Source organism: Weissella bombi (assembly GCF_900094835.1).
In the GTDB taxonomy this organism is placed as follows: Bacteria; Bacillota; Bacilli; order Lactobacillales; family Lactobacillaceae; genus Weissella; species Weissella bombi.
Map to the genome: position 1 here is coordinate 1 of NZ_FMAO01000006.1, position 57,671 is coordinate 57,671.

General features: G+C 37.8%; 54 protein-coding genes, 1 tRNA gene and 2 other annotated features (1 of these 57 running past the window's edge). Of the genes, 49 read left to right on the forward strand and 6 right to left on the reverse strand.

Going from position 1 to position 57,671, the window contains the following annotated elements; all coding sequences use genetic code 11:
- The 9 genes from GA0061074_RS09205 to prfB all read left to right on the forward strand — a co-directional run.
- Positions 1-534 (forward strand): CHAP domain-containing protein (locus tag GA0061074_RS09205; RefSeq protein ID WP_208855580.1); only part of this gene is annotated, 534 nt, incomplete at its 5' end.
- Between the two features lie 69 nt (positions 535-603).
- Positions 604-1,146, forward strand: coding sequence for an NlpC/P60 family protein (locus tag GA0061074_RS05000; RefSeq protein WP_092462469.1), 543 nt, complete (start codon positions 604-606; stop codon positions 1,144-1,146).
- Between the two features lie 56 nt (positions 1,147-1,202).
- On the forward strand, positions 1,203-1,481 hold the full coding sequence (locus GA0061074_RS05005; protein WP_092462471.1) for a GNAT family N-acetyltransferase: 279 nt from the start codon (positions 1,203-1,205) through the stop codon (positions 1,479-1,481).
- Positions 1,482-1,582: 101 nt separating this feature from the next.
- On the forward strand, positions 1,583-2,125 hold the full coding sequence (locus tag GA0061074_RS05010) for a dCTP deaminase/dUTPase family protein (protein ID WP_092462669.1): 543 nt from the start codon (positions 1,583-1,585) through the stop codon (positions 2,123-2,125).
- Between the two features lie 13 nt (positions 2,126-2,138).
- A complete protein-coding gene (radA, locus tag GA0061074_RS05015) occupies positions 2,139-3,512 on the forward strand; it encodes a DNA repair protein RadA (RefSeq protein ID WP_092462472.1) in 1,374 nt (457 codons plus the stop codon).
- 19 nt (positions 3,513-3,531) lie between these two features.
- On the forward strand, positions 3,532-4,644 hold the full coding sequence (locus GA0061074_RS05020; RefSeq protein ID WP_092462474.1) for a PIN/TRAM domain-containing protein: 1,113 nt from the start codon (positions 3,532-3,534) through the stop codon (positions 4,642-4,644).
- Between the two features lie 124 nt (positions 4,645-4,768).
- On the forward strand, positions 4,769-6,265 hold the full coding sequence (gene gltX / locus GA0061074_RS05025) for a glutamate--tRNA ligase (RefSeq protein WP_092462476.1): 1,497 nt from the start codon (positions 4,769-4,771) through the stop codon (positions 6,263-6,265).
- 158 nt (positions 6,266-6,423) lie between these two features.
- Entirely contained in the window at positions 6,424-8,793 is a 2,370-nt protein-coding gene (gene secA / locus GA0061074_RS05030; RefSeq protein ID WP_092462478.1) for a preprotein translocase subunit SecA, read from the forward strand.
- Positions 8,794-8,878: 85 nt separating this feature from the next.
- Positions 8,879-9,994 carry a peptide chain release factor 2 gene (gene prfB / locus GA0061074_RS05035; protein WP_092462480.1) on the forward strand — a complete coding sequence of 372 codons (1,116 nt, stop codon included), beginning with the start codon at positions 8,879-8,881 and terminating at the stop codon, positions 9,992-9,994.
- A 149-nt stretch (positions 9,995-10,143) separates the two neighbouring features.
- Here the strand turns inward: prfB and femX are convergent, their stop codons facing one another.
- Positions 10,144-11,160: a UDP-N-acetylmuramoylpentapeptide-lysine N(6)-alanyltransferase gene (gene femX / locus GA0061074_RS05040; protein WP_092462482.1), complete on the reverse strand. Its 1,017-nt coding sequence runs from the start codon at positions 11,158-11,160 to the stop codon at positions 10,144-10,146.
- A gap of 95 nt (positions 11,161-11,255) precedes the next feature.
- Here femX and GA0061074_RS05045 point away from each other — a divergent pair, with 95 nt between their 5' ends.
- The 3 genes from GA0061074_RS05045 (at position 11,256) to GA0061074_RS05055 (ending at position 13,768) form a co-directional block, all read left to right on the forward strand.
- Positions 11,256-12,026, forward strand: coding sequence for a TrmH family RNA methyltransferase (locus GA0061074_RS05045; protein ID WP_092462484.1), 771 nt, complete (start codon positions 11,256-11,258; stop codon positions 12,024-12,026).
- 43 nt (positions 12,027-12,069) lie between these two features.
- Positions 12,070-12,552: an HD domain-containing protein gene (locus GA0061074_RS05050; protein ID WP_092462486.1), complete on the forward strand. Its 483-nt coding sequence runs from the start codon at positions 12,070-12,072 to the stop codon at positions 12,550-12,552.
- A gap of 262 nt (positions 12,553-12,814) precedes the next feature.
- Positions 12,815-13,768: a GRP family sugar transporter gene (locus tag GA0061074_RS05055; protein ID WP_092462488.1), complete on the forward strand. Its 954-nt coding sequence runs from the start codon at positions 12,815-12,817 to the stop codon at positions 13,766-13,768.
- A gap of 69 nt (positions 13,769-13,837) precedes the next feature.
- Here the strand turns inward: GA0061074_RS05055 and GA0061074_RS05060 are convergent, their stop codons facing one another.
- The gene (locus GA0061074_RS05060; RefSeq protein WP_092462490.1) at positions 13,838-14,992 is read right to left on the reverse strand and encodes an MFS transporter; all 1,155 of its coding nucleotides are present in this window, start codon (positions 14,990-14,992) and stop codon (positions 13,838-13,840) included.
- Between the two features lie 216 nt (positions 14,993-15,208).
- Between GA0061074_RS05060 and GA0061074_RS05065 the strand changes: the two genes are divergently transcribed.
- The 7 genes from GA0061074_RS05065 (at position 15,209) to GA0061074_RS05095 (ending at position 26,032) form a co-directional block, all read left to right on the forward strand.
- A complete protein-coding gene (locus GA0061074_RS05065) occupies positions 15,209-15,562 on the forward strand; it encodes a winged helix-turn-helix transcriptional regulator (protein WP_092462492.1) in 354 nt (117 codons plus the stop codon).
- 37 nt (positions 15,563-15,599) lie between these two features.
- Positions 15,600-15,804 (forward strand) — a binding site (T-box leader).
- Between the two features lie 60 nt (positions 15,805-15,864).
- Positions 15,865-16,905, forward strand: coding sequence for a phenylalanine--tRNA ligase subunit alpha (pheS, locus tag GA0061074_RS05070; RefSeq protein WP_092462494.1), 1,041 nt, complete (start codon positions 15,865-15,867; stop codon positions 16,903-16,905).
- A gap of 6 nt (positions 16,906-16,911) precedes the next feature.
- Positions 16,912-19,335: a phenylalanine--tRNA ligase subunit beta gene (gene pheT, locus GA0061074_RS05075; protein WP_092462496.1), complete on the forward strand. Its 2,424-nt coding sequence runs from the start codon at positions 16,912-16,914 to the stop codon at positions 19,333-19,335.
- A gap of 103 nt (positions 19,336-19,438) precedes the next feature.
- Complete coding sequence (mltG, locus tag GA0061074_RS05080) at positions 19,439-20,590, forward strand: endolytic transglycosylase MltG (RefSeq protein WP_092462498.1); 1,152 nt, start codon at positions 19,439-19,441, stop codon at positions 20,588-20,590.
- Positions 20,591-20,692: 102 nt separating this feature from the next.
- Complete coding sequence (recQ, locus tag GA0061074_RS05085; RefSeq protein WP_092462500.1) at positions 20,693-22,519, forward strand: DNA helicase RecQ; 1,827 nt, start codon at positions 20,693-20,695, stop codon at positions 22,517-22,519.
- 286 nt (positions 22,520-22,805) lie between these two features.
- Entirely contained in the window at positions 22,806-25,028 is a 2,223-nt protein-coding gene (locus GA0061074_RS05090) for an ArnT family glycosyltransferase (RefSeq protein WP_240005824.1), read from the forward strand.
- Between the two features lie 17 nt (positions 25,029-25,045).
- Positions 25,046-26,032, forward strand: a complete 987-nt coding sequence (locus tag GA0061074_RS05095; RefSeq protein ID WP_092462502.1) for a glycosyltransferase family 2 protein — start codon at positions 25,046-25,048, stop codon at positions 26,030-26,032.
- A 103-nt stretch (positions 26,033-26,135) separates the two neighbouring features.
- Here GA0061074_RS05095 and greA read toward each other — a convergent pair whose 3' ends face one another.
- The gene (gene greA, locus GA0061074_RS05100; RefSeq protein ID WP_092462504.1) at positions 26,136-26,621 is read right to left on the reverse strand and encodes a transcription elongation factor GreA; all 486 of its coding nucleotides are present in this window, start codon (positions 26,619-26,621) and stop codon (positions 26,136-26,138) included.
- Positions 26,622-26,730: 109 nt separating this feature from the next.
- Entirely contained in the window at positions 26,731-29,373 is a 2,643-nt protein-coding gene (locus GA0061074_RS05105; protein ID WP_092462506.1) for a YfhO family protein, read from the reverse strand.
- Positions 29,374-29,554: 181 nt separating this feature from the next.
- Between GA0061074_RS05105 and GA0061074_RS05110 the strand changes: the two genes are divergently transcribed.
- The 7 genes from GA0061074_RS05110 to GA0061074_RS05140 all read left to right on the forward strand — a co-directional run bounded on the left by GA0061074_RS05110 (position 29,555) and on the right by GA0061074_RS05140 (position 35,865).
- A complete protein-coding gene (locus GA0061074_RS05110; RefSeq protein ID WP_092462508.1) occupies positions 29,555-31,606 on the forward strand; it encodes a peptidoglycan D,D-transpeptidase FtsI family protein in 2,052 nt (683 codons plus the stop codon).
- A gap of 74 nt (positions 31,607-31,680) precedes the next feature.
- A complete protein-coding gene (locus GA0061074_RS05115; protein WP_240005823.1) occupies positions 31,681-32,244 on the forward strand; it encodes a 5-formyltetrahydrofolate cyclo-ligase in 564 nt (187 codons plus the stop codon).
- Entirely contained in the window at positions 32,237-32,908 is a 672-nt protein-coding gene (locus GA0061074_RS05120) for a rhomboid family intramembrane serine protease (protein WP_092462511.1), read from the forward strand. The genes GA0061074_RS05115 and GA0061074_RS05120 overlap by 8 nt, the downstream gene beginning before the upstream one ends.
- Before the next feature lie 17 nt (positions 32,909-32,925).
- On the forward strand, positions 32,926-33,138 hold the full coding sequence (locus GA0061074_RS05125; protein WP_092462513.1) for a YqgQ family protein: 213 nt from the start codon (positions 32,926-32,928) through the stop codon (positions 33,136-33,138).
- Between the two features lie 99 nt (positions 33,139-33,237).
- Positions 33,238-34,206, forward strand: coding sequence for an ROK family glucokinase (locus GA0061074_RS05130; RefSeq protein WP_092462515.1), 969 nt, complete (start codon positions 33,238-33,240; stop codon positions 34,204-34,206).
- A gap of 253 nt (positions 34,207-34,459) precedes the next feature.
- On the forward strand, positions 34,460-35,296 hold the full coding sequence (locus GA0061074_RS05135) for a CHAP domain-containing protein (protein ID WP_092462517.1): 837 nt from the start codon (positions 34,460-34,462) through the stop codon (positions 35,294-35,296).
- A 179-nt stretch (positions 35,297-35,475) separates the two neighbouring features.
- The gene (locus tag GA0061074_RS05140; RefSeq protein ID WP_092462520.1) at positions 35,476-35,865 is read left to right on the forward strand and encodes a rhodanese-like domain-containing protein; all 390 of its coding nucleotides are present in this window, start codon (positions 35,476-35,478) and stop codon (positions 35,863-35,865) included.
- An 83-nt stretch (positions 35,866-35,948) separates the two neighbouring features.
- On the opposite strand, the gene GA0061074_RS05145 is transcribed toward GA0061074_RS05140, so the two are convergent.
- Positions 35,949-36,131 (reverse strand): DUF3042 family protein, encoded by a 183-nt coding sequence (locus tag GA0061074_RS05145; RefSeq protein ID WP_092462521.1) that lies wholly within the window; start codon positions 36,129-36,131, stop codon positions 35,949-35,951.
- A 73-nt stretch (positions 36,132-36,204) separates the two neighbouring features.
- Here GA0061074_RS05145 and GA0061074_RS05150 point away from each other — a divergent pair, with 73 nt between their 5' ends.
- The 8 genes from GA0061074_RS05150 (at position 36,205) to GA0061074_RS05185 (ending at position 42,265) form a co-directional block, all read left to right on the forward strand.
- A complete protein-coding gene (locus GA0061074_RS05150) occupies positions 36,205-36,834 on the forward strand; it encodes a glycerophosphodiester phosphodiesterase (RefSeq protein WP_092462523.1) in 630 nt (209 codons plus the stop codon).
- A 2-nt stretch (positions 36,835-36,836) separates the two neighbouring features.
- Positions 36,837-37,760 carry a tRNA (adenosine(37)-N6)-dimethylallyltransferase MiaA gene (gene miaA, locus GA0061074_RS05155; protein ID WP_092462525.1) on the forward strand — a complete coding sequence of 308 codons (924 nt, stop codon included), beginning with the start codon at positions 36,837-36,839 and terminating at the stop codon, positions 37,758-37,760.
- A 65-nt stretch (positions 37,761-37,825) separates the two neighbouring features.
- The gene (locus GA0061074_RS05160) at positions 37,826-38,173 is read left to right on the forward strand and encodes a MerR family transcriptional regulator (protein WP_092462527.1); all 348 of its coding nucleotides are present in this window, start codon (positions 37,826-37,828) and stop codon (positions 38,171-38,173) included.
- A 34-nt stretch (positions 38,174-38,207) separates the two neighbouring features.
- Entirely contained in the window at positions 38,208-39,554 is a 1,347-nt protein-coding gene (glnA, locus tag GA0061074_RS05165; protein WP_092462529.1) for a type I glutamate--ammonia ligase, read from the forward strand.
- A 140-nt stretch (positions 39,555-39,694) separates the two neighbouring features.
- Entirely contained in the window at positions 39,695-40,573 is an 879-nt protein-coding gene (locus GA0061074_RS05170; RefSeq protein ID WP_092462531.1) for a hypothetical protein, read from the forward strand.
- A 1-nt stretch (position 40,574) separates the two neighbouring features.
- Entirely contained in the window at positions 40,575-41,612 is a 1,038-nt protein-coding gene (locus GA0061074_RS05175; RefSeq protein WP_092462533.1) for a hypothetical protein, read from the forward strand.
- Positions 41,613-42,137, forward strand: coding sequence for a dUTPase (locus GA0061074_RS05180; protein ID WP_092462535.1), 525 nt, complete (start codon positions 41,613-41,615; stop codon positions 42,135-42,137).
- 54 nt (positions 42,138-42,191) lie between these two features.
- Positions 42,192-42,265: transfer RNA gene (locus GA0061074_RS05185), tRNA-Arg, on the forward strand.
- 48 nt (positions 42,266-42,313) lie between these two features.
- Here the strand turns inward: GA0061074_RS05185 and GA0061074_RS05190 are convergent.
- On the reverse strand, positions 42,314-44,113 hold the full coding sequence (locus GA0061074_RS05190; RefSeq protein ID WP_092462538.1) for a hypothetical protein: 1,800 nt from the start codon (positions 44,111-44,113) through the stop codon (positions 42,314-42,316).
- 221 nt (positions 44,114-44,334) lie between these two features.
- Positions 44,335-44,410: a sequence feature (ribosomal protein L21 leader region), on the forward strand.
- A gap of 29 nt (positions 44,411-44,439) precedes the next feature.
- Between GA0061074_RS05190 and rplU the strand changes: the two genes are divergently transcribed.
- The 15 genes from rplU to pstC form a co-directional block, all read left to right on the forward strand.
- Positions 44,440-44,742 carry a 50S ribosomal protein L21 gene (gene rplU, locus GA0061074_RS05195; RefSeq protein ID WP_042491645.1) on the forward strand — a complete coding sequence of 101 codons (303 nt, stop codon included), beginning with the start codon at positions 44,440-44,442 and terminating at the stop codon, positions 44,740-44,742.
- A 25-nt stretch (positions 44,743-44,767) separates the two neighbouring features.
- Positions 44,768-45,079 carry a 50S ribosomal protein L27 gene (gene rpmA, locus GA0061074_RS05200; protein ID WP_042491643.1) on the forward strand — a complete coding sequence of 104 codons (312 nt, stop codon included), beginning with the start codon at positions 44,768-44,770 and terminating at the stop codon, positions 45,077-45,079.
- A gap of 193 nt (positions 45,080-45,272) precedes the next feature.
- A complete protein-coding gene (locus GA0061074_RS05205) occupies positions 45,273-46,451 on the forward strand; it encodes an isochorismate synthase (RefSeq protein ID WP_240005869.1) in 1,179 nt (392 codons plus the stop codon).
- Positions 46,444-48,123: a 2-succinyl-5-enolpyruvyl-6-hydroxy-3-cyclohexene-1-carboxylic-acid synthase gene (gene menD, locus GA0061074_RS05210; RefSeq protein WP_092462542.1), complete on the forward strand. Its 1,680-nt coding sequence runs from the start codon at positions 46,444-46,446 to the stop codon at positions 48,121-48,123. Before GA0061074_RS05205 ends, menD begins: the two co-directional genes overlap by 8 nt.
- A complete protein-coding gene (menH, locus tag GA0061074_RS05215; RefSeq protein ID WP_092462543.1) occupies positions 48,120-48,926 on the forward strand; it encodes a 2-succinyl-6-hydroxy-2,4-cyclohexadiene-1-carboxylate synthase in 807 nt (268 codons plus the stop codon). Before menD ends, menH begins: the two co-directional genes overlap by 4 nt.
- A gap of 23 nt (positions 48,927-48,949) precedes the next feature.
- The gene (gene menC, locus GA0061074_RS05220; RefSeq protein ID WP_240005868.1) at positions 48,950-50,062 is read left to right on the forward strand and encodes an o-succinylbenzoate synthase; all 1,113 of its coding nucleotides are present in this window, start codon (positions 48,950-48,952) and stop codon (positions 50,060-50,062) included.
- Positions 50,063-50,101: 39 nt separating this feature from the next.
- Complete coding sequence (locus GA0061074_RS05225) at positions 50,102-51,199, forward strand: M24 family metallopeptidase (protein ID WP_341853153.1); 1,098 nt, start codon at positions 50,102-50,104, stop codon at positions 51,197-51,199.
- 1 nt (position 51,200) lies between these two features.
- On the forward strand, positions 51,201-51,650 hold the full coding sequence (locus GA0061074_RS05230; protein ID WP_092462549.1) for a phosphoesterase: 450 nt from the start codon (positions 51,201-51,203) through the stop codon (positions 51,648-51,650).
- Positions 51,651-51,665: 15 nt separating this feature from the next.
- Positions 51,666-52,286 carry a metallophosphatase gene (locus GA0061074_RS05235; protein ID WP_092462551.1) on the forward strand — a complete coding sequence of 207 codons (621 nt, stop codon included), beginning with the start codon at positions 51,666-51,668 and terminating at the stop codon, positions 52,284-52,286.
- A gap of 3 nt (positions 52,287-52,289) precedes the next feature.
- Positions 52,290-53,666, forward strand: coding sequence for a bifunctional metallophosphatase/5'-nucleotidase (locus tag GA0061074_RS05240; RefSeq protein WP_092462553.1), 1,377 nt, complete (start codon positions 52,290-52,292; stop codon positions 53,664-53,666).
- 21 nt (positions 53,667-53,687) lie between these two features.
- On the forward strand, positions 53,688-54,380 hold the full coding sequence (locus GA0061074_RS05245) for a YutD family protein (RefSeq protein WP_092462555.1): 693 nt from the start codon (positions 53,688-53,690) through the stop codon (positions 54,378-54,380).
- Positions 54,381-54,389: 9 nt separating this feature from the next.
- Positions 54,390-55,166 (forward strand): TIGR01457 family HAD-type hydrolase, encoded by a 777-nt coding sequence (locus GA0061074_RS05250; RefSeq protein WP_092462557.1) that lies wholly within the window; start codon positions 54,390-54,392, stop codon positions 55,164-55,166.
- 110 nt (positions 55,167-55,276) lie between these two features.
- Complete coding sequence (locus tag GA0061074_RS05255; protein WP_092462559.1) at positions 55,277-56,419, forward strand: hypothetical protein; 1,143 nt, start codon at positions 55,277-55,279, stop codon at positions 56,417-56,419.
- A 98-nt stretch (positions 56,420-56,517) separates the two neighbouring features.
- The gene (locus GA0061074_RS05260) at positions 56,518-57,390 is read left to right on the forward strand and encodes a phosphate ABC transporter substrate-binding protein PstS family protein (protein WP_092462561.1); all 873 of its coding nucleotides are present in this window, start codon (positions 56,518-56,520) and stop codon (positions 57,388-57,390) included.
- A gap of 11 nt (positions 57,391-57,401) precedes the next feature.
- Positions 57,402-57,671, forward strand: the 5' end (the start) of a protein-coding gene (pstC, locus tag GA0061074_RS05265) for a phosphate ABC transporter permease subunit PstC (RefSeq protein ID WP_092462563.1). 648 nt of this gene lie beyond the right edge of the window; the window shows 270 of its 918 coding nt (coding positions 1-270); its start codon is at positions 57,402-57,404; the stop codon falls past the right edge of the window.

Consider the following 57,671-nt stretch of genomic DNA (forward strand, 5'->3'; position numbering starts at 1 on the left):
GCACAATCAGCAGCAACGTCAGAAGCAAATGCTAAGGCCGCTGCACAATCAGCAGCCGCACAATCAGCTGCTGCAGCATCACAAGCCGCTGCAAGCCAAGCAGCAGCATCACAAGCAGCAGCTTCTCAAGCTGCTGCACAACCACAACATGTAGCAGCTACTGCATCTGCTACAACTGCAAAGCCTACGTCAGTTGCATCAGCAAACATTGCTGGTAACACTTACCCATATGGACAATGCACGTGGTATGTTAAGGGTGATTTGAGCTGGGTTGGTAATAACTGGGGTAATGCTTCATCATGGGCATCATCAGCTACTGCAGCCGGACATACTGTAAACGGAACAGCTTCAGTTGGTGCCGTTGCTTACTTTGCACCAGGTGTTGGTGGTGCTAGTGGTTATGGACACGTTGCCGTTGTTGATTCTGTAAATTCAGATGGTACTGTTACAATTTCTGAAGCAAACTACGCTGGTAAGTTGTACAATTCTCGTACAATTTCTACTTCAAATGTTTCAGGTTTCATTCACCAATAATAAAAAGCTATTATTTAAGGAGACTCGCTTTCGAGTCTTTTTTTATATCTTTAATTAAGGAGAATTACAATGCCTTTTAAAATAGAACCAGGACGTGTCATTCATTTTAATGATTATGAAGTGATTGATGCTGAAATATTATTTGAGCCCCCATTGGCAGATAAACCGGTACAGGTGACAGCATCAACGTTTGCACAACAGGTAACGGGTGCTCGTGTTCAAAGAACAATGTTGCAGATGATCATGGAAGAAATCTGTGAGCCGTTGCGAACTGTGGTTGACGATGTAATGGGAGTACCATATCAAAAAGATGGTAATACACTCGAAGATGGCTTTGACACTGCTGGATTAATTCAATATATTTTTAATCGAGTTGAGGGAGTTGGCTTTCCGAATGAAATAGCTAAACAGATGAAAGCAGTGGCACAATTACCAGTCAATCAGACAAGACCAGGTGATTTATTGGTATGGGGAACTGCTGATTTACCAACTACTGCAGGAATTTATGTTGGTGGTGGTAAGTATGTAACTGTTGATAAATTATCTGAAAAAGTTGTCATAAAGTATATTTCAAGAAAGTGGTTACCAGATTTTGTTGGTGCTATTCGATAGTTATTTTCAGCAAATAGTAGTCAATATTGGTTATAATGAATAGAGGAGGGGTTACTATGAATTTTACGTATGAACCTGGTCGTCTGTTTCATGAAACGGATGGTATTGTAGATGCTGAAATATTGTTTCCAGCAATTTTAGGTGGTAAGGTATGGTCAATTGATCATACTTATGTTGATCCAAGTTTACGAGGTCAAGGAATTGCGGGACAGTTGTTGGCAGAAGTTGTTGAACGTGCAAAAAAGGCAGATGTACAATTAAAACCAGTCTGCACTTATGCACGGCAGGCTTTCTTTAGAAATGAAGAATATCAAAAGTTAGCTTATAAAGATTAAGTTTAGTTGAAAGCACACGTTATTTTAACGAGTGCTTTTTAATTTTCATAAAATTAGGATATACTTACTTAGAGAACATTTTTGAGAGGACTTATATGAATATGCAACGAGGTTTTGCGGTCGTAAAAAAGTATGAACATGATAATTTGAGTTTACCAAGTCGTGCAACACAACGTGCAGCTGGTTATGATTTTCAAGCTGCAGAAGATTTTACGTTACCATCGATTTGGCGTTTACCGTTTTTGAAAGTTTTATGGCAAATTAGGCATAATGAACTTGTTACACCAATAGATGATGAACAAGCAACTAAAATTTTAAAACCACTATTAGTACCTACTGGAATTAAAGCTTATATGGGTGAAAATGAATATCTGATGATTGCAAATCGTTCATCAAACCCATTAAAGCGTGGATTGATTTTACCAAATGGGGTTGGTATTATTGATGCCGATTATGTAGATAATCCAAAAAATGAAGGTGAAATTTTTATTCAGATGATCAATTGGGGTCTTAAAGATATTACAATTAAAAAAGGCGAACGTATTGGTCAAGGAATTTTTATGCCATTTTTGGTAACTGATAATGATCAACAACAAGTAAAACAAACACGTCAGGGTGGTTTTGGTAGCTCAGGCGTTAAATAGAAAGAGGTAAATTATGGCGAAAACTAAAACCCAATTTGTTTGTTCTAATTGTGGTTTTGTGTCGCAACGATATATGGGGCGTTGTGCCAACTGTGGTGCGTGGGGAACTTTTGTTGAAGAGGTTATGCAACCTGAAAAAGTAGACCGTAAATCACGCGTTAATTTAGCGGGTCAGGTTGCAAAGGTTGAGCGACTAGACGAGGTTAACATAGAAGAAACACCACGTATTAAAACAGAAAACGATGAATTTAATCGTGTCTTGGGTGGTGGTATTGTGCCGGGTTCTATGGTTTTAATTGGTGGTGATCCTGGTATTGGAAAATCAACCTTACTACTACAAGTATCAGGACAATTGGCGAATGCGGGTAGCAAAATTTTGTATGTAGCTGGTGAAGAAAGTGCTTCACAAATTAAGTTACGAGCTGAACGTTTAGGGGTTCGTGGTGATTCTGACTTTTTGCTTTTCCCAGAGACAGATATGAAACAGATTAGACAAGCAATTGATGAGACTAAACCTGATTTTGTTGTTATTGATTCTATCCAAACAATGCAAGAACCGGATGTTACTTCTTCTGTGGGGTCTGTTTCACAAATTCGTGAGACCACGGCTGAATTGTTGCAAATAGCTAAAACTAATAACATTACGATGTTTATCGTTGGTCACGTCACCAAAGAAGGTGCTATTGCCGGTCCCAAGATTCTAGAACATATGGTTGATACGGTTCTGTATTTTGAGGGTGATAACCAGCGGAGCTTCAGATTATTACGGGCTGTTAAAAATCGATTTGGGTCAACTAATGAATTGGGTGTTTTTGATATGCAGCATGGCGGTTTGATGGAGGTAACAAATCCGTCAGATCTCTTCTTAGAAGAGCGCTTAGCAGATGCTAGTGGTTCTGCTGTTGTTGTTGCAATGGAAGGAACTCGTCCGATTCTTGTAGAAGTACAGGCGTTGGTAACGCCGACTGTATTTGGTAATGCTCAAAGAACTGCTGCGGGGATTGATCGTAATCGTGTTTCATTATTAATGGCTGTGTTAGAAAAACGTGCTAATTTACTATTACAAAATCAGGATGCATATGTTAGGGCTGCTGGTGGTGTAAAATTAGATGAACCAGCAATTGATTTGGCTGTTGCGGTTGCGATTGCTTCAAGTTACAAAGATATACCAACACGAGCAACGGATGCATTTGTTGGCGAGATTGGCTTGACGGGCGAAATTAGGCGTGTTCCTAATGTGGTTGAACGTGTTAATGAAGCGAAAAAACTAGGCTTTAAACGTGTTTTTGTGCCTCAACATGTCGTTGAACAGCTAACAGAAATAAGTGGCATTCAAATTATAGGTGCAAAAACATTGGCTGAAGCCTTGAAGGTTGCGCTAAATTAATAATAGAAAGGAGAAAGTTATGTTACGAAAACGGATAATTCAAAGTATTTTTACCCTAGCTGGTGGTGCAATTGCACTAACCTTAATGCCAATTATTTGGAATATTTTAGATTTAACTAAGTATGTATGGATTAATAATGTTATTTTTGACTTTATTTTTGGTGCTATTATTTTTTATTTATTAAGTTTTGCATTATGGCGTCCAGTTGATCATACAATTCATCGGATTGAAACTTATCTAAATAAGCAATCACCGTTGTTATTGTTGATTGGTTCGTTATCAACTTTAATAGGTTTAGTTATTGCGGTCGTTATCACTGTACCATTACAAAACATGGATAATTTCTTTTTAAGTGCTGTTGTCCCTGTGATTGTGATGGTTCTACTGGGATACCTAGGTTATAAGCTAGGAACAACTCGTATTGACGAATGGCGTACACTAATTCCAACGATTTTGACGAGCCGAACGAAGAAAGTTCGTCCACAAAATGATGTTGAACAAGGTGATGTACTAACTGAAAAGGAAGATAATTATCATCATTATAAGATATTGGATACCAACATTTTGATTGATGGTCGTATTATAGATTTAGTCAAGACTGGTTTTGTTGAAGGAACGTTGTTGGTACCTAATTTTGTACTGTATGAATTACAATACATTGCAGATGCTGGCGAATCGTTGAAGCGTGTTCGTGGTCGGCGTGGGTTAGATGTGTTAAATGAACTTCGTGAAAAAAATTATGTTCCGATAGAAATGTGGGAAGGTGATTATGAAGATATTAAAGAGGTTGATGAAAAACTAATTCGCCTTGCCGAAGAAATCAACGGTACGCTTGTCACAAATGATTTTAATTTAAATAAAGTTACAAAGTTCCAAAATGTTAAAGTCTTAAATATTAACGAATTGGCGGGAGCATTACGTCCACGTGTTGCCGTTGGTGATCACTTATCAGTATTATTGGTTAAAAATGGTACGGAGCGTCAACAAGCAGTCGGTTATCTAGATGATGGTACAATGGTTGTTGCCGAAGAAGGTCGTCGCCACTTGCAAGAAACCGTGGACGTAGAAGTCACATCAGCATTACAAACTGATGCAGGGCGAATGATTTTTGGAACGGTAATTGATAAATAAGAAGCATTTCAAAAAAACATGATTTATTCTTGGTAACACGTTGAAACATCAAGCAAAGCGCGGTATATTAGTAAACGATGTACTATAATTATAAATAGAAGATAAAAGAGGAGTGTCGATTAGCATGGCTGAGACTACCGAAAAGAAGATTCGTGTGCGTTACGCACCGTCACCAACTGGACATTTACACATAGGAAATGCCCGTACAGCATTATTTAACTGGTTATTTGCCCGTCATCATAAGGGTGAATTTATTATCCGTATTGAAGATACTGACCAAACTCGTAATATTGCCGACGGTGAAAAGTCACAGTTGGATAATCTAGCATGGTTGGGATTGGACTGGGATGAATCACCAGCTAACCCTGGAAAATACGGACCTTACCGACAATCTGAACGTTTGTCAATTTATAAGCCATTGATTCAAGAATTGTTGGATCGTGGTCTAGCTTATCGTTCATTTAAAACGTCAGAAGAATTAGCTGCTGAGCGTGAGGCACAAGTTGCTGCTAAGCAAGCACCACATTATGTCTATGAATATGAAGGCATGTCTGACGAAGAAATTGCTGCGTTCCAAGCAGACGCAGAAGCTAAGGGAATGCCTTATGTTGTTCGTTTCCGTGTACCTGAGAATAAGGACTATGCTTGGGACGATATCGTTAAGGGACATATCGAAATTAATTCATCAACAGTTGGTGGTGATTGGGTTATCCAAAAAGCTGATGGAATGCCTACGTATAACTTTGCGGTAGTTGTTGATGACCATATGATGGAAATCTCTCACGTTTTGCGTGGGGATGACCACGTGTCAAATACACCAAAGCAATTAATGATTTATGAGGCCTTTGGTTGGGAAGCACCAATTTTTGGTCATATGACGTTGATCATTAATGCTGATACTGGTAAGAAGTTATCAAAGCGTGATGAAACGGTTTTGCAATTTATTGAACAATACCGTGCATTGGGTTACTTACCAGAAGCCTTGCTAAACTTCATTGTTTTGTTAGGTTGGTCACCAGTTGGTGAGAAGGAAATCTTTAACAAGAAGCAATTGGTAAAGTTGTTTGACGAATCACGTTTGTCAAAGTCACCAGCTAAGTTTGATAACAAAAAGCTAGAGTGGGTTAACAACCAATGGATTAAGACTGCTGATCAAAATATGGTCTTTGATAAGCTAATGGAACAATTGGTATATTCAGATGTTGTTAAGCCAGAAGAACTAACTGCTGAAAAGATGCAATGGTTACGTTCAGTTATGAATGTCTACATGGATGGTGTGTCATATACTGCCCAAATCGTGCCACTTATTAAGCCAGTATTCTTTGAGATGCCAGCAGCTAGTGACATTCCTGATTCAGCTAAGGAATGGATGAATGCTGATAACGTGACTGATATGTTGAATTTGTTTATTGATAAGATCGAAAAGATGCCAATCTTTACAGCAACGGCTGTTTTGAAGGCTGTTCGTGAAATTCAATCTGAATTGGACGTTAAGGGTCGTGCCCTATGGAATCCATTGCGTATTGCAACAACACGTGAGGAACAAGGCCCTAATTTAGGAGAGTTGCTTGAACTACTTGGACGTGAGCAAACGTTAGCAAACATTCGTGAATTCTTGTAATTAAAATTAAGAGATGATGCTATTACAATTTGTATGAGCGTCATCTCTTTTATTTTATGTGGTCAGGCCTGTTACCATATGGCTATCAGTATGTTAGAATGATACTTAGTATAATTAGCGGAAAAAGCTAATAATGACCGATGAGAGGGAAGATATAAATGGCTAATCCATTACGTAAAATTATTGAAAGTGATAAAGGGACATTACGTCGTTTGGGTCGCGTGGCCGATAAAGTAGAAGCGTATGCCGACGAAATGGCGGCTTTGTCTGATGAAGAGTTACAAGCGAAAACACCATATTTTCGTGAATTATTGAAAAAAGGTAGTACCTTAGACGACATTTTACCAGAAGCCTTTGCAGTTGTACGTGAAGGAGCTAAGCGTGTCTTGGGTCTTTACCCATTCCGTGTACAAATTATGGGATCAGCAGTATTGCATGGTGGTAATATTGCCGAGATGAAGACAGGTGAAGGTAAGACTTTGACAGCAACGATGGCTGTCTATTTAAATGCCTTACCACAAAAAGGTGTCCATGTTGTGACGGTTAATGAATACCTATCACAACGAGACGGTGAAGAAATGGGACAATTGTACAAGTGGTTAGGTCTAACTGTAGGTATTAATTTGACTGAATTGTCACCTGATGAAAAACGTCAAGCTTATTTAGATGATATTACATATACAACCAACTCAGAAATTGGGTTTGATTACTTACGTGATAACATGGTTGCACGTAAAGAAGATCGTGTGCAACGTGGCTTGAATTTTGCCCTAGTTGATGAGACTGACTCAATTCTAATTGATGAGGCGCGTACACCATTGATTATTTCTGGTGCACCTGCGCAAACAAGTACTCAGTTGTACATTCGTGCTGATCGATTTGCAAAATCATTGATTGAGGACGTGGATTTCAAGGTTGATCATGAATCAAAATCTGTTTTGTTAAACGATAAGGGGATTGCTAAAGGTGAGAAGTACTTTAACCTAGACAATCTTTATGGTCCTGGTAATTCAGCTTTGACACACCACATTGATCAAGCTTTGCGTGCAAATTACACGATGTTTAACAACAAAGATTATGTTGTGCGTGATGGAGAAGTAGTATTAGTTGATGCCTTTTCTGGGCGTATTCAAGAGGGACGTCGTTTTTCTGACGGTCTTCATCAAGCACTTGAAGCAAAAGAACAAGTGCAAATTCAAGAAGATAATCGTGCGATGGCTTCGATTACGTACCAAAACTTGTTCCGTCAATATAATAAGTTGTCAGGTATGACTGGTACAGCTAAAACCGAAGCTGACGAATTCCGTGAAATTTATAATATGGAAATCACGACAATCCCAACTAACAAGCCAATTCAACGTATTGATGAACCAGATTTGTTGTATCCAAACTTAAAGTCAAAGTTTAATGCAGTGTTGCAACTAGTGACGGAGTTACATAAAAAGGGACAACCAATTTTGATTGGTACTGTAGCCGTTGAAACGTCAGAATTGTTATCACAATTGTTAGATAATGCAGGTATTCCGCATAATGTTTTGAACGCTAAGAACCACGCACGTGAGGCGGAGATTATCGCTAATGCTGGCCAACGTGGTGCTGTTACTATCGCTACTAACATGGCTGGTCGTGGAACTGATATTAAGCTAGGCCCTGGTGTTACTGATTTGGGTGGACTAGCAGTTATTGGTACTGAGCGTCATGAGTCACGTCGAATTGATAATCAATTACGTGGTCGTTCAGGACGTCAAGGTGATGCTGGTTATTCACAATTCTTCTTGTCATTGGAAGATGATTTGATGATTCGTTTCGGTGGTGAACGTATTAAAACGTTGATGGAAAGTATGAATATGGGTGATGAGGATGCTGTTATTCGTAATCGATTGATTACGCGTTCAGTTGAGTCAGCACAAAAGCGTGTTGAAGGAAATAATTACGATTCACGTAAGCACGTTTTGCAATATGATGATGTTATGTCACAACAACGTAATGCTTTCTATCGTGATCGTAATCGTGTTATTGATGAAGATAAATCATTGCGTGATGTATTGCTACCAATGGTTAAGCGTACGATTGACCGTGTTGTGCAAAACCAAACTAAGGGTAAGCCAAAGACTTGGGATTTGGAAGCCATCGTTGATTTTGCACAATCAACAATTGTACCAGTTGGTTCAATCACAGTTGATGATTTAGCAGATAAGAAGACACCACAGGCCATTTCAGATGAAATCTACCGTCGTGCAAAGCTTGTGTATGATGAAAAGTTACATGACCTTGGTGATGACGAAGAGCGTCTATTGCAATTTACACGTGTTGTGATTTTACGTGTTGTTGATTCACAATGGACTGATCATATGGAAGCAATGAATCAATTACGTGATTCAATTCAATTACGTGGCTATGGTCAATTGAATCCATTGATTGAGTATCAAAATGAAGGTTTCCGAATGTTTAATGACATGATTGCAGGTGTTGAATATGATGTTATGCGTCTATTTATGAAGTCTGAAATTCGTCAAAATGTACGGTAAATAATAGCATTATGATTTAATGCATTGATTGAGGTTGGGATGGATATCTCAACCTCAATTTTTCAATATGATTGGAGGAGCAGGTATGGAAATTGCTGAAGCACGGCATAAAGTAGCTGATATGGCGGCAGAGATTGAAAAATTTGGGGAATCGCTAGATTTAGATGCTTTAAATGATGAAATTGCAGCTAATGAAGCTAAGATGATTGCACCAGATTTTTGGCAAGATAACGTTGCTGCACAAAAAGTTATTGATGAAAATAACGTTTTAAAAGGGCGTCGTGATGACTATCTTAAGCTTACGGATAGTGTTGAAAATGTAGAAACTGCCATAGAGCTATTAAATGAAATCTATGATGAAGATATGGCACAAGAAATGGAAAATGATTTAAATCAATTAGCAGATGATTTGTCTGCCTATCGACTAGCACAGTTGCTAAATGAGCCATATGATAAGAATAATGCTATTTTAGAAATTCATCCTGGATCAGGTGGTACGGAGTCGGCCGATTGGGGGGCCAATTTACAACGTATGTATACACGCTGGGCAGAACAACATGGCTTTAAAGTTGATATCATGGATTATCATCCTGGGGATGTTGCTGGTATTGATTCGGCAACATTGAAAATTACGGGACATAATGCTTATGGATATTTACGTTCAGAACGTGGGGTTCATCGTTTTGTACGTATTTCACCGTTTGATTCTGCTGGACGTCGCCATACGTCGTTTGTATCAATTGATGTAATGCCAGAATTAGATGATTCAGTTGATATTGATATTAATCCGGCTGATGTTAAAATGGATGTTTATCGTGCTTCTGGGGCAGGAGGACAGCATATCAATAAGACTTCTTCAGCGGTTCGTTTAACGCATATTCCAACGGGAATCGTTGTTGCATCACAACAACAGCGTTCGCAGTTTCAAAATAAGGATACTGCATATGGTATGTTGCGAGCTAAATTGTATCAGTTAGAGATGGATAAAAAAGAACAAGAACGAGCAGCTATTGCGGGTGATCATTTAGAGAATGGTTGGGGATCACAAATTCGTTCATATGTTTTCCAGCCATATCGAATGGTAAAAGATCATCGTAATAACTTTGAATCTGGAAATCCGCAAGCCGTGATGGATGGTGATTTAGATCCGTTTATAAATGCCTATTTGCGTTGGCGATTGTCTGAACAAAATCCTGAATAAAAATATAAAAACAAGAGCTAGACAAAAGTTGTTTTGAAGACGGTATGTAACGTGTTTATGATATAAAACTTATAGACTTAAATTAATGCATTTTAAACTAAAAAAGTTGGAACAAAAGAAATTGTCCCAACTTTTTTTTAATAATATAATTATTTACGAACTAATGTTGTATAGGCATCTTCATCTAGAACTAAATCAATTTCACCGATATATTCACGAGGATCAGCTTTGATAAAAGTGTGCTTGAATACGTAAAGGCCGTCATCGGTTGATTGTGAGGCGATACCACCCATATCATACAAATCAACACCTTCATCTAATGCCCATTGAATCATGGCCGTCTGGACGGCGTAAGGGGCATAATAAGTTGGACCATCATTTGATCCGGCATACATGTACCAAATTTTGCGACCGTATTTAAAGCCGATACCAGTTGAAAGTAATTCACCTTCACGTTCAGCCATGTAAACACGCATTATGCCGTTATCGCCAAAGGCAGCTTGCATGCGTTCGAAATAATCCTTTGGCCGGTAAGTAATACCGTGACGGTTAGCCATGTTAACATAGGTCTCATAAAATGCATCCATTGCTTCAGCATCGCTACCGTAGCGAACAGTGACGCCATCACGAATTGGACGCTTTAATTTTGACTTTGTTTTTGATGGGTATAGGTCAAAGGTTTCTTTTGCATCAGGCTTAGCAGTTAAGTCTAAGACCATGTTTAAACGTGGTTGAATTGTTGCATGCATCCCCTCATCAGCAACATTGCGATTACGAGTTTCGAAACCATGCTCTTGTAATGCAGTGTTAAGCTCGTCAGAGTAAGCAACTTCTGGATCCATACGCAAAAGATAAGCATCATCGTCAGCAAGGGCTTTCTTAGCTTCGACCATTAATTGATCTAATAAGTCTAAGTCTGTGACATCCATAACTGGACCCTTAGCAGCATAGGCAAATTTCTTTCCTAACTTTGTTTGAGTTAGTAGCATTGAAATGGCGGCGATAATCTGACCTGACTCATCGGTCACGTAAGCATAACGAGGTTCCCAATTATTTTTAATTTTGGCCCAACCTAGGTCTTGATTAACCTGTCCGTAGGGTGAACTTTGTACAAATTCTTCATATTTTTTGACAGCAGCCGTGTCATTTAAATCTAAAACTGGCATGTTATCCTTCTTTCTTTAGCAACAAAATGTGATTCAAATCCCATAATAGATTATATCATAGGCAATCATCTTCGTTTTAGCGTATAATGATATTTATGGAAACTATTAAATCAGTAAAAAATGGCCGTGTCAAAACATGGCAAAAGCTACAAACGAAAAAAGGTCGTCAAGCTAGTCAAACATATTTGCTTGATGGCTGGCATTTAGTACAAGAAGCAATTAATCATGAGGGTAAATTACATGCACTTATGGGTACCACCGAACAATTGGCAGAGCATCAGGAGGAATTGCCATTAGGAGTACCTGTATTTGAAATTACCGATGAAATTGCAAAAAAGTTATCTGACTTGGTAACGCCACAAGGTATTTTTGCTGAAGTCTCATTGCCATCAGCTACACGTGAACCACAATTTATTCATGATGGCGCATGGTTGTTCTTAGATGGTATTCAAGACCCTGGTAACGTTGGAACCATGGTTCGAACAGCTGACGCAGCAGGATTTACTGGCGTTGTCTTTGGCCAAGGGTCAGTCGATCCTTATTCACCCAAGGCTTTACGTGCTATGCAAGGGTCACAATTCCACTTGGTAACAACAACGGGTGATTTGTCACAGTGGACTGCTTCATTCACGCAAAATGGCATGAATGTTTATGGTACACAGTTGGATCCGCAAGCTGCAGATGTATTTACAATACCAGCGCAAACACAGTTTGCGTTGATTATGGGTAACGAAGGTCAGGGGATGCAACAAGAACTGGCTAGCATGACAACACAAAACCTATATATTCCGATTACTGGTCAAGCTGAGTCTTTGAATGTTGCAGTTGCTGCTGGGGTAGCAATGTTTGCATTAAAGGCTCGTTAAAGTTTGATTAGGTAATCTATACTTGTGCGAGGGGGAGAACGCTATGGTATTAGATTGGGAAAAAGATAAAGTATATAAAGATATCGTAAAAGATTTGTTAGCACATCCACAAGTACAAGAAATGGCTAACTATACACAGCATCACCATTCAGATCGATTGACACATTGCATTACTGTGTCTTATGTCAGCTATAAATTAGCGCTACGTTTTGGTCTTAATGCAACGGCGGTTGCTCGTGCAGGTATCTTACACGATTTGTTTTTCTATGATTGGCGTGAAACAAAGTTTGAACTTGGTTCGCATGCGTTTATTCATCCCCGAGTAGCGTTACGTAATGCTGAAAAGATTACGCACCTATCACCGATGGAAAAAGATATCATTCTAAAACATATGTGGGGAGCAACTAGTGAATTACCACACTATCGTGAAAGTTTGTTAGTTGATTTGGTTGATGATTATTTGGCAGTAGCTGAATTTTTCTCACCAGCTTCAGCACGAATGAAACGACTATTTCATACAAATTAATAAAAGATAGAAAACGAATTGAGATTAACACAGCTCTTAATTCGTTTTTTATTTTTATGAAAAATTAGTAATAATTTTATTATTTAAAAATGATAAAAGCGACTGCTATTCTGGTCTGATGGTGATTAATTCGGTATATAAAGTTATTTGAGTAACTCTTTTACAATTAAAATGCAATAATAATGCTTGTGTAATCGGTTACAATGATGTATTCTCAATTATGTTGAATTTTATATATTTTTTGATTGTGGAGGAAAGAAAAATGTCGATTTTAATCGCTTTAGTTCCTGCTCTGGCCTGGGGGTCAGTTGGTATTGTAACCACCAAAGCTGGTGGAACTGCTGCTCAAGGTATTATGGGAATGACCATCGGTGCCCTTATTTTAGGATTTGGTACTTTATTTGCATTCGTTATTCCAAATGCCGGTGCAGACTATGCTTTTAACTCAAGAATTTGGGTTGTTGGATTTATCTCTGGATTGGTTTGGGCTATTGGACAAGTTGGTCAGTTGATTGGCTTTAAGAAGTTAGGGGTATCAATTGGTAACCCATTATCAACTTCTGGTCAAATTGTTGGTAATGCCTTGATGGCAGCCGCCGTCCTTGGTGAATGGCATACTGGTCGGATGTGGTTCTTTGGTATTTTGTCAATTGCATTGGTAACAGTTGGTGCTTTGTTTACAACGGTTAGTGATAAAAACGCACCAAAGGATTTGAATCCAGAACGTGATTTCAAGGGTGGAATTACTGCGGTAATTATTTCAACGCTTGGATTTATGGCTTACTTTGTTATTCCTAACTTGTTGAACAAGTGGGGTTACATCTCAGATGCAGTTCACAACCAAAATAATGGTTTGGATTACATGACTGCAATTGTGGCACCACAGTCACTTGGACAAATCTTAGGTGCTATCCTAATTGTTATCTTCTTCTTTAAGGAGACAGGTGATATGTTCAAGTCAGGTACTTGGCGTCAAGTTATGACTGGTTTGGTTTGGGCACTTGGAAATGTCTTCATGTTCATTTCAACTGGTAATCCTGATGTTGGTCAAGCAACCGCAACGACATTGTCACAGACAGGTATTATTGTTGGAACGTTTGGTGCCATCTTCATCTTGAAAGAGAAGAAGACGAAGCATCAAATGGGCTTCATTGTTGTCGGTGCCATTATGGTTGTTATTGGTGCCATCTTGATTTCTAAGTTAGCAGAACTTTAATTTAAGATAAAAATAAATACCAGAACTTATTGATGTAAACCAATAAGTCCTGGTATTTTTTATATAAAATTACTGTGTAGAAACTTTACGTCCATGAATAAAGTAATAAAGCACGATACCGATAACGGCAATGACAGCCATGATAATAAATAGATTTTGGTAACCTAGCATAGGTTGGACAAAACCAATAATTGATGGGCCGAATCCTAATGAGAATTCATAACAAATAAAGTATGTGGCGGTTGTTTGTGTTAAACGATCTGCAGGAACCATTTGAGTGGTTGTAGATTGTACAGCTGATTGGAAGTTTCCAAAGCCAAAGCCAATTAGAATAGCAGCAATCATCATCATCCAACCATTTGACATCTTTGCTAAGAATAACAAACCGATAGTTAAAATAATTAGGGCAGGATAAATGACGTAATTTTCGTTCTTATTATCCATTAAGCGACCAACAACTGGTCGTGAAATCAAAACAGCAAAAGCATAAACTAAGAAGAAGTATGAAGCAAAAGTTGTTAAGTTTAAATCACTGGCATAAAAATCAAGCTCGGATTGAATAGCAGCATAACCAAAGGTAACAAAACCAAGCGTTAATGATATTCCCAGTACCTTAGGTTCAATCAATGTTTGTAAGCTAAACTTTTGCTTAGTTGGTGTTGCATTGATAACAACCTTCTTAGGATCAATTAAAATGGCAGCGATTAAGGCAATAATACCAACGACAAATTCTATCCAAAATAGTACTGTGTACGAAGCATGTTGCTCAATTAATAGTGCAAAGAAAGGACCAAAAGCAGTTCCAAGTATTGTCGCTAACGAGAAATAAGCAATTCCCTCAGCTCGGCGTGCTGTTGGAATAACATTAATAACAGCTGTATTTGTAACTGTTCCGGTTAACCCAACAGCTAGTCCTTGAATAAAACGGATAAGTAGTAAGAAAGCAATCCCGCCTTGATATTGGTAAGCTAATAAAATAGGAACTAATATTACCATACTCATAATGGTTAAGGTCTTAGCACTAAATTTGGCAGTCATGATACCTGAAGCAAAACGAGCTACCATGGTACCAATGATGGTCATACCAGTAATTAAGCCTGCCATTGTTGTACTAACATGGTATGTGTGGACTGAGTAGGGACCAATGATGACAAAGAGACTATAAAAAGTCATCATACTTAGAATTTGAATAATAAATAATTGAATAAAAGTAGCATTTAACATGCTACCGGAGTCTTGTTTTGACGTGAGCGGATACCTTTCTTTCTTAAAAAATTTCTTTAGTTAGTATACACCTTATGTCAAATTTAGCTTTCGTTGTAAGTCTTATGACGGTATAATAATAGTAATACATTTAAAAGTTATCTCGTGCATTTTTTGTAAGTAAAGCATAAAATGGTTATACGATAAAGAAAATTTGATTGTGAAGGAGAAAAACATATGACAGTAGCAACTGAAAAATTAGCTGGTGATATGGCTGAAAATAAATTGTGTGATAAGTTTGTCGCTACGTTTGATATTTTGGGACGCAAGTGGAACGGCATGATTATTGAAACGTTATTGGTTAACGGACCACGCCGCTTTAAAGATTTAGCAGAATCTGTTTCTAAGTGCTCAGATCGTGTTTTAGTCGAACGCTTAAAAGAGTTGGAAGCAGCTGATATTATTGAGCGTCGTACATATGCTGATTCAGCATTAATTGAGTATGCGTTGACCCCACGTGGTGAATCAATGCGTGATATGATGGCCGCAATTCATGAGTGGTCAGATAAGTGGCAAACAGTTAATAAATAGAAACTTGAAAATTTAAATTAAAGTTTGTACAATAGAGCAAGAAACAATGAATGACCTAGTATGTGATATTCAATAGTTTAGCGAGCAGGAGATGGTGAGAGCCTGCCTATGGAAGCATAGAATTTCAGTCAGGAGTTCATCAGTTAAACATTGATGCGGTTTATCACCGTTAACAGATAACCGAGGGTAGTCTTTTGAGACTACTAAAATTGGGTGGTACCACGTTAATGAGCGTCCCTTCGATAGTAATATCGAAGGGACTTTTTTATTTATTAAAGTTTATGAGTATAAGGAGAATGAATATGAGTTTACAAGATGAGCTCACAACATTGCGCGATGAAGCATTAGGTCAAATTAATGATTCAGCGGATGTTAAGGCATTAAACCAGGTTCGTGTACACTGGTTAGGTAAAAAGGGACCACTAACTGAAGTGTTACGTGGCATGAAGAATCTAGCGCCTGAAGAGCGACCAGTTGTTGGTGCACTAGCTAACGAGGTACGTGATGTATTAACGACAGCAATTTCTGAGCGTCAAACTCATTTAGAAGCAATTGCTTTGGATGCACAATTGGCAGCCGAGACTATTGATGTAACACTACCAGGTCGTGCTGTTAAGCAAGGTCAACCACATGTGTTGCAACAAATCATTGAGAATCTTGAAGATCAATTTATGGGTATGGGCTTCCAAGTTATTGAAGGACCTGAAGTTGAAGAGGACCAATATAACTTTGAGCGTATGAATTTGCCAAAGGATCACCCTGCACGTGATATGCAAGATACGTTCTATATTACGCCTGATATTTTGATGCGTACGCAAACTTCACCAGTTCAAGCTCGTACGATGGAAGCTCATGATTTTACTCAAGGACCATTAAAAATGGTTTCTCCAGGTCGTGTATATCGTCGTGATACAGATGATGCTACTCATTCACACCAATTCCACCAAATGGAAGGGTTAGTGATTGATAAGCACATTACAATGGGTGATTTAAAGGGAACGCTATTAGCGGTTGCACATAATTTGTTTGGTGAAGCTCATGATATTCGCCTTCGTCCATCATATTTCCCATTTACGGAACCATCCGTTGAAGTGGATATTTCATGGAATGCCGTAACACCTGATATGAATCCAGAAGATATTGAATGGATTGAAGTACTAGGAGCTGGTATGGTGCATCCAAATGTGTTGCGTAAGTCAGGAATTGACCCTGAAGTCTATGGTGGTTTTGCCTTTGGCTTGGGTCCTGATCGTTTTGCAATGCTTAAGTATGGTGTTGAGGATATTCGTAACTTCTACTTAAATGATGTACGTTTCTTAACCCAATTTAATCAGAAAGGATAAGACAAAATGAAAGTTTCAGTAAATTGGTTACGCGATTATTTACCAATTGAATTGCCAGCGGCGCAATTATCAGAAAAAATTTCTCGTACAGCAGTCGAAGTAGAAGGATTATACCAACCAAAAGGTAACATGAAAAAAATCGTGATTGCCAAGGTTTTGTCTGTTGTCCCTCATCCTGATTCAGATCACATGGTTATTACACAATTGGATGCGGGTGAAGATGAACCTATCCAAGTTGTAACAGGTGCACCTAATGTTGCTGAAGGCCAAATGGTTGTTTTAGCTAAGCATGGTTCAGTTATTGGTGACAATAAGAAAATCCGTAAAGGTAAATTACGTGGCGAGCAGTCTAACGGTATGTTAGCGGCACTACAAGAAATTGGCTTTGATGATAAAATTGCACCAAAAGATTTTGAAGATGGTATCTGGGTATTTAACGATGTTGATGCTGCAAATCTAACACCTGGTGAAGATGCATTAAAGGTTCTAGGCCTTGATGATGATGTTTTGGAAACGGGTATTACCCCAAACCGTGCTGACCTATTTTCAATGAATGGGACTGCATGGGAAGTAGCTGCTATTCTATCTGAAGAACCAACGTTACCAACTTTTGAACTTAATGAAGTTGATGAAAAAACTAGTGATGTAATTAGCGCAACGGCACCAGCAGAATTAGCTTCAAAATACGGTGTTCGTGTTGTTAAAAATGTTACAGTTAAGGATTCACCATTGTGGTTGCAACGTCGTTTGTGGACAATGGGCATTCGTCCTATTTCAAATATTGTCGATATTACAAATTACATGTTGTTGATGTACGGTCAACCAATGCATGCCTTTGACTTGAATGCACTACCAGCCGCAGAAGTACATGTACGTCGTGCAGCAGATAAAGAACAAATTAAGACCTTGGATGGTGTTGAACGAGAAGCATCAGCTGAAGATATTGTGATTGCATCAGGCGATGAAGCATTGATGTTTGCTGGTGTCATGGGTGGTGAATCTACTGAGGTGACAGAGCAAACAACAGATATTGTTTTGGAAGGGGCTATTTTTGACCCTAAGTCAATTCGTCACACGGCGCGTGACCAAAACTTACATTCTGAAGCATCAATGCGTTTTGAACGTGGTGTAAATGTCGAAGATACCTTTACTGCTTTGGATCATGCTGCTGCTCTAGTTGCTGAACTTGCTGGTGGACAGGTAACTACTGGTCGTGTTGTTGCACAAGACTTTGCTTATGATGCACCAGTTGTTAGTGTTAGTGTGGATCATGTTAACCATGTATTAGGTACAACAATTACAAGCGCAGAAATTGCCACTGTCTTTGATCGTTTGTTCTTTGATTATGAAGTTAACGACAATGTATTTTCAGTAACTGTACCTGCTCGTCGTTGGGATATCACAATTGCAGCTGATTTAATTGAAGAAATTGCTCGTTTGTATGGTTATGATAACTTACCAACGACGCTACCAACTGGTGATACAACACCAGGTAAGTTGACTGCACAACAACGCTTGGTACGTGCTAGTCGACACGCTTTGGAAGGACTTGGTCTTAACCAAGCAATTTCTTACGTTTTGACAACACCAGAAAAAGCTAACCGTTTTGCATTGCATGATGGTCAACCAGTGCAATTGGATTATCCAATGTCACAAGACCGTCAACAAACACGTAGTAGCTTGTTGACGAGTTTGCTAGATGATGTTGCTTACAATAAAGCTCGTAAGCAAACGGATGTTGCCTTGTATGAGCAAGGTCGTGTCTTTGTTTCTGATGGTGACTTAACGAAGCGCCCACAAGAAATTGAACACTTAGCAGGAGTTATTACTGGAAATGTCACAGAACGTACTTGGGCAGAAAAAGCACAAGCCGCTGATTTCTTTACAATGAAGGGAATCGTTGAGCAACTATTAACAAATTATGGATTTGTTGATGACGTGGCATTTGTTGCTAATACAACTCGTGAAGATATGCATCCAGGTCGTACAGCTGACATTTATGTTGGTAATACGTTAATCGGATTTGTTGGTCAAATTCACCCATTAACTGCTAAAGAATATCGAATCAATGAGACATTTGGTTTTGAACTAGATTTGTCAGCTATCATTGCTTTGGATAAGGTTGAGGGTCGCTACGAAACAATTTCACGTTATCCAGCTGTTTCACGTGATTTGGCAATTTTGGTTAGTCGTAATGTACCAGCAGCACAGATTGAATTAGCAATTAAGCAAGCTGGTGGTAAAAACTTGCATGATATTGTTATCTTTGATGTTTACACTGGTGAGAATGTGCCAAGTGACATGAAGTCAATTGCTGTTGGGCTAACATTTGTGAATGCTGAACAAACGATGCTTGATGATGAAACGAACCAAAAGGTTGATCATATTGCTGGCGCTTTAGCTGAGCAATTTGGTGCTGAAATACGTTAAGATTAATTAAACATTTTTTAAATAGTCGCTATTACTGATATAATTGAGGTAATAGCGATTATTTTCGTCGTTGATTAAAAGACATATTTTAGGAGAAATTATTATGAATAACGGTAATCACCGGGGACGTCAAAAACGTAGTCGGCGTGGAACTGGCCGAATTATAGTGATGATTATCATTCTGTTAGCCATTGTGGCTGGTGGTGTGAGCTTTGTGATCCATTATCAGGATAGTCGTGATTATTCTGCATTAAATACGCAAGATAAGAAAAGTAAGCAAGTTAAAATTAAAGATGATGCAAATGTTGATGAAATTGCAGATAAATTAGATAATGCAAAGTTATTGCGCTCAAAGAGTGCTTTTAAACATTATGTTGCTGCTAAAAATATTTCTGATTTGAAGTCAGGTTACTATTTGTTTGCACCATCTGATACAGTTGCACAAATTGTTAAGACATTGCAGCATGGTGGTGCATCAGCACCATTAAATAATCAAGCAACGATTACTGTGCGCGAAGGTGAAACAATTGATGATATTGCAACTGATGTTAATAATAAAACTAAGTTTAGCAGGGCTGATTTCTTAAAAGCAGTGAATGATAAAGCGTTCTTTAATCGCTTGAAAGCAGCTTATCCTGGATTGTTGGATTCAGAAGCTTCAAGTAAGCAAGTAAAGGACATTCGTTATCGTTTGGAAGGATATTTGTATCCAGCCACATATAACTGGAAGGATGCTAATAACGTTCGCGAATTAGTTAACCAAATGGTTGCGCAATCTTATTTGCAATTAAAGGATCGTTTCAAGAGCGTTAAAGAATCAGGCTTGACGGTTCATGAAGTGTTGACGCTTGCCTCACTTGTTGAGCGTGAAGGTGTTGATCAAACAAGTCGTCAGACAATTGCGGGTGTATTTTTGAATCGTGTTGATGATAAGATGCCATTACAATCTGACGTGGCGACAAAGTATGCCATGAAGACCAAGAAGACTAACTTGAGTAATAAGGATGTTCAAAGTAAGAACCCATACAATTTGTATCGTTACTCAGGTTATGGTCCAGGACCATTTAATAATCCATCATTGGAATCAATTGATGCAGTTTTGAATCCAATTGATCGTGATAAGCACTACCTATATTTCGTTGCTAATTTGAAGACTGGTAAAGTTTATTATTCTGCTAATTACGATGAGCATTTAGGTAAGACTGGTGATGTGCAAGATACTAATGATGCTGTTGGTAGCGCAGACAATAATTAAAAAATTAGGATATAAGTTAGTGTCCTAGCCTGAAAAGTAGTAAGTTACCGCCAGCTTTGGCAACTTACTACTTTTTCTGTTAATAAATAAAATGGAGGAAATATGCAATCAGCACTTGAAACATTACAAAAAACTTTTGGTTACGATAATTTTCGTGAAGGGCAAGCAGAAATTATTGATGCCGTGTTGGCAGGAGAACGTACTTTAGGCATTATGCCTACAGGTGGTGGTAAATCACTAACTTATCAAATTCCAGCATTAATGTTACCGGGCATAACGGTTGTAATTTCTCCTTTGATTTCGTTGATGAAAAACCAGGTTGATGAGCTAATTGCTAACGGGATTGATGCAGTGACTTTAAATTCAACACAAGATGATGAGGCGTATCGATATGCAATGAACCATTTATTAAACGGACAGGCGAAGCTATTATATTTGGCGCCTGAACGATTGAAGAGTGAAGGAACCTATGCATTACTAAATCGGTTAGACATTTCGTTAGTAGTAATTGATGAGGTTCACGTATTGTCACAGTGGGGTCATGATTTTCGTCCTAGTTATCTAGAGGCGGTGCATCTCATCAATAATTTAATGTCAGCACCACGTGTTATGGCATTAACTGCGACAGCTACTAAACGGGTCCAAGAAGATTTGGAGACGCGTTTAGCAATTGATCATACCGTCAGAACAAGTGTTGTACGAGACAATTTAACGATTCGTTTAGAAACTGGGTTAAAAAAGAAAGATAAGGATGCGTACTTATATCGTTATTTGAAAAAGCATTCAGAAGATGCCGGTATTATTTATGTACCAACACGAAAATTAGTAACAAGTGTGACAGACTATTTGGCAAGTCATGGTATGTCAGTAGTTGGTTATCATGCGGGGATGTCAGATGACGAACGTGCAACAGCACAAGATGATTTCTTATTTGATCGTGCAAACGTAGTTGTTGCAACGAATGCCTTTGGGATGGGGATTAACAAATCAAACGTTCGTTTTGTAATTCATTACAGTATTCCGGGTTCAATTGAAGCTTATTATCAAGAAATTGGCCGTGCCGGTCGTGATGGATTGCCATCAGAAGCAATTTTATTGTATTCCGCGGCAGATTTACAAACACAGCGTTTTTTTATTGAAAATAGTGATAATCAAACGGATGAATATCAACGTTTGCAAAAACAAAAACTTCAAGAGATGGCTAATTATGGCGCAACAACCGTTTGTTTACAGCAATATATTACCCGCTATTTTGGTGAAGAAACGCTACCTTGTGGGCATTGTACAAATTGCTTGGATACGCGAGCAGTAACAGATATCACGACCAACGCACAAAAAGTGTTGAGCCATGTTGTACGTATGCGAAATTCACGTCAAAATAAAGATGCTTTCGGTAAAATGGTAACAGCGGAAACTTTACGAGGACGAGTGCCTGAAAAGTTTCAGTGGGCTCACTTTGAAAAATTACCAACGTTTGGCTTAATGCAAGGCATACCACGAGTACGAATTGCTGCCTTAATTGATTTCTTACTTGCTTCGGGATACTTACAAGTAACGGGTGAATATCGAGGCTTAACGGTTTCTAAGACGGGTTTGCAAGTCTTACGTGGTGATATTAAGGTTATGCAACGTCAGACGGTACAGAATTTAGATGAACGTGTAGCAGCTGACTCACCATTAACCCAGGATGATTTGAATGAAACTGAACAACAACTGTTCAAGAAATTACGTGAGTGGCGTTTAGAATTATCGAAAAAGACAGAAGTGCCATCTTTTATCATTTTTAATGATCGTACTTTAGTTGCCTTGGCACGTCAGAAGCCAACGACGATGTCTGAGTTGTTAGATATATCAGGAATAGGACAGGCAAAGGCTGATAAATATGGTCAGGAAGTTCTAAGCGTTATTATGCGGATGAAAGATGAATAATTATTGATTGTCGAGCTAACTAAAAGTAGCTCGACTTTTATTTTGACATTGTTTTGTGTACTTTTTTAATGTTGGATTAACTTTTATTTAACTTTATTCTATTAATTTTTTTTTAGAATAAGCCTATTCAAATTAGGAGGTTATAAAAAACAACTGGTTAAAACGCTGTTATAAAAATGTTTTAACCTAATTTGGTTATTTGAAATATTAAATTTACTGTTAGTTATAATTAAGTTATTCTTAAGCACTTTTTTGTTTAGAGCTATGAAAATAAGAGGTAGAAGTTTTGAAGGTAAAAGGAAAATATCAGATTGATGGGTACTTCGTTGCGATTTTAGTACTAAGTGCCTTCCTGTACGGTTGGGGAATATGGGATGCTGGTAGCGCAAATAGTTATTACACGGCAGCCATTACATCCATGACGAAAAGTTGGTCAAATTTTTGGTACGGAGCGTTTGATCCAGCCGGGTTTATCACTGTTGATAAACCACCAGTTGCTCTATGGTTTATGGCAATTTCGGCTAAAATTTTTGGTGTGCATGGTTGGTCAGTAGTTTTGCCAAGTGTGCTCGCTGGGATTAGTTCAGTTTATTTAATGTACAAGCTAATTGTTCCGAAGTTTGGTGTGTGGCCAGGACGTGTTGCTGCGTTGATCATGACGTTAACACCAACGGTTGTTGCCAATAGTCGGACAAATAACATGGATGCTATTTTGGTATTCTGTTTACTATTAGCAGTATATGTTTTACAAAAAGCAGTTAACAAAAAGAACATTTGGCTCGTATTGCTTAGTTTTGCATTGGTTGGTGTTGACTTTAATATCAAGATGTTACAAGCATTTATGATTTTGCCAGCCATGTTAGTTTATTATTGGATTGCAATAAAAATACCTTGGAAAAAGAAAGTAGCTTGGCTTTTTGCTGCGGTTGCTTCATTGGCAATATTTACATTGGCTTATCCAGTTGCTGTTGATTCAGTTACCAAAACAAGTCGACCATATATTGGTAGTTCACAAAAAAATTCTTTGTTAGAATTAGCATTCGGCTATAACGGAACGGAAAGGTTGTTAGGACAATCAACGGGTACCGGTGGTGCATTTCCTGGTATGGGAAATACCAAAAAAGGTGCTGGTAAAGGTATGGTTGGTGGACAGCCTAACGGTAAAATGGCTAATGGTAAAAAAACTACTGGTCAACCTCAGAATGGTCAGGCAGCGGGTGGTGCAGCGCAACAACCAGGCGGCACTGCTAACGGTATGAACGGTCAGCAACTAAGTGGCGCTGCCAAAGGGACGAATGGTCAAAAACAAAGTCGCAAAGCAATGACTGGTCAAGGTACTCCCGGCCAGAAACCAAGTAAAAAGTCAGGCACCAAAATGACAAAGAGTCAAATACCAGGTGGTCAAAAGATGACTGGAAAGCCTAACGGTAAAATGGGTCAAGGTGGCGGAAATAGTGCATTTGCTATTGGTACAGCGGGACCATTTAGATTGTTCCAGTCAGATCTTGGTTCACAAATTGGTTGGTATTTACCATTAGCTATTCTTGGTTTGATAGCAGGATTATTTGGCTTTAGGCGTAAAGAAAGCAAGTGGTATAACATTTCAGACGAACAACAAGATGTCATCTTGTGGGCTGGTTGGTTTGTTCCTGTTTATGGTTTCTTCTCAGTTGCTGGCTTCTTCCATCCTTATTATACGATTATGTTAGCGCCTGCAATTGCAGCCTTAACTGCAATCGGTATCGGTGCAGTGATGAAATTAGCAAAAGAAGATGGACGTAAACCGGCCATTGCTCGTATTTTAATTAGCTTGGGTATTGTTACGACTGTTGCTTTACAAGCCTACTATGCCTGGTCGTATTACCCAATAGTTAGTGTCATTTTAATAATTGTGGCAATTTTAACGGCAATTTGGTGGTTATTACCGCAACGTAAAAACAAGCTAGTTAAAGTACTACTATCGGTTATTAGTGTGATGACTTTAGCTGGTTGGTGGTCGTTAACACCAACATTAGCCCATGATTCATCTGCTATTCCTGCTGCTTCTCCTTCGCTACTCAGTCAAATGGGTGGCGGTAATAGTATGGGTGGTGAAATTAATACACAATTACTAAACTACACGAAGACGCATCAGGGAAATGCCAAGTACTTATTTGCAACGACTGATTCTAATTCTGCTTCTGGTTATATTATTAAGTCTGGTAAGGCGGTTATGGCGATTGGTGGTTACAATGGTACCGATCCAACAATGACATTGTCAGAATTCAAGCAGTTAGTAAAATCTGGTCAATTAAAGTACTTTGTTATGGGGAATAATAGTAAAGCAACTGGTGGTCAAATTAGTAAGATCTTAACCTGGGTTAAGGAAAATGGTCAGACAGTTAAATATTCGACGACATCAACAAATACAAAAAACGGTTCAAATACTAAGGAGACAAACCTTATGCAACCAGCAGGAATGCAATCACAAAATGCAACTTTGTATGATTTGTCGACGATTTATCAATAAGAAGGGAGATTCTGCGTATGGCATCAGGAAAAATAAAACCAAGATTAGGGTTGGTGTTGCCAGCTTATAATGAACAGGAAGTTTTGCCAACAACCCTTTCAAAATTACATGATATCAAACGAGATTTAATTAAAGACAAACTCATTAGTGCAAACAGTTTTATTTTGGTCGTAGACGATGGTTCTAGCGACGAAACATGGCATATCATTCAAGAACAGGAGTTAATCCATGTAGAATTAGTTGGTGTGAAATTATCACGTAATTGTGGTCATCAATCCGCACTCTTAGCTGGTATGACTGAAGCAGTGAAATTGGCAGATATCATCATTACGTTAGATGCTGACCTACAAGATAGTCCAGACGTCATTAAAAATATGATCATGAAATACAATGAAGGTAACGAGATTGTTTATGGTGTACGTTCGAGTCGAACCGAGGATACATGGTTTAAGCGAAACACAGCGTTAGCATTTTATAAAATTGCAGCTTTGCTGGGAGTTAAGATGGTACCAAATCATGCTGACTTTCGTTTAATGAGTTGTGTTGCGGTTAAAGAATTGCTTAAAATGCCAGAACGAAATGTATTTTTAAGAGCAATGGTGCCGCTGGTCGGTTATCGGTCAGCTAAAGTATTTTATGAGCGTCATGAACGCCAAGCGGGAACATCTAAGTATCCACTTAAGAAGATGCTTAGTTTTGCGATTGATGGTATTACAAGTTTCAGTGTTGAACCAATTCGCATTTTATTTGGTATTGGGGCTTTCATTTTAGGTGTCGCCGGCATTGAAATTATTTATACTTTGTTTGCGAAAATGTTAGGCAATGCAGAAGCAGGTTGGTCATCGTTAATGATCTCTATTTGGTTACTTGGTGGTATCAATCTTACTGCAATTTCGGTTGTTGGGGTATATATTGGTAAAATATTTACTGAAGTTAAACATCGGCCACTATTTCATATTGAGGCTGAAACGGGAACCTATTTAAAAAGCAAACAAGCTAGCTGATTGCTTATAAAAAGAATGGTAAGCGATTAAGGATAGAAAAATAATAAAGAAAAGCCGAGTAAGAAATGTACATGACATTTCTTACTCGGCTTATTTTTATTAATTAAGCTACTTCGACAGAAAGAATTTCAACTTCCATGTCAAAACCGTTTGGTAGTGAAACAGTTACACGTTCACCAACTTCGTGACCAATTAAAGCAGCAGCAATTGGTGATTCGTTTGAAATCTTACCTTCTGAAGGGTTAGCTTCAACGGCACCAACGATACTGTAAGTTTCAGGTTCTTCATCGGGTAGTTCCTTAAAAGTAACCTTCTTACCGACGGCTACTTCATCAACAGCAATTTCTGATGAATCAATAATTTCGGCATTGTCTAGCATGTTTTGCAAAGTCTTGATGCGACCTTCAACGAAAGCTTGTTCGTCCTTTGCTGATGCGTATTCTGAGTTTTCAGATAGATCACCGAAGCTACGAGCTAATTGAATACGGCCTGTGATTTCAGAACGTGTTTCTGTGATTAGTGTGTTCAATTCTTCTTCAATTTTGGCTTTTCCTTCGAGAGTCATTGGAAATGTTTTTTCTTCAGCCATGACGTGTTCTCCTGTAAATATAATAATTTGTTTTGATTAATGGTATCCCCAAAGTTTCAAGAAATACATTACCACGCAGAATTGTGTGTGTAAAGTAATTTGAAACGTTTTAAGACAAGGAATGTTTCCTTTTTTTACTTTCCGACCATGTTATTCCAGTAATTAATAGTACCATACCTAGGGAGATAATGGCGCCAATTTTGAAAAATGGTGTCTTGAATTTAAAGGTTACCTGATGATTACCAGTTGTTAATGGAACACCGATGAAGAATTTACCAACAGTAATAGTCTTCACTGGTTTACCATCTACCAAGACTTGCCATCCAGTTGAATTAGGGATTGTAGTCATCATTAAGTCATCCTTATTGGGGATGTTAATGTTTCCAGTAATCTTAGTTGGCGACTGCTTTGTAATATTATATGGGTGTTGTTGTAACTGATTTGCTTGTTTATTCAAGCGCTTTGCGTGACCTTGATACAAGGAAACATTTTGTAACCAAACATCTTTTTTCTTCAATGAGAAGGTTATTTCTTGTGATTGTCCCTTTGTATAAGCAGGTAATGGCAAGATGATCGTATGTCGATGACTTGGAATAGCAGGCAAAGACTGACCATTTAATTGAATGTCGACGTTGTCACTTGTTACGGAACTTCCCAATGTTAAGTAGTAAGGATCATCCGTTGTTGGTGTGTACGTTAATGACAGACTAGCAGCATTGCCCACGTTTTGCTTTTTCAAAAAAGCACCAGTAATTGTTGTGGGCGAAGAAACATTATCAGCGCTTGACTTAGAGAAGTTTACGCTATCGAAAATAGGTTGCTGTTCATAACCGTTTAAACTTTCCCAAAAAACATTTTGATTACGTAAAGGATCGTTTTCTTTGAAATTAATATTACGAACATTAGAACTAGCGGCGAATCCTAGCGGCAATGCATTTGGATTGCGTGATAGGATTGCGTGCTTTGTTTGTTTAACTAATTTATATTCACCATTGGTATCAGAACGTGCAAAGGTTTGCATATTTGTTGGTGTTCCGCTGACGTTAGGTTCGTTACCAGTTGGTTGCAAAAGATAACGCATTCCCAATAATGAATCAGATAGTAAGGTACCACTGCTATAAGCGATGTAATTGTCACCCTCGGGTTGACCAAGGACAGCCATAATATCACTTTGTTGGTGTTCCAATGCCGAACTAAAAGTTGACGCACCATTGTAATTAGCTTGGAGTGGATCACCTTTGGTTCGTTGATACGATTGTGCAACACGGTAAAAGTCATGATTACTTTTTGGTAAGTGCTTAGTTATCTGATTTAAGTTACGAATATACGTTTGATATTCAGTATTAGTTAAATAACTAAAATTATTAAGAGTTATGACGGTACTGAATGTCATTTCACCAATAACTATTAATGTAACAAGTGGTAACCAAAGACGCATTTGTGTAGATGTCACATGTAACAATAACAAAGCTAAGAAGAAACCACTACCAATGTAAAGTTGGTTTGCAGTCAAAAAGTTTAATGAGTCTAAACGAGTTGTTAGATAAATGACTACACCACCTGCGATAATTAGTAGTGAGAAAAATTGTGGCCATGAAAGGCGGAGTGCAGGCGACCAAACTGATCCAACAAGCCATAAAATCCAAAAGCTAAAAACATATGAAAAACGGTAAGGATACCAAACTGGAAATTGGAATCCATGCCATAACAAGTTTAATGGCGCATACATCATAGAAATAACTAAAATAGCAGTAATGATGAATGCAGTTAAACGTGTTTGCCAGCGAATGTGCTTATATGTAAAGAAGAACCATAGAATAATGATAGGTAGGCTACCAATAAAAATGTTTGGTAATCCAGTTGGCATTTGATCAAAGTTGAAAGTACCTAAAAATAATTTCCCAAGAATATCGGCAGGTTGATAGTCAAACTTCCAGCTAAGGTTATCAAGCATGTGTTGGCCTTTACTATTCATTAAAGTAAAGGCAGTTGGTAACCAAACAATTGTTGCTAACCCAATGCTAGTAAGACCACCAACAACAAAGCGACGTACCATAATAAGACGTTCTTTAATTGGATAAGCTTGCCACGTCAAACGCCAAATAAAATATAGAATAAGGAAAACACCGATCATGTAAGCCATATAATAATTAATGATAATAATGGCTGTTAATGACAGAATAAATCCCCATCCTCTTTTATGAGTAAGGTAGTATTCTAAGCCAACAACGATTAAAGGTAGTAAAATGGCGGCATCTAGCCAAAGAATATTTAAATCATTGGCAACAAACCAGCCCATCATAGAGTAGGTAATTGCAAACCAAGGTAAACGCCAGCCAGTTTGCCAGTGAAGTTTTCGCAATGCGAAAGCAAAACTCCAACCAGCTAGTCCGTATTTTAAAACAGTTAGCAATAAAATAGCCGCTGGTAAATGGACATTTGAAAATGGTAACAATAAGAAGTTAGTTGGGCTTAATAAGTAATAGGCCCAATCACCATATGTTTCACCACCCAATCCTTTGGCAAAATTGTAAAAAATCTGCAGTGGATTGTGTAGGATTGTTTGCCGAAACCCAGCATAAAAATCAATATATTGTTGGCCTAGATCGACAGTTAAAATGGAACTAGGGCCAAATGGTGCCATGTGGCGGCTGGCGAAATAAGTTACCATGATGATTATTGGTAGTAGAAAACTAACCCATAAAGCTTTGGTTGATGCCCGCCATTTAAGCGGGTTAAAATTTTTAGACATAACATTGCTCTCCAAAATAAAATCAATATCTCTATTAAAACATAAAAATGACAACGGCTCGACCGCGACTTATAATAATGGTGTGATAAAAATTTCGTAATCCGTGCTTGTTGTTAAGGTATGATTGCCTTTTTTTATGCTACAATTAGTAAATTAGAGTAAGAAGGAAAGGGTTTAGATTATGCGATCTCCTAAACGCCGTGGTGGCCGGCAAAAGATTAAAAAAGGTTCAATGTCACGGATACCAGTCCGATTGAATGTTTTGATGGGTATTGTGATTTTAATGCTAGTGGCATTAGGCTGGCGATTAGTGAATTTACAAATCACGGATAGTGCCAAATATAAAACAGAGGTTACCAGTTCCGAATCTAGTATTGAAAAAACAACTGTACAACGAGGTTTAATTTATGACAGCACTGGGAAAGTGTTAGTGACAAATAAAGGTTCGCAAGCAATTACTTATACGAAACCACGTACAATCACTGATAAAGGTATGTATAATATCGCCAATCAAGTTGGTTCATATTTAAAGTTAGATGATGATGAACAAATATCTACTGCAAACTTTGCAATGTACTACATCCAATCAACTAAACGTGCCAAGGCAGTTGCTAAGGCATCAGGTACACAAGCAGCACCAGGTACTGATCAATATGTTGATGACTTAACAAATTATGTTGAAGAACATAAGAAGCAGTTTACGTTAACTGATCAGCAACTTAACAAAGCAAAGATTTTCCAAAAAATGTCTAATGCGTATGCTCTTTCAACAGTTTATCTAAAGGAAAATGATGTTACTCAAGAAGAAATTGCTAACATCGGAGAACGTCAGTCAAAGATGCCTGGTGTTCGTGTCGGGATTTATTACACACGTGATTATCCGGGTGGTCAAGATATCAAATCTTTGATTGGGGCAACGTCGACATCTAAGAGTGGGTTGCCATCAGATTCAGTTAATGAATTGTTAACTAAGGGATATGCACGTGATGATATTGTTGGTACGTCTTATCTGGAAAAACAATATGAAGATACTTTGAAGGGATCAAAGGGTCGTGTCAAAGTAACCACTAATAAAGATGGTAAAACAACAGAAGAAAAGCTTTATGCTGGTCAAGCCGGCGGCAATTTGAATTTAACCATTAATAATAAATTCCAAGAAGATGTTGAACAAATATTACGTGATAATATTCCAGGTGGTAATACAACGGGTGCTTATGCGGTTGTTTTGAATCCTAAAACAGGTGGTGTTTATGCTAGTTCAGGTATTAATCGTGATGCATCAACAGGTGCTTTGACATCGGATGCGCTATCAACGGTTAATCAGGCTAACGTTGTTGGGTCAGTTGTTAAGCCTGCAACAATTACAACTGGTTTTATGAATAATGTTATTACGCCACAAAATAGTGTTTTGACAGATCAACCGATTAGAGTGGCTGGTACATCGCCAAAGACATCATGGTGGAATCAAAATGGTAGTGGTAATATGCCATTGACAGCAGATAAAGCCTTGATGATGTCTTCTAACACGTATGTTATGCAAGTCATGTTGAAATTAGGTGGTTTAAACTACTATGAAGGTATGTCATTGGCACCATTGTCAACAAATGTTTTCCAAACAATGCGTGATGGTTTTTCACGTTTTGGACTGGGTGTTAAAACAGGAATTGACTTACCTGGTGAAATCACTGGATTACGTGGTAAAACAACCCGTGCTGATATTGGTAAGGCGTTGGATGAATCGTTCGGTCAATATGACACGTATACGACAATGCAATTAGCACAGTATGCTGCAACAATCGCAAACGGTGGATATCGTATTCGCCCACATATTGTAGAGTCAATTACTAGTCGTAATAATAAGAATCGGGAAGTAACAACAACAATTCCAACTGAAGTTATGGGAACGGTTAATTGGAATGCAGCCCAACGTCAAATGATTTGGGATGGTATGAATGAAGTGGTGCACAGTAGCTCTAGTTATGCGACTGGTACTGGATTAAAGGATGTAAAGCCGGCTGTGTCAGCTAAGACAGGTACTGCTGAGACCTTTACTAATGGACAATCGACAGTAACTAGTTCATTAATTTCATTTGTCCCTAATTCTGATGTTGCTTTGGCCGTCGTTGTGCCAGGAGTTGATCAATCATCTGAAAACGTAAACCAAAAAATTGGTAAGGCAATTTATGCCGCTTACTGGAAAGATGTCCAACATTCAACTGCAAATGATAAATAGTTTATAATGAAAGCACTAGATGAATCCAATAAATATGGATATGACATTTAGTGCTTTTATTTTGTGGAGGGAACATGATAACAAAACAAACAGTACGACAAAAGGCTATTGATAATTTAGCAGCCTTATCAGACGAACAAAGTGCCTATTTTATGCAAGAGATGGTTAAAAAAGTAACCTCGTTATCTGCTTGGCAGAAGGCAGAGACTGTGGCACTTACATTATCACAAGCAGATGAATTACCAACTGATTTATTAATTCAAACAGCGCTGCTACAAAATAAGACGGTTGTTTTACCACGTGTATTGCCTAAAAAGCAAATGGCTTTTATGACGATTAACCAAGACACGCATTATGAACGACATCCATTTGGTATGTTGGAACCTGTTGGTGGTCGTGTTGTGAACCCCAAAGAAATTGATTTCGTATTAGTTCCAGGGGTTGCTTTTACAGATGATGGTCAACGTATTGGTTTTGGTGGTGGTTATTATGATCGATGGTTGCCTCAAACGACAGCAAAAAAAGTTGCAGCGACTATTGCAGTTAATATGTTTGTCACACCGGTTTGGCGAATTGAGGTAACTGATCAAAAGGTTGATCAAGTGATTGTATTAGATAGGAAAATAGAAAATGAATAATTTTAAAACGGCTTGGCGGCAAGCACCTGTGACAGTTAGTCTTGTGATTATCATGGTAATTGTTTATGCAATTGAAGTAATTATTAGTCGTCAAATTGATGTTCTAACACCAGTTCTGTATAAAATGGGAGCATTGTTTACACCAGCAGTTATTTTATTTGGGCAATGGTGGCGCCTCCTAGCAGCTGGCTTTTTACATGTCACATTAATGCACTTAGTGTTAAACATGATTACACTGTACTATTTGGGACGTTTACTTGAACAATATTTTGGTAGTATTAAATTTTCGGTGAGCTATTTGTTAGCTTTATTAACTGGTAGTTTGACTAGTCTGGCTTTTGGTGCCGTAAATACTATTTCAGCTGGTGCATCGGGTGCAATCTTTGGATTATTCGGGATGATCTTTATTCTGGGAATACTAGATAAAGGTGGCTATTGGTTAGAACAAGCTAAAACGTTAATGATTTTTTTGATTCTATCACTAATCCCGGTGTTTTTCGGAAGTAACATTGCAATTACAGCTCATATCGGTGGTTTGGTTTCTGGTTTTTTGTTAACACCAATTTTATTAAAAGGACATGCAACTAATAAACAGATTTTAGTTGGTACGTTGGCCTGGGTTATTTATATTGGCATATTAGTTATGAAAATTTTTAATCGTTAGTGTTAGGGGATAAGAAAATGAAAACTTTTTTAGACGTGCTACAGTTATTAAAGAAATATGATATTTATATCCATTTAGGAAATCGTTTATGGGATATAGAATTAGCAGCCATTGAGGTCGATAATTTATATAAAGCAGGTTTGGTAGATAATAAACAATATGCACAAATTAAATTAGTGTTAGGAAATGAACACGAAGCTGAAGAAAAGAAACAAAGCAGTAACTTGTAACCGTTTTCAATTCGTGTTGTGTAATTAGGTATTTGTCGGTATAATGTTAGAGAAAGCGTTGACTATTTCACAATATTTTTTAAAAAGAGGATTTAAACTATGGCTAAAGATAAATTAATCGGTATTGATTTAGGTGGTACGACCATTAAATTTGCAATTATGACTGCTACTGGCGATATCCAACAAAAGTGGTCTATTAAGACAAACATTATGGATGAAGGTAGCCATATTGTACCTGATATTATTACTTCAATTAATTACCATTTAGATCTTTACCAATTAGATAAAGAACGCATCATTGGTGTAGGTATGGGAACACCAGGAACTGTTGATGCAAAGACTGGTACAGTACAAGGTGCCTTTAATTTAAACTGGAAAGAACCACAAAATGTTAAAGCTGATCTGGAAGAAGGCTTAGGATTTAGTGTCGCAATTGATAATGATGCAAATGCTGCTGCTTTGGGTGAACAATGGCGTGGTGCTGGAAATAACCAACCAGAAGTTGTCTTTGTTACCTTAGGTACTGGTGTTGGTGGCGGTATTGTCAACTCAGGTAAGTTAGTCCATGGTGCTAAGGGTGCTGCCGGTGAAATTGGTCATATGATTGTTGAACCAGGTGGATATCTATGCACGTGTGGTAACTATGGTTGTTTAGAGCAATATACCTCAGCTACTGGAATCGTTCGTCTTGCACATGATTATGCAGATGCTTATGCAGGTGATTCAAAGTTGAAGTCAATGGTTGAAAATGGGGATGAAATCACATCAAAGATTGTCTTTGATTTAGCCCAAACTGGTGACTACTTGGCTAACGAAGTTGTTGATAAGGTGGCATTCTACTTAGGCCTTGCAACAGCTAATATTGCTAACATGTTAAATCCATCAGCTATTGTAATCGGTGGTGGTGTGTCTGCAGCAGGAGACTTCTTGTTGAGTAAGGTAAAGAAAAACTATAATGACTTTGCGTTCAAGATGACACGTGATGTTACTGAATTGAAGTTAGCAGAACTAGGAAATGATGCAGGGGCATACGGTGCCGCATCATTAGCATTACAAGCACAAGCTTAATAAATAGATTATGAAATGGTTTGTAACAATTTGTTACAAACCATTTTTTAATATTCAGCACAAATAAAGTGAATTAATTGACATATAAGGCTTGAAACGGGCATTCTTGGTAATTCTAAATGGAAAGATTAATAAACAAAGTCTAAGATTTTATTAAAACTTGTTATATCAATGTAACTTATATGTTAAATCAGATTGTTATAATTTCATTATCTTTCAGAGAGTAACTACAATTCAAGGGGAATAAAAAATAATGACTTCAAATGCACGACGTTCAAATAAGAATTGGCTTGTAGCAGCTGCAACTGTAGCAGCCGCAGCTATCTTGCCTATGACACAAACATCAACAGTATCAGCTGATGATACAAAAGCGAATGGTGATGAACACGCTTCTTGGCGTGCTAAGACTGTTGATGATGTTAAATCAGTTTTGTTGACAGCTGGTAAAGAATATCAAGTACAATCAGGCGACACACTTTCAACTATTTCAGAAGCCACTGGTGAGTCAGTTGAAGATATCGCTGCCGCAAATGGTGTGTCAGATATTCATATGATTAGTGTCGGCGAAGTTTTGAAGTTAGATGTTGATGGTGCTGATAAGGAATCAGCAGTACAAGCACCTGTTGCACAAAAGCAAACGACGCAAGTAGCAACTCCTGAAAAGGAAGCTGTTAAGGCTACTGCTGCTACTACTACGGCAGCACAGCCAGAGAAAACTGCAGCTACAACGCAAGCAGCAGCCCCTCAAAAGGTTGCTGCACCAACGTATAGCACAGCTGGTAATTCTTACCCAGCAGGTCAATGCACTTGGTTTGTAAAGAATGCATTGTCATGGGTCGGCAATAACTGGGGAAATGCGTCAGGCTGGGCTTCATCTGCTGCAGCTGCTGGTCGTGTTGTTAATGGTCAACCAGCTGTTGGTTCTGTTGTTGTTTTTGCACCAGGTCAATCAGGAGCAGGTGCTTTGGGTCATGTTGCAGTTGTAGATGCAGTTAATGGTGATTCAGTTTCAATTTCAGAAGGTAACTATGCTGGTATGGCATACCACACTCGCACAATCTCAGCTTCTGGTTTGACATTTATTCACTAATTATTTGTTAATGATTAATAGATGGTAAAACATTTTCAGAGATTATGACTTCTAGTCTTAATCTCTGATTTTTTTAATTTTAAAGAAAACACTTACAAAATCTTGCTTTTTCAAAGATTTATTAACTGAATTTTGGTATGATATTATAAGTATTGAATTAAGAAATGGGGAATTAAAGCATGTGGATCACGCTATTTGTAATTATTTTAGTTTGGCTATTGTGGATCGTTGGTAGTCGTATTTGGACTAACAGTATGTTAAAACAATCGGCGACAGTATTATCAAGTGAGGATTTTGAGTCACAAAGTCATGGTCATGATATTGTTGATATTCGCGAACCAGCAAAGTTTAAGTCAAAGCACATCTTTGGTGCCCGTAACATTCAATATATGTTACTAAAAGAAAATCATGCTGCATTACGTAAAGATAAGCCTGTTTTTCTTTATGATGAAAATGGGCAATTCGTTGCTCGTATTGCTAAGATTTTGCACAAAGATGGTTATAATCAAGTGAATGTATTAAAGGGTGGCTTTAACACTTACAAAGGTAAAGTAAAGTCAAATCAATAATAAATGAAAAACCAGTTAGATGGGTTAAGCAGTTATGCTTAATGATTCATCTAGCTGGTTTTTTGATATGATATAAGTAGTAATTAGAAACGGTTACCGTGTGATTGTGCAGCCTTACGAGCAGAGTTGCGTTCAGTTTCTTCAAACTTTGCTTCCTCTTGTTCAATTGGCTCAACTGCGACTTTGTGGAAAGTCACTGCCGTAGCTGCGGCGGCAGCAATTGTACCGATAACGCCTGTTAGAAGTCCCGCCCCAAATTTGTTCATGTTATTCTCCTCCTAATATTTGTTAAAATTATTTTAACATATTTACAACCATTTAATAAATAGAGGTATTAAAATGCAATTGCCAAAAAAGACTGTTATTGCTCATCGTGGTGTGCATGATCATGGAACACCAGAAAATTCAATTTTAGCGTTTCAACGAGCTATTGATATTGAAGCGGATGGCTTGGAAATTGATGTGCAATTAAGTAATAATCGATTAGTTCTGAAACATGATATTAATGATGAATCAACAGAAGAATTACCAACGTTTGATGATTTTTTAACGTTAATTCAACAAACAAAATATCAAGGATTTTTATTAATTGAATTAAAAGGGGCTGAGGGAGCTCAGCAGTTATATCAAGCACTGATTACACGTCATTTACCTAATCCGGTAATGTTGCAATCATTTTGGGAACGACCATTACGTGAATGGCGTGTGTTGGATAAAGAAATATCAATTGGTTATTTACGGCATTATCCTAATCGTAAATGTTGGCAACTGGCTAAAGAACATGTCATACAACAGGTCAATTTAGATTATCGGTATTTGCCATTACGCATTCTAGTACCGTGGTGGTTACCGACCTATTGGTGGACAATTAATCGTCCAACTGTAACGTGGATATTGATGCATTTACCAGTGGCAGCGGTGATTACAGATAATGTTAAGCAAGCAGTTAAATATCAAAAAGGAAATTAATTATGCAAAAACTTGTTGTCATTGTTGGTCCTACGGCTGTTGGAAAAACAGCTTTATCATTAAAAATTGCGCAAAAATATAATGGGGAAATTGTTTCAGGCGATTCTATGCAAATATATCGTGGGTTAGATATTGGTACTGCTAAAGCAACTCCAGAAGAGCAAGCACAGGTACCACATCATTTGATTGACATTGCAGACCCAACTGAAAATTATTCGGCAGCAAAGTTCGTAGAGGCTGCACAAAAAGCAATTGATGATATTGCTAATCGAGGTAAATTACCCATTTTAGTCGGAGGTACTGGATTTTATGTGCAGGCATTGTTGGGTGATCGTCCGCTAGCAGTGTTGCCGGATATTGATGACCCCGATTTTGTATCACATTGGACGCAGGTTGCCCATGAGCAAGGTGAAGAAAAAGTTCGAGCAGCTTTAAAAAAAGTTGATGCAATTAGCGAAGCACGAATTTTACCAGGCCAAATTCGTCGCTTGGTGAGAGCACTATTAATTAGTACACATATTGGAAAACCATTTTCATCATTACAACCGGAACCTAAGAGACGTTATGATGCACTAATTATTGGGTTAACGACTGAACGTCAACTTTTGTATGAGCGTATTAATAAACGAGTGGACTTAATGATGACGGCCGGTATTTTAGATGAAGCACGATTTGTTCAAACGTTGCCGGCGGATACTACGGCGCAACGAGCGATTGGTTATAAGGAGTTGTTTGATTATTTGACGGGGACTGGTAGCTACGAGGACGCGGTTGCTAAGTTAAAACGTAATTCACGACGGTATGCTAAACGTCAGATGACTTGGTTTAATAATCAGTTTACTGACATAAATTGGTACGACTTGATACAAACACCTGACCAACTAGACCAAATTGTGTACCAATTAAACCAATTTATGTCAGAATAGCTGACATTAAAGTTCATTTGTGTAACCGATAGTGGTATTATGCTAATCATAGGGAGGTCGGTGATATGAGTGGACGAGAATTGCGACGTGATTTGGCTGTCTTACCGATGAGTGTTGTACGTGAATTGACGGGTTTAACAGATCGCCAAGTTCGCTATTATGATCAGCAAGGTTTAGTTGAACCACAAAGAGGTGCAGGTAAACAACGTCGATTTTCTTTAGATGATGTTGATCGTCTACTCCAAATTGCTGAGTATTTAGATGCAGGCTATACAGTAGCGGAAATTCGAGAAGTTGATGAGAAAAAGCTTCGTAAGCAAAAAAATACGGCACCTTCCGAAGAGAATTTACGCCATATGTTAGCAGATGAACTATTGAACATAGGCCGTTTTAATGGACAGCAGAAATTTTAAAAGTGGTATACAGGATAAAGGAGACGTAAGTTTAATGGTACGTAGAGCATATACAAAAGATGATATCCGACAGAAAATCGCAGATGAAAATGTTGAGTTTTTGCGCTTGCAATTCTCAGATGTTTTTGGAACAATCAAGAACGTTGAAGTACCTGTTTCACAATTAGAAAAAGTACTATCAAATAATTTGATGTTTGATGGTTCATCAATTGAAGGGTTTGTACGTATTGAAGAATCAGATATGTATCTATATCCTGATTTAGCAACTTTCATGATTTTCCCATGGGCAACTGATGAACACGGTGGTAAAGTGGCACGATTGATTGCCGACATTTACACTGTAGATCGTGAACCATTTGCTGGTGACCCACGTAGTAATTTAAAGCGTGTGCTTAAGCAGATGACTGACGATGGTTTTACAAAGTTTAATATTGGAACTGAACCTGAATTTTTCCTTCTTAAATTAGATGAGAATGGTAAGCCAACAATGAACTTAAATGATAAGGGTGGCTACTTTGACTTGGCACCATTAGACATGGGTGAAAACACACGTCGTGAAATCGTCCTTGAAATGGAAAAGATGGGCTTTGAGGTTGAGGCAGCTCACCACGAAGTTGCTCCAGGACAACATGAAGTTGATTTTAAGTATGCCGAAGCTCTAGATGCAGCTGATAATATCCAAACATTTAAGTTAATTGTTAAGACAATTGCCCGTAAGCATGGGTTGTATGCAACATTCTTGCCAAAGCCTATTTCAGGTATTAACGGTAACGGTATGCACGTTAATATGTCATTGTTTACTGATGAAGGTAATGTTTTCTATGATGAGAATGGTGAATTACAACTTTCAGAGACAGCTTACCACTTCTTAGGTGGTGTATTGGAACACGCTGCTAATTTCACAGCTATTACTAATCCAACAGTTAACTCATACAAGCGTTTGACACCTGGTTATGAGGCACCTGTATATGTTGCTTGGTCAGGTTCAAACCGTTCACCAATGGTCCGCGTGCCAGCTTCTCGTGGTAATTCAACACGTTTGGAGTTGCGTTCTGTTGATCCAACTGCTAACCCATACTTGGCCTTTGCTGCAGTTTTGGCTGCTGGTCTTGATGGTATCGAGCATAAGTTGGAGCCAAATCACGCAGTTGACCGTAACATCTACTTGATGGATGAGGGTGAGCGTCGTCGTGCAGGCATCACTGATTTGCCTGATACACTACTAGAAGCTGTTGCTAAACTACAAGACGATGAGACTATTCAAAAAGCTATCGGTGAACATATGTCACGTACTTTTGTTGATGCTAAGCGTCTTGAATATCAAGCTTACCGTCGTGAAGTTTCACAATGGGAAATTGATAATTACTTAGAACAATACTAAAATTTCTTAAAAACTTATAAAACAACGCTAACTTAGTCTTAAGTAGCGTTGTTTTTTGCATTATCGTTGTATGATAGTAATAGGTGGTATTTTATTTGCCATCATTTATAATTAATATAATAAAAATAGGAGGGGTTGAGATGGAAAGTACGCCATATATTCAGACAGATTTACCGTCAGATCAATCCGCATTACAACAAAAGTTACAAACAAAGTTAGATTATTTAGCAGATATTCAAGCTGCGGTTGTATCGGGGGATGATCGCAAAATTTATGAACTACTTGATAATCAAAAGTATGATTTAAAGGTACGTCATGAATCAGAAACAGAGTCTAATCGACAACTATCAACATTAGTGGATGATATCAAAGATGAGCTAAGTCATCATTTGGGACAGAAACTAATTAGTTACTTATCAAAGACATTCCCATTTTTCTATTATGAAGAAACACAATTGGGTGTTTTTCAGTTGTATTTTGGAAATTGGTGGGATCGTCGTCATTTCGGAATTTTAGATCCATTGGCTGTTAATTTTATTTTTGATGACGATGAATATGAAAAGCTGGTCAAGGCAGTTAGTTTGGCTGAACGTGGACAACGTTATAATGCTCAAGTAATCGAAGATACTACACGAGCAAATGAGACTTTGCAAAAAATTGTGGATGGTCAAAATCAACGTGATGCTGAACGAACACAGTTATTAGCGCAGTTGTCTAGTAAAGAAGAACGCGGTGGCCTATTTGGAAACCGTGGTCAGTCTGAACAACGTGAAGTGCTAAAAGAAAGGTTAAAGGATTTGGATGCCGCCGATGCTAAGGCGCAAACTGTTCCTGCATTAATTGCTGAGAATAATGCACAAATTTTGAACTACTCAAAGGAAGATACAATTTTAATTTATGAGCAACGTGCTATTACAGATGCGTTTGGTTCTTTTGATAGCTTCCAACAAGCAGTTGTTAATTTATATGAAAGTTATGTATCAAATTTAGCAGCTACTTCTGAGCAAGGAGGCGCTTAATATGACAAAACATCTACAACAACGTGTTAATTCATACGTCAATTTGCTTGCAAATGATATTGGTCGTATTCAAGAGTTATTGGCACAAGTTAACGAGTTGGTAAGTGCTGATAATCCTAAAAAAGTTCACTTATTAGCTCAGCAGTTAACGACTGCTTCTTTGGATACAGAGTGGGTTGTTGCACCACGTCAGTATTCGCAAGCTGATTGGTATATGCTTGCTTTTGATCGCTTATTAGGATTTGCTGGAGTGGCGGCTTATGATATTTTGACGCCAGCAGAACGAGAAGAATTGACGTTAGTATTTCCTGATTTAGATGAGCCAGCAACTTTTGAATTTGAGGTTAATCATGATGATAATGGTGGGGCTTATTTTACTGAATTAGGAACAGGTAATCGTCTATTTTACTGGTCATTGACGCGTCGTCAAATTTATTTCAGCGCTGATGCTATTACGGATTTGTTAGTTGCAAACTTCCGTAAGAAGACAACTGCTGCCCGCATTCGTCCAGTTGCCAGTTTACTAACAGCATTTGGTCGCTACATGGAAGCAGAGTTTGGTTATCAAGTTGATTACAATATTTTAGAAACACAAGATGATTTCTTGTATCCGTTAAAGCAAAAAGAGATGCCAGCAGGTATGCTAGATCGCTTATTTGTTTTGTCAGCTGATTCAAATTATTTCTTACAGGCTATTCCAAATGGTGCAGGCCTTGTATTAAATAATGGGGTTGAGGTACGAGTGTTTTATGTGAATGATCCTTCAGTACAAGATGCACAACGGTGGCATTTCCAAGTAGTTGATGGACAGGATGCGATTTCATGGTTAGATGTTTTGTTGGATTATGATTTTATTGGTGCGTGGTATCTCGGAGAACGCCGTTATTTGGCTATTGAAAGTGAACCGCTTGTATTTCAAGAACAAATTCAAGAACAAATAAGTGAAAGTGTGCCAACACCACATGCTGAAAGTGAAAAAAACGTTAAATCTGTTAAACCTGAGGTGCTAATGCCTAAACAAGCTGAGGAGTTATCATAAATGCCAGAGTTAGATATTGCACAGTATTTAAGGCAAGCTAGGGATCTGTCGCATGTCATTAGTAATCAGTGGGAGATGCCAATTGGACCGAAGCAAGTGTTATTAAATGATTATTTGAATTTGGATGTTACATTAAGTAAACTGATTATGGCAACTCAGGCAGTTATGATTAATGTGCCTAGTGAATCTGTAACTCGTGATGAGAATGAAATTAGTGATTTGTATGCACAAGCATTGGTTCAGTTTTTGACGATTAGTTTAAAGCAACAGTGGACCCACTTAATGGTTATGACGGATGAGGATATTGCACAATTTAAAAGATTTCCGCAACGTCATCTAGCACATCAGTACATGGGTATTAAAACGATGCTATTGAATAGCTATCATCAAAAACGACAGGGTGACTTTTCACATGCTTGGCGTTCTTTTCTGAAATTAGGATTAGTCGAGCTACAATTGACACAAAATACAATTGATAAGACAGTTCGAAAAATTTTAATGACAAGTACGCTTGATTCATTATGAAAATAAACGTACAATAGATAAGGCGGATGCATATTCGTAGTATCTATTGTGTATGCAACTGTAGCACAACTGGATAGTGCACTCGGTTTCTACCCGAGAGGTTGTGGGTTCGACTCCCACCAGTTGCATTAAAAAAGTCCTATAAACGTTGATTAACAGCGCTTATAGGACTTTTTTTATTTTGTCGTATCAATATTGTAAGTATTTAATTTTTTCGTGCGAAGTGTAATCGATAATAAGAAAACTATTAAGAATAACCAGCTCAAGTCAGAGAATATAATTAATAACGTCGATAGTTTAGTTGATTCATATTGTAAAGTAAGTTCATTGTAACCTTTAATGCCATGGACCTTTATCGTGCCAATTGCTGTTTTGGCAATTGTGGCTGCTTTTAATTGCTGGTGATTAAATCGTACCTGTGTATTTTCATAGACAAAAGCAGGTATTTCAATATCATGTCGTTGGTTTTGATGCCAAGAAATACTTAGCACGCCATGAGTTAGGACTTTCTTTGTAAAGAGGCTATGTTTTTCTGAAACTTGAGCAGTGTATAAATTATAGTAGTCTAAATAATGATTAACTTTATTAATCGGTAAATAATCTGGTGTTGTACGATCAACTGTATTTATAAACTGGCTTAAATCCTTATTGTGCCAAGCCGGCATAAGATCAACAACAGTATTAACAGGGTGCCCGTTTATTGGATGCAATATTAAGTCCTTTTGATTAATAGCACCACTTTGGGCAAGTGTTGTTGTATTTTTTGTATTCATAATGACGTTGTTTGATACGGATCCAGTTAGACTGATAGTGCTAGCTATTGCCAATATTGTCACAATAAATGTCATAGTAGTATTTACATTGAAGGTAACGGTTGTTACTAATTCTTTAATAGCTAGTGTTGTACCTAATAGGATGAATATTTCACCAACCAATGTAAATCGAAACGAGAATTGTAGGAAATTCATTATTTGTGGCAAATGTGCTTGAATTGATGACCAAGGTGTTAAATCACTACCTAATGTAAAGTAGACGAGACCGGAAATAATCAGAATTCTGCTGAGGATACTTAAACGTTTCCAAAATAAAATAATTATTCCTAGACCAATAATAGCTAAAATAGCTAGAATGTTTTCAACTATTGAAATGTGATTCCCAAGCAGTGGTACACCACTAGTTGATAGAAAATTAAATGGATTAAAAATGTTGGCTGTTACATCAATTGAAGTTGGTGGAACTAGTGTATTATGACCTGCTATTTGTATGTAGGGTAAGATGGTATTTAAGCATAAAATAATTGCCGTAAAAATGGCAGTTATTAAATACTTAACCATTGCAATCTTGTGTTGGGTTTTGATAAAACCGATAATGAATGGCGCAATTAGTACAGGAATTGCAAATGACGCACTCAACAGGTGTCCTTGAACTTGTAAGCTAACAGCTAATGCTAGCAATATTGCATTTTTGAATTTAACATTGCCTTGTAACATGTCAATCATTGGTAAAATAATTAAAGGTAATAGTGCCAAGCCAATTGATCGCCAACCTGATACAATAAGAAAAGATCCGATAGCATTGGAAGCTAAATAAATAACGCCTAAACCGATACTTATACTTTTATTAAAGCCAATTTTTGTCGATACATAGTAGGTTGTTAAACCGGCTAAAAATAAGACTAAAATATTGATAATAATTTGAAACTTTAACCAAGAACCGGCTACTAATAAAATGATGCTCAACAAGTAGGTTAGAAAGGGACTATATAATGCATTGACAATTCGTCCGGATTGCTGGAATGAATATAAATTAAGCATTGAAAAGTTTAAATGTTTAATTTGCATTGCACTTTCGTATAGACGACCATAATGGAAGTACCCATCGACACCTAAGACGGGTGTTTTATTTAATATAATCGGACTAGTAATAAAAATGGCAACTACTAAAAAGATAAATATTGGTTTCACATGTTTTTTCATGATAATCCTCTAAAATATTATTTGATTACAATATAGCACATAAATCTAGTTTATTTTGTTACAAAATAAAATGTTTTGAGAATGTAACTGCTAAAAAGCAATCTTAATGTGGTTATTTAGCATCTGCATTATTAAAAATATTAATACCATGAATTACGATGTTATGATTGAATTTCATTGGCCATTAGGTTATAATATCTTATGTTGTGTTTGTGGTATCTCACAAACTGCAACCACTCATGACCTGTATTAAGTGATTATTTTGATCCGCGGGTATTGGTGAGTCTAAGTTTTTACAAAAATTTTTTATGGAGGTCTACAGACTCATGGCATCATATGCAATCATTGAGAACGGTGGAAAGCAATACAAAGTTTCTGCTGGTGACGTAATTTACGTCGAAAAGATGGACGCCGCAGAAGGTGACAAGGTTGTCTTTGACAAAGTTGTCTTCGCTGATGGCAAATTAGGTGCACCTTATGTTGAAGGTGTTACTGTTTCAGGAACTGTTGAGAAGCAAGGTAAGGAAAAGAAAGTTGTTACTTTCAAGTACAAGCCAAAGAAGCACTCACATGCTAAGCAAGGTCACCGCCAACCTTATACTAAGGTTGTCATTGACTCAATTGCCTAAGCCATCGGATAGGAGGATTTAAATCATGCAATTAAATTTGAATAACTTGACGATGCTTGCTCACCACAAAGGTGGTGGTTCATCAGCCAACGGTCGTGACTCAGCTGGTCGTCGTCTAGGTACAAAGCGTGCCGACGGACAAGACATCAAAGCTGGATCAATCATTTACCGTCAACGTGGTACTCACATCTACCCAGGTGTGAACGTTGGGCGCGGTAACGATGATACATTGTTTGCTTTGACTGATGGTGTTGTAAAGTTCGGTCGTATGGGCCGTGACAAGCGCCAAGTATCAGTTGTATCTCGTGAAGAATACAAAGAAATTATTGCTAAGTAATTAGCTGTTAAAAAGACTTACTAATTTAATTAGTAAGTCTTTTTTTGTTTATGTTGTTCTTGCTGAATTTTTATTAGCAAAAACAAGTGTATATTTAAGCTGTATTGTATACTATAAGTATGAAAAAAATTGTAAAAAAGACGTTATAAATAAATAAAAAACATGAAACACATCAAATAAGGGAGGTAGCATTGTGACGTTTGCGACTGAAGAAAAATTACAATGGTCATTTGAATTAGCAAATGACGCGGTGTATTTTGCGTCATCAGATGGAAAAACTAAGTACTATGGATTTGGAAAGCAGGCCGAGTTAATTGGCGGTTCATTTGACCAAGTGCAAGATTGGTTAGTTAAAGTACAACAAACAAATCCACAACCAATTTTTGGTGGCTTTGCGTTTGATGATCAACAAATTGATGATTCTGAATTGATGAATGGTTATTTTTTTCAACCGGCCGTTGTTTATGATGTTGTCAAACAAGAAATAATTGGCCAAAATATTGATCTAGTTCGCCAGACACAACCAAGTGGTGCAGAAGTTTTGACGACAAAAGATGAAACAGATTGGCCTACCAGAATTCAGGCTGCTATTGATGATATGCAACAAAATTCAGTGCATGAAAAAGTTGTTTTGGGACGTCAACGACAAATTACATTGTCGTCGGCTTTAAATGAAGGCAAGTTAATTAAAAGTTTACAGGAAACCCAACCAACTAGTTATCATTTTGTTTTAAAACATTGTGGTGAACTATTTATTTCAGCAACACCGGAACGATTGGTTAAAGTTGCTCATGGTCAAGTAGCGACTGCTGCAGTAGCGGGTACGATTAAACGTGGTGAAAATCGGTCTGATGATGAAAAATTGGCTGATGAATTATGGCACGACCAAAAAAATCGAATTGAACATCAAACCGTTGTCGAAACAATCAAAGCAAATTTGCAGGCAGCTAATATTACAGATTTAAAATTCCCGACTACACCTCAAATTTTAAAGAATCCACAAGTACAACATTTGTATACGCCAATTACGGGTAAACTAACGGATGATAATAATTTGTTAGGAATTGTGAAGCAGTTGCATCCAACGCCTGCTTTAGGTGGTAAGCCAAGAGAATGGGCCTTGTCTGTTATTTCAAGTATCGAAAAGTATCCACGTGGATTATTTAGCGGGCCTGTTGGTGTGATGACGACAGACGGTGATGGTGAATTTATTGTTGGTATTCGGGCAATGTGGTATCGCAATAATATGGTGAATTTATTTGCTGGTGCTGGCATTTTAGCTGGTTCTGATGCCCAGATGGAGTATCAAGAGACTGGCCTAAAATTATTACCAATGATGAATGTATTAAAGGAGCAAACATTACATGACTGATAGTTTAACAACTAATATTAAACATTTACTAACCGCACTTGTATTACAAGGAGTTCATGACTTCGTTGTATCGCCAGGTTCAAGAACAACACCTGTTGCATTATTGTTAGCAGAAATGCAGCAAGTGCGCAATGACGTACGCGTTACAGTAGATGTGGATGAACGTTCAGCTGCTTTTTTTGCTTTAGGAATTGCTAAAACAATGCATCAACCGGTTGCTTTGTTAGCAACGTCTGGAACAGCAACAGGAAACTATTTGCCAGCAATTATGGAAGCAAGTATTTCACATATTCCATTAATTGCGCTAACAACCGATCGTCCACAAGAATTGCAACAAATAGGAGCACCACAAACGGTTCATCAAGAAAACTTATATGGTGAACATACAAAAGCTTTTACGACAATATCTGTACAGGATGACCATGAAGATGTTACGGATTATATTGATTACCGGGTACAAGAGTTAGTTGGGTTGACGATGACTAAGCCGGCTGGCCCAATTCAAATTAACTTACCGTTACGTAAGCCTTTAATGCCAATGTTAGGTGAAGCATGGCCAACAGTAGCAACACAACAAATTTTGGTGGGACAACAGCGCATGAGTTGGCAAAACGTGCAAGCTTTAGCAGCTTTGTTACGTAAGCCCAAAGCAATGATGTTATTGGGACCGGATGAAATCGGTTGGGATATTGATAAGTTCAAACAATTAGCAGCTCATTATCAATTACCAGTTTTAGCAGATGTATTGAGCAATTTCAGACCTAGTGAATATGCGATTAGTGGGATTGATAGTTTGTTAGCAGCAGATGTTATAAAAGACGAACTAAAACCAGAAATAGTTATTCGTTTTGGTGGTACACCAGTTTCAGCTAAAGTAACAGCCTGGTTACGTGATGCTAAAATTCCAGTGGTCCAAATTGGTCAAGAACATGCAGGACATGATCATGCACGTCATGCTCATACAACAGTGATTGCTGATGCTGATGCGGTGGTTGCAGACTTACTTGCTGAACCAGGTGTTAAAAAATCTACATTTTTGGAACAATGGCAGAAAGTATCAGCAACATTACTAAATTTAGTTGCAAAAATGGACGATCAAAGTGCGGAATATCAAATTCCAGCTGCGTTAGCAAATTTGCCTGAAAATGGTCAATTGTTTATTGCAAATTCAATGCCAATCCGTGATATGGATAATTACTATGTGCCTAATCACCCAGTACGAATTGCAGCTAACCGTGGTGCTAACGGAATTGATGGTACTATTTCATCAGCTTTTGGTATGGCGATGACAGGAAAGCCAACGACATTATTAACTGGTGATTTGACTTTGTTCCATGACATGAATGGTCTAATGTTGAGCCATCAGGCGCATGCACCATTGACAATTGTAGTAGTTAACAATCAGGGTGGTGGAATTTTTTCTTTCCTACCACAAGCATCTGCAAAAGCTTATTTTGAGCCAATGTTTGGTACGCCACTTCCAATTGTGATTGAGCGTGTAGCTCGACTTTATGATGCAGAATATAAGCAAGTGGATGATCTAAATACGTTATATGAGTTAGTTCATAGACCTGCAACACGTTTACGAATTATTGAAGTTAAGAGTAATCGTGAGCAAAATGTCATTGCTCATGACAAGCTGACACAAGCAATTAAAGAGGCTTTATTGTGAACAAAACGATTATCGTAAATAATTATCAATATGAAGTTATGATTGAGGGTTCGGGACAACCCACATGGTTATTTATGCATGGCTTTATGGGAAGCATGGCTGAATATCAGCAAGTTAAACCTCAAGGAACACGAATCTATTTAAATTTATTAGGTTTTGGTCCAAATGCGCAGGTTGTTCAACCAGCTCAACGCTTTAGATGGCACGCACAGATTAATGATTTGAATGAGCTATTGAATCAATTAGGGGTGAAAAGTGTTAACTTAGTTGGTTATTCAATGGGTGCCAGATTAGCGTTAACCTATGCAACAAGGTTCCCTAAACGAATTAATAACCTTGTTTTAGAGGGTGGTACGGCAGGACTAGCAACGCAAGGCCTACGACAAAAACGTATTATTGCGGATAATAAAAAAGCGGCCCGTGTTGTTGCTCTTGGTATGGCGAAATTTATTGACGAATGGGAAAAGTTACCACTGTTTAATAGCCAACGTCAGTTACCAATTGAAAAGCAAAAATTTATGCATGAGCAGCGGGTTAGTCAATCTGCTGAAAACGTTGCAAACTCCTTATACTATTTTGGGACAGGAGCTATGCCTAATTTTTGGGGACAACTGACAATGATTCACGTACCGGTTGTATTAATAACAGGGATGAATGATCAAAAATTTACAATGATTAATCAAAAAATGAAGCAGAGATTACCACAAGTAACGTGGCACCAAGTAGTGAACGCAGGGCACAATGTACATTTTGAACAAACTGCGCTTGTGACGGATATTCTCAATCATTTAGTAGCTGATTAATATCATTATTGGAGGTTGTTGTAGTGAAAATTCAGAAAATTACGCTTTATCCATTAATATTGACGCTAAAAGCGCCATTCAAGACAGCTCACGGGACAACTAAGCAACGACCAATTACCTTGATTGCAATGCAATTAACAAATGGTGTTGTCGGTTATGGCGAAGTGCAATCATTTGCTGATAATCAATATGCGAATGAAACACATGACCAATCTTTAGCAGTGGTACAAAATTTAAGTCAGTTGTTGATAGGACAAATATTTGCTAGACCAGAAGATGGTGCAAATTGGTTAGCAACAAAAACACCGTTATCGTTTGCTAAATCTGCTATTGAAATGGCACTTTGGGATGCATATGGTAAGCAGATGCATCAACCTTTAGCAGCATTGTTAGGTGGTCAAACAGATAAGGTGGCAGTCGGCCAAGCAATTGGAATACAAGAAAATTGGGAGACCACGAAACAATTAGTTTTGGATGCAATTGCTCAAGGTTATCAGCGGATAAAAATTAAAATTAATCAAACGACAGATTTACAAACAGTCGCAGCGTTGGTAAAGGCTTTTCCAAATCAAATGTTTTCATTAGATGCTAATGCTGCTTGGCGTGGGGATAAATTAGCCGATTTACAGTTATTGGATGAAGCAGGGTTGGCACTCATTGAACAACCGTATGCAGAGACGGCATGGTTAGAACATCAGCGTGGACAAGCTGCACTAACACGGTTAAAGTTAAGCTTGGATGAGTCGTTAAATGACATTGCTGATGTGAAAAAAGCGATTGCTAATCGAACAACAGCGGCATTAACGCTTAAGCAGGGAAAACTTGGGGGTATTACGCAGACTAAAGAAGCGATTAGTTTAGCTAATCAAGCACAAATGACACCATGGATTGGTGGCATGTTAGGTACCGGTTTAGGACGTGCGGTTGATTTAATTTTGGCGAGTTTGCCAGGTGCGAATACGATTCCGGCAGATAGTGCACAGTTTGATCATTATTATGAGACTGATATTGCGACTAATTTACCTTATGTAAAGAAAGGCTATTTACCAGTACCGTTGCAGGATGGCATTGGCGTTACTTTAAATTGGCAGGCCATTAAACAATGTTTAATACACGAACCAATTGTTTACCAATAGGCAAGTGTTACAATTTGTTATAATGAAACTAGGATAGAAATGAGGACAAAGATGACAACTAGAATTGAAAATGTACGACAAGTGTTTACACCATTAAAAATTGATGGTTTGTTAGTTGCTGATGGTATGAACATGGCGTACTTAACTGGATTTACTGGTGGTACAGGGGATGGACTTGTCTTAGTTGGTTCTAATCAAGCTGCTTTGATTACAGATTCACGTTATGAGGATGCCTATCGTGATCGATTGCCAGAAGGTGTTGAGTTATTAGTGACGCGTAATTATTGGGGTGTTGCGATGGCAGCTGCTCGTCGTTTTAAGATTGATAAATTAGGTTTTGAGGATTCAATGCCATTTAGAGATTTTGACTATATTGATGAAAATTTTGTTGGTACGGATATTGCGCCTGTCCCAGATTTGATAGAAGCATTGCGTGAGATTAAAGATGAAACCGAGCTAGAAAAACTTCGTCGTTCAGCCCAGGTAGCAGTGGCAGGATTTAATGATATGTTATCAGAACTACATGTCGGCATGACTGAGCGCGATGTTGCTAACTTATTAGATTATAAAATGAAACAACATGGGGCTGATAAGCCATCATTCGATACAATTGTTGCTTCGGGTTACCGTGGTGCTTTACCACATGGTACATACTCAGATAAGCCTATTGAAAAGGGTGAACTAGTAACCATTGATTTTGGTTACTATGTTGATGGTTACACGTCAGACATTACGCGTACGATTGCGTTTGGTTCACTTGATGATCAATTACAAGAAATTTATGACGTTACTTTAGAAGCACAAAAAGCAACGATTGCAGCGGTTAAAGATGGTGTTGCAGTTAGCCAGCTTGATAAAATTGCTCGTGATATTATTACGGATGCTGGTTATGGTGAGCAATATACACATTCAACAGGTCATGGTGTTGGCTTGGATATTCATGAAGGACCAATTTTGTCGGTTAATGCGCCGGCAGAAGATCAGGTTAAAGCAGGCATGATTCTAACGATTGAACCAGGAATTTACTTAACAAACGTTGGTGGTGTCCGCATTGAAGATGATGTTATTGTGACGGCTGATGGCTTCGAAAACTTAACTGAAGGGATCACAACTGATTTAATTGTGATTGATAAATAATATGGGATTAGAATATTTAACTTTTTATCAAGGAAATTTGGAAACAGGTTTTGATTATATTTATGCTAAAAAAAAGGATGACCATGCCTTTTATGTTAATGCGCCTGCAAAATTAGATTTAGATATTATGGATATGACTGACGAAAAATTTGATTTTTCGCAAAAAAATCGATTGCAGATTACGATTGATAAAGATTTGCGGCCATTTTCGGATGTTTGGCAAAACATTACTTTTCAATGGCCAAATGTTGAACGTCAGCTACTTGCGATTACTGCAGACTGGGCTGATGATTACGCCAAAGAACCAGTTGGTCCAGTTGAAGAGTGGGGTTTAACAATCAAAATGACTGACCAAGAGCCTCGAATAATTGTTGGGTACAATGAATTTCCTGATAATTTTGACCAATTAGTGCGTTGGTTAAATAGTTATGCCCAGGGTAAATTACGTTAAGAAACGAGGTTGATGATGGATTTTTTTACGGCAGATACACATTTTTATCATGAAGACTTATTAACTAGTCTTCATTTTTCACCAAGACCGTACGATAACCTCCATGATGAACATGCGGGATTAATTGCAGCGTGGAATGAACGCGTGACTGAACATGATCGGGTTTATCATTTGGGAGATGTAGCCATGATGAATCATGTACGTCCTGAAAGACATGCCAATGAATTAGTGGCAGAAATTTTAGAACAGCTTAATGGTCATATTACCCTAATTAAGGGTAATCATGATTCACGCTCATTGTTTAAATATTTAAATAACCACAATCCAATGTTAAGTGACGGTCAGGTTAAGTATGCGTTTGAAGATGTGGGTTGTATTGTGAAAGCAAACCATCATCAGTTTTTCTTAACGCACTATCCGTTAATTTTTGGGAAAAGTCAGAATAGCATTAATTTGCACGGTCATATTCATCATAATATGGTGGCAATTCCTGAAAATATAAATGTTGGTGTCGATAGTGCTGACTTAGAGTATTTGTCGGTGGCAGAACGACCAACTTGGGGTAGCCCATTAACCTTTACAGAAATTGACACTATCATGCAACGCAAACACGATGATTTTGCAAAACGGAGGTAAAAAATGTCAGATAAAATATCAATTTTACATACCAATGATTTGCATTCACATTTGGAACGATGGCCTAAAATTCGCCGTTATTTATTAACACGTAAGCGTCAATTGATCCGTGATAAGCGTAGTGTTTTGATGTTTGATATTGGTGATTTTATTGATCGTCAACATCCTTTAACTGAGGCAACCAATGGTCAAGCTAATATTAACTTAATGAATGAAATTGGTTATGATGGTGTCACAATTGGTAATAATGAAGGTTTGGGATTAAATCATGAACAATTAAATCATTTATATGATCATGCTAATTTTTCAGTTATTTTAGGTAATATGACAGATAAGCAGACGCAAGAACAGCCTGACTGGGCATTACCATATAAAATTATTACTACTCCAAAGGGAACGCGAATTGGTGTCTTAGGATTTACTGCTCCCTTTGAATTAACATACCCGCTATTAGGTTGGCAGCCAGAAGATGTTGATCATGCTTTGGCCAGGTTATTGCCACAATTAGCTGGTAAGACTGATATCAATGTTTTGTTGTCACATCTTGGATTACAGATGGATCGCTATTTAGCAGAACGTTATAGTGAACTTCAAGTGATTATTGGTGCTCATACGCATCATTTATTGGCGTATGGTGAAAAGCATGCGAATTCAATGCTCGCAGCAGCAGGTCGTTATGGTGATCATATTGGTCGAATTGATCTTGAAGTACAAGATGGTAAATTGCTTAATATCCAAGCACGAACGTTGACGACCGATGATTTACCTGCAGTGCGTAACGATGAGGTAGAAATTAATGGCTACCAGGCAAGTGGTGAAGAACAACTAACAAAAAATGTGGTTGCCTATTTACCAGAAGATTATCATATTGATTTGAACTTTGACCATAGGTTGATTGATCTTGGGTTGGCGGCGTTAGAAGAACGAACACAGACGGATATTGCTATGCTGTCAACTGGGATGTTTTTGCATGATTTACCGGCTGGTGTTGTAACAGCAAACGATTTACATGCATTGTTGCCACATGCAGTCCATCCAATGCGTTCTATTTTAAAGGGCGCCGATTTATGGCGTCTTGTCCAAGAAGTGATTAAAAATCAACGTTTCTTGCAGAGTGCTCATGTTAAAGGTATGGGATTCCGCGGTAATTTATGGGGCACGGTCGTTTGGGACGGTATTGAGGTAACTGACGCTGGGGATGTTTTAGTGCATAATCAGCCGATTGATTATGAAGCGCATTACACCATTGGCGCTTTAGATCATTACTATTTTATTCCGTATTTTCCAACTTTTGAAATTATGGGTCAAAATACTATGTCATATGATACTGTTTTGCGAGAAGATTTTGCCAATTATTTACATAAAAAATTCGCACCATAATGTGATTGAGAGAAGAAATTAATGAACCGAGAACGAATGAAAGAGTTAGCGGACGCCCAATTTATTGAGCGTCAAGCTAGTACCGCCATTACGACGGGTGAAACACCAGAAGATATTTTTATTAATGAGCGGCCTTATCGCTTGGTAAAAAATTATCGCGAAGCGTACGACCAACAAAAAATGGCAGCACGTTTCAGTAACTTTTTGGAGAAGTATGATTATTTGGTTGGTGATATTGCTGCTGATCAATTACGCTTGCAAGGCTTTTATAAGGATGGTACGAAAGGTGTTGCTCGTAGCCAACAAATCTCTGCATTACAAGATTTTTTGTATGAGCAAGCTAATTTTGGTGCACCATTCTTTGTACTAGAAAATTTAGCACCGCATGAAGTTATTGATGCAGAAGAAAAAGAAGATGTAAAGCCTAAAAGACGTCGACGTCAGCATAAAAATGGTGTTAGTAAGCAAAAGCAAGCTAATAATAAGCAGGGTGGTAAGTCACCAAATAAAGCAGGTAATAAGGGTAATAAACCACAGAACCATCGTGACAATAAAAAAAGAAAGAAAACACCAGTTATTAAAGAAAAGGTGCATTCAGCTCACCAACCTGAAAAACATGTCGGTAAACGCTCTAATTCAGTAGCAACGACTGGTTCAAAAAAGCATCGTCACTTTCAGGTTCGTGAACGACCAAAAAATGAAGATAAAGGATAGTAAAAGACAATGACAGAACATTACGATGGTTACTTAATTGATTTAGACGGTACTATTTATAAAGGTACTGAAAAAATGCCGAGTGGACAACGTTTTGTGCAGCGATTAGCTGATAGTCACCAAAAGTATTTATTTGTGACGAATAATTCTACTAAGACGCCAGAAGCGGTTGCAGAAAATTTGACAAATAATCATCAAATTCCAACAACTGCTGATCAAGTCTATACATCAGGTATGGCTTTAGCTGATTATTTGGCTAAATTTGATGATGTTCATCGCGTATTGATGATTGGTGAAGAAGGGCTAGAAAAAGCTTTATTGGCAAAGGGCTTCGAATTAGTGTCGCAAGCACCTGCTGATGCAGTAGCAATTGGTTTAGACCGTGACGTGACATATGAGAAAATTCTTCAAGGAACTTTAGCCATTCAACAAGGTGCTAAGTTTGTGGCAACCAATCCTGATACTAATTTACCTACCGAACGTGGTTTAGTACCTGGTGCAGGATCGGTTGTTTCATTTTTGGCAACAGCTGTGAAACCAGCACCAGTTGTGATTGGAAAACCGCAGGACATTATCATGACAGGCGCATTGGACAAATTACAGATAACGCGTAGTCAAGCTTTGATGGTTGGTGACAATTATAATACCGATATTAAAGCTGGCTTGAACGCAGATATTGATACTTTATTGGTATATTCTGGTGTTTCGAAGAAAGCGGATGTCGCAAAGGAAGAACAACAGCCTACACATTGGGTGGATTCACTGGATGATTGGCAAATCAAGTAATAATAAAGACGAATCGTCAGGATAGTTAGTAAAAAATTAGCTGTGTCTGGCGTTTTATTTTACCGTAATCCTCTTTATAATCAATATAAAATAATATTGAGGATATAAGTATGAAAGTATTAGTCATACGTTTAACAGCTTCACATGTTTACGCTAATCGTGTAAATCTAGGGCGTTGGTTGGATTGGACTGATAACCAGTTAAACCAAAATCTATTACGTCAACTTCACAGTTTAGTAATAGGTGGCACTTTGAAAATTATTGATGAAGGATTTAGTAATCAGGATAAAATAAAGTGGTATTTACTAACACAGGTTTGGCTATATGAGTGGTCGAAAAATTGGTATGTTAAACTGCAGATGATTGGTAATAAAGAGTGGTTAGATGTTAATCGTCAATCGGAATGGTGTGAACGAACAAGTTATGTGGGTGAATTACAAGTACCAGTAGCAGTGAAACGAATATTGATTGCGCATCAATTGCTAGACGAGCAAAAATCATTTTTGTGGACAAATGTAGAAGAATATCATTTAGGATGCCGCGTACGGATATGTATTTTGTCAACCAAAATACAACTTATGATAATTGAATTACGTGATGTTGAAGCTAAGCAATGGTTGGGCTATCGTTTAATGTTAACGACGATAGACAAGTTACAATTGAAAGTAATTGTTACCGATAATGCTAATTTGATAAGTAACGGTCAAAAAAAGGTATTAAATCATCATATAGAATATAAAGCATATGATAAACTATGTTTAGAAACCCAAAATTTTAAACTATTATTCCAACAACAAAAACAAAAATGGACTTATTTCTGGCGAATGTTTAATTTAACATGGGAGACAGATTATCGTTGGCGTATGATTTATCGACGATTAATGTATCAAGCGTATTTAACGCAATCTATTACCGCAATTCAAGAGATGCTTTGGTCAGAACCATTCCCTGTAACTGGTGATTTTGGCTGTTTGAAGTGGCAGTGTGATTGGCAACCAGTTTTAACGGGATTATTAACTTGGCTAATTGGCGGCAAAATTATTGATTATTGTTTAATTATTACGGCACAACCACAATTACCACTTGTTGGACAACGAAATTTTACGATTAATGAACCAAACCGTTCTGTAAAAATTCGCTTAACGAACGATGGTATGGCGGTACAACCGAGTAAAACGTTAAAGGTGATTTGTCAGGGAAAAGTCATTAGTTGTCGACGTCAATGTTGGACAATTGTTTGGCAAAATTATTAATGTAAAGAAAAAATTTACACAAAACAGGTTTCACATTTACAAATATTAGTCATAATAAAACAATAGTAATTGAAAAGAAGTTTAGGAGGCGTTCACGAATGAAACGCAATTGGTTAATAAGCGCAGTAATTATTATTATTGCTGGCGGCCTGTTAACGTTTGGGTACACAACGCGACAGAAAAACAGTGATGTTAACATCACTGCGGTTGGGTCGACGGCGTTGCAACCACTTGTTGAAGCAGCTGGAGAAGAGTTTGCTAATAACAATTTGGGTGTTCATGTCAACGTTCAAGGTGGTGGAACTGGAACAGGTTTAGCACAAGTACAAACGGGCGCAGTTGATTTAGGTAATTCAGATATGTTTGCTGGTGAAAAAGACGGCATCAATCCTAAAAAATTAGTTGATCATCGTGTGAGTGTTGTTGGTATTGCACCAATGATTAATAAACAAGCTAATGTCAAACAGTTAACACAAAAACAATTAATCGATATCTTTACGAAAAAGATTACTAATTGGCGCGAAGTTGGTGGTACTGACATGCCGATTGTTCTAGTTAACCGTGCTGCCGGTTCAGGAACTCGTGCAACCTTTGAAAAATGGGGCTTGCAGGGTGCAAAGTCTGCGTCAGCACAAGAACAAGATTCTTCGGGGATGGTTCGTTCGATCGTTAGCAGCACACCAGGCGCAATATCATATGCATCATTTGCTTATTTAGATGATTCAGTGGTAGCACCAACACTTGATGGTGTTGCAGCAACTAACAAGAACGTTATTAATGGTGACTGGCCAATTTGGTCGTATGAACATATTTATACGAATGGTCAACCAACAGGTAAAGTAAAAGAATTCTTATCATACATTGATTCAAAACGTATTCAGCAAACTTTGGTTCCGCAATTAGGATATATATCAATTCATGATATGCAGGTTGAACGTAATGAAGCAGGTAAGTTAAGCAAAGTAAACTAAGGAGTTAGGCCATGGATTTAATTCGAGAATCATTATTAAAAAAATCAAAGGCAAGCAAAAAAGATCAATTTGGCCGTGTGCTTACTTTTTCAGCACTATTGTTGATCGTTATTGTTGTTGTTTCGATTTTCTGGTTTGTTGCTTCAAAAGGGCTTGCTACATTCTTTAGTAACAAAGTAAACCTTTGGGATTTTCTGTCAGGTAAAAATTGGGCACCTGGTCAAACAGATGCACATGGTAAACCACTAACGGGTGCACTACCAATGATTACAGGATCATTT

Excerpts from the sequence above, each read along its gene's own strand:
- GA0061074_RS05000 (WP_092462469.1), top strand. The coding sequence starts at position 604 with ATGCCTTTTAAAATAGAACCAGGACGTGTCATTCATTTTAATGATTAT.
- GA0061074_RS05005 (WP_092462471.1), top strand. The coding sequence starts at position 1,203 with ATGAATTTTACGTATGAACCTGGTCGTCTGTTTCATGAAACGGATGGT.
- GA0061074_RS05010 (WP_092462669.1), top strand. The coding sequence starts at position 1,583 with ATGCAACGAGGTTTTGCGGTCGTAAAAAAGTATGAACATGATAATTTG.
- radA (WP_092462472.1), top strand. The coding sequence starts at position 2,139 with ATGGCGAAAACTAAAACCCAATTTGTTTGTTCTAATTGTGGTTTTGTG.
- GA0061074_RS05020 (WP_092462474.1), top strand. The coding sequence starts at position 3,532 with ATGTTACGAAAACGGATAATTCAAAGTATTTTTACCCTAGCTGGTGGT.
- gltX (WP_092462476.1), top strand. The coding sequence starts at position 4,769 with ATGGCTGAGACTACCGAAAAGAAGATTCGTGTGCGTTACGCACCGTCA.
- secA (WP_092462478.1), top strand. The coding sequence starts at position 6,424 with ATGGCTAATCCATTACGTAAAATTATTGAAAGTGATAAAGGGACATTA.
- prfB (WP_092462480.1), top strand. The coding sequence starts at position 8,879 with ATGGAAATTGCTGAAGCACGGCATAAAGTAGCTGATATGGCGGCAGAG.
- femX (WP_092462482.1), bottom strand. The coding sequence starts at position 11,160 with ATGCCAGTTTTAGATTTAAATGACACGGCTGCTGTCAAAAAATATGAA.
- GA0061074_RS05045 (WP_092462484.1), top strand. The coding sequence starts at position 11,256 with ATGGAAACTATTAAATCAGTAAAAAATGGCCGTGTCAAAACATGGCAA.
- GA0061074_RS05050 (WP_092462486.1), top strand. The coding sequence starts at position 12,070 with ATGGTATTAGATTGGGAAAAAGATAAAGTATATAAAGATATCGTAAAA.
- GA0061074_RS05055 (WP_092462488.1), top strand. The coding sequence starts at position 12,815 with ATGTCGATTTTAATCGCTTTAGTTCCTGCTCTGGCCTGGGGGTCAGTT.
- GA0061074_RS05060 (WP_092462490.1), bottom strand. The coding sequence starts at position 14,992 with ATGTTAAATGCTACTTTTATTCAATTATTTATTATTCAAATTCTAAGT.
- GA0061074_RS05065 (WP_092462492.1), top strand. The coding sequence starts at position 15,209 with ATGACAGTAGCAACTGAAAAATTAGCTGGTGATATGGCTGAAAATAAA.
- pheS (WP_092462494.1), top strand. The coding sequence starts at position 15,865 with ATGAGTTTACAAGATGAGCTCACAACATTGCGCGATGAAGCATTAGGT.
- pheT (WP_092462496.1), top strand. The coding sequence starts at position 16,912 with ATGAAAGTTTCAGTAAATTGGTTACGCGATTATTTACCAATTGAATTG.
- mltG (WP_092462498.1), top strand. The coding sequence starts at position 19,439 with ATGAATAACGGTAATCACCGGGGACGTCAAAAACGTAGTCGGCGTGGA.
- recQ (WP_092462500.1), top strand. The coding sequence starts at position 20,693 with ATGCAATCAGCACTTGAAACATTACAAAAAACTTTTGGTTACGATAAT.
- GA0061074_RS05095 (WP_092462502.1), top strand. The coding sequence starts at position 25,046 with ATGGCATCAGGAAAAATAAAACCAAGATTAGGGTTGGTGTTGCCAGCT.
- greA (WP_092462504.1), bottom strand. The coding sequence starts at position 26,621 with ATGGCTGAAGAAAAAACATTTCCAATGACTCTCGAAGGAAAAGCCAAA.
- GA0061074_RS05105 (WP_092462506.1), bottom strand. The coding sequence starts at position 29,373 with ATGTCTAAAAATTTTAACCCGCTTAAATGGCGGGCATCAACCAAAGCT.
- GA0061074_RS05110 (WP_092462508.1), top strand. The coding sequence starts at position 29,555 with ATGCGATCTCCTAAACGCCGTGGTGGCCGGCAAAAGATTAAAAAAGGT.
- GA0061074_RS05115 (WP_240005823.1), top strand. The coding sequence starts at position 31,681 with ATGATAACAAAACAAACAGTACGACAAAAGGCTATTGATAATTTAGCA.
- GA0061074_RS05120 (WP_092462511.1), top strand. The coding sequence starts at position 32,237 with ATGAATAATTTTAAAACGGCTTGGCGGCAAGCACCTGTGACAGTTAGT.
- GA0061074_RS05125 (WP_092462513.1), top strand. The coding sequence starts at position 32,926 with ATGAAAACTTTTTTAGACGTGCTACAGTTATTAAAGAAATATGATATT.
- GA0061074_RS05130 (WP_092462515.1), top strand. The coding sequence starts at position 33,238 with ATGGCTAAAGATAAATTAATCGGTATTGATTTAGGTGGTACGACCATT.
- GA0061074_RS05135 (WP_092462517.1), top strand. The coding sequence starts at position 34,460 with ATGACTTCAAATGCACGACGTTCAAATAAGAATTGGCTTGTAGCAGCT.
- GA0061074_RS05140 (WP_092462520.1), top strand. The coding sequence starts at position 35,476 with ATGTGGATCACGCTATTTGTAATTATTTTAGTTTGGCTATTGTGGATC.
- GA0061074_RS05145 (WP_092462521.1), bottom strand. The coding sequence starts at position 36,131 with ATGAACAAATTTGGGGCGGGACTTCTAACAGGCGTTATCGGTACAATT.
- GA0061074_RS05150 (WP_092462523.1), top strand. The coding sequence starts at position 36,205 with ATGCAATTGCCAAAAAAGACTGTTATTGCTCATCGTGGTGTGCATGAT.
- miaA (WP_092462525.1), top strand. The coding sequence starts at position 36,837 with ATGCAAAAACTTGTTGTCATTGTTGGTCCTACGGCTGTTGGAAAAACA.
- GA0061074_RS05160 (WP_092462527.1), top strand. The coding sequence starts at position 37,826 with ATGAGTGGACGAGAATTGCGACGTGATTTGGCTGTCTTACCGATGAGT.
- glnA (WP_092462529.1), top strand. The coding sequence starts at position 38,208 with ATGGTACGTAGAGCATATACAAAAGATGATATCCGACAGAAAATCGCA.
- GA0061074_RS05170 (WP_092462531.1), top strand. The coding sequence starts at position 39,695 with ATGGAAAGTACGCCATATATTCAGACAGATTTACCGTCAGATCAATCC.
- GA0061074_RS05175 (WP_092462533.1), top strand. The coding sequence starts at position 40,575 with ATGACAAAACATCTACAACAACGTGTTAATTCATACGTCAATTTGCTT.
- GA0061074_RS05180 (WP_092462535.1), top strand. The coding sequence starts at position 41,613 with ATGCCAGAGTTAGATATTGCACAGTATTTAAGGCAAGCTAGGGATCTG.
- GA0061074_RS05190 (WP_092462538.1), bottom strand. The coding sequence starts at position 44,113 with ATGAAAAAACATGTGAAACCAATATTTATCTTTTTAGTAGTTGCCATT.
- rplU (WP_042491645.1), top strand. The coding sequence starts at position 44,440 with ATGGCATCATATGCAATCATTGAGAACGGTGGAAAGCAATACAAAGTT.
- rpmA (WP_042491643.1), top strand. The coding sequence starts at position 44,768 with ATGCAATTAAATTTGAATAACTTGACGATGCTTGCTCACCACAAAGGT.
- menD (WP_092462542.1), top strand. The coding sequence starts at position 46,444 with ATGACTGATAGTTTAACAACTAATATTAAACATTTACTAACCGCACTT.
- GA0061074_RS05225 (WP_341853153.1), top strand. The coding sequence starts at position 50,102 with ATGAGGACAAAGATGACAACTAGAATTGAAAATGTACGACAAGTGTTT.
- GA0061074_RS05230 (WP_092462549.1), top strand. The coding sequence starts at position 51,201 with ATGGGATTAGAATATTTAACTTTTTATCAAGGAAATTTGGAAACAGGT.
- GA0061074_RS05235 (WP_092462551.1), top strand. The coding sequence starts at position 51,666 with ATGGATTTTTTTACGGCAGATACACATTTTTATCATGAAGACTTATTA.
- GA0061074_RS05240 (WP_092462553.1), top strand. The coding sequence starts at position 52,290 with ATGTCAGATAAAATATCAATTTTACATACCAATGATTTGCATTCACAT.
- GA0061074_RS05245 (WP_092462555.1), top strand. The coding sequence starts at position 53,688 with ATGAACCGAGAACGAATGAAAGAGTTAGCGGACGCCCAATTTATTGAG.
- GA0061074_RS05250 (WP_092462557.1), top strand. The coding sequence starts at position 54,390 with ATGACAGAACATTACGATGGTTACTTAATTGATTTAGACGGTACTATT.
- GA0061074_RS05255 (WP_092462559.1), top strand. The coding sequence starts at position 55,277 with ATGAAAGTATTAGTCATACGTTTAACAGCTTCACATGTTTACGCTAAT.
- GA0061074_RS05260 (WP_092462561.1), top strand. The coding sequence starts at position 56,518 with ATGAAACGCAATTGGTTAATAAGCGCAGTAATTATTATTATTGCTGGC.